Consider the following 56,085-nt stretch of genomic DNA (forward strand, 5'->3'; position numbering starts at 1 on the left):
GGACCACGGCCCGGAAGCCGAACTGGACCGCCGGATCGCACACTGGCGCGTACTCGCCGGCCGCCAACTCCCCTTCGAGGCCGACTACTTCCGCACCTTCGAACGCGGCATCATCGAGCACACCGGCCGTTACACCACCTCCACCGCACACGGCCGCGCCGACAGTTCCGGCATGCTCCGCACCGAGCGGCTCGCCGCGAACGAGATCCCGACCCTGGTCGTCTCCGCCCCCGCCGAACCGGTCTTCCCGCCCCCGCACCCGCACCACCTCGCCCAGGTCATCGGCAACGCGCACGTCGTGGAGATCCCGGGCATGGGCCACGCCCTCCCCCCGGCCGTCCACGCCCCGCTCGCCGCGGCACTCCTGCGCCACACGGGGGCGACCGTCTGACCGGGCGGACCCGCCGGAAGGCACCGAGCAGGCTCTCTCCGTCTCAGCTCTTGTACAGGTAGTACGTGTCCCGCAGGTCGGGGTCCGAGGTCAGGAAGAACAGCGCCAGCTGCCCCTTCTCGCCCTTGGTGACACTCAGGTCCCAGGAGGCTTCGGCCGGTGCCGGAGCGGTCCGTTGCGCCGCCCCCGTCGGCGGCGGGGAGAAGGGCGGGGGCCACTCTACGGACGGGGACGGTGTTACGGACGAAGATGGCGTCGCGTTCGGGGACGGCCGTACGCGGACCCGGACGACGGGGCCGTCGTTCACGAGGTTACGGAACCTCTCGCGGCCGGGCCCGGACAGTGACCAGGTCCCGGTAGCGGTCATCCGCCAGCCGTCGTCGAACGCGAATTCCTGGCCGTCGAGACGGGCCAGCTCGGCAACGCCGTCCGGCCGCAGGGTGAGCGCACTGCCGCCCCGGCCCCGCCATGTGCCGTGCAGATCGGACGCGCCCACGGAAACCGCCGACGGGAGCGGCGCGTACCGGTTGTCGACGAGACACGAGGACGTACCGGCGATCAGTGCCGCCACGACCGCCACCGCGCCCCAGCCCCGCCGCGAACGGGCGGACCCGCGCACACGGATGGCCGACGGCCCGCCCTTGGCTGCTCTCTTCACCACCGCATCATCCCCCGCGTCATCCCCCGCACGAACCCGGCACCGTACAGCGGCCGTTCGGATCGGCCGCTGTACGGTGCCGCCGCCCGCTCCGGATCAGGGCTGCCCAACCCCGCGCCCCACGACAGCGCTCCCGCAGCCGGATGTCCGTGGCTGCGGGAGCGCTGTCATGGGGGCGTGGTCGTAGGCGGTGTGTCCAGAGCCTGTGTCCGTGGCCCGGCCGTGGCCCGGCCGGACTGATCGCGGCCGGGGAGGCGTTCCCCGGCCGCCGTGTCAGCTCACGCCGGCCGTGGCCGGGACGCCGATCTTGGCCTCGGAGACCTCGGCCACGGCGTCGCCGTCCAGGCTGATGTCCGCAGCACGCCCGTACGCCTCACGGTCCAGGATCTTCTCCTTGGCGGAGACCAGGATCGGGATGACCACCTGGCCGGCGACGTTGGTGGCCGTACGCATCATGTCGAGGATCGGGTCGATCGCCATCAGCAGGCCGACGCCCTCCAGGGGGAGGCCCAGTGTGGAGAGGGTCAGGGTCAGCATGACCGTCGCGCCGGTCAGGCCGGCGGTGGCGGCCGAGCCGATGACGGAGACGAAGGCGATCAGGAGGTAGTCGCCGATGCCCAGCGGGACATCGAAGATCTGCGCGATGAAGATCGCCGCGATGGCCGGGTAGATCGAGGCGCAGCCGTCCATCTTGGTCGTCGAGCCGAACGGCACCGCGAAGGAGGCGTACTCCTTCGGCACACCGAGGCGCTCGGTGACCTTCTGGGTGACGGGCATGGTGCCGACCGAGGAGCGGGAGACGAAGGCCAGCTGGATGGCGGGCCAGGCGCCCTTGAAGAACTGGAGCGGGTTGACCTTGGCGACCGTGCCGAGCAGCAGCGGGTAGACGCCGAACAGGACGATGGCGCAGCCGACGTAGATGTCGACGGTGAAGGTCGCGTACTTGCCGATCAGGTTCCAGCCGTACGTCGCGATGGCGTGGCCGATGAGGCCGACGGTGCCGATCGGGGCGAGGCGGATGACCCACCACAGCGCCTTCTGAAGCAGTTCGAGCACCGAGCGGCTGATCTTCAGCACCGGCTCGGCCTTGGCACCGAGCTGGAGGGCGGCGATTCCGGCGACGGCCGCCATGAAGACGATCTGGAGGACGTTGAGCTCGGTGAACGGCGTGATGACGTCGGTGGGGACGATGCCGGTCAGGAAGTCGATCCAGGAGCCGGCGTGCTGCGGGAGCTTGCCGTCCTTGGGGGTCAGGCCGGTGCCCGCGCCGGGGTTGGTGAGCAGGCCGATCGCCAGGCCGATCGCGACGGCGATCAGCGAGGTGACCATGAACCACAGCAGGGTGCGGGTGGCGAGCCGGGCGGCGTTGTTGACCTGCCGCAAGTTGGTGATCGACACCAGGATGGCGAAGAAGACGAGGGGGGCGACGGCCAGCTTCAGCAGCTGGACGAAGAGGTCGCCGATGTGCTTCAGGGTGGACGCGAGCCAGCCGACGTCACCGCTCTTGGCGACCCAGCCGAGCAGCACGCCGAGGACGAGGCCGGTCAGGATCTGGGCCCAGAACGGGACCTTGGGTATGCGGAACTTGGGAGTCTTGGGGGCCTGGGACGAGGCCGGGGTCTCGGCAGACGTGGACAACGGACACACTCCGGGGACAGGTGACGGCGTCGGGAAGCAGTGAAGGGCGCCAAGAGGTCCGTACAGGGATCTCCGGCCGCTGTGAGGGGTCAGCGGCGGCAACAGGCCGCGGACATACAGCGGCAAAGATCGACGTGCAGGCGCGCCACGAGCGGAACGCTCATGGGGAAGGCGGGCGCGGCTGCTGTCTTCATGTCAGGTACGTTAACACTTGAACTTTGAGGGACCCAAAGAAGATCTTTGAGATCTCACGGCGCGGACCGCGGAGATCTCACCGCTCGGACGGCCCGGACCGGTACGTCCCGCGGAACCACCCGGCCGTCCCGCCGGTACGTCCCGGAAACGCGCAGCCGCCCCGCCGCGGAGCGGAACTCCACGGCGGGGCGGCTGTCGGGTGTGTGTGCGGTGTCCTACGACAGCCCGTCCTCCTGGCCGGCGTTGGCCGCGAGCCGTTCGCGCTGGCGGTCGACCTTGGCCACGATCTGCTCGGACATCGCGTCGCGCTGCTTGCGGAGCAGGATGAAGCTGAGCGGTGCGGAGATGACGATGGCGAGCAGCAGCAGCCAGACGGTGTTGGCGCTGCCGACGCCGAGCGGAATGATCCGGAAGTAGGCGAGCACCCACACCACGGCGAACGAGGCGACGAAGAGGCCGATTCGAAGGGCGGTGTAGCGGAGCGTGGCGAACTTGTGGCTACTCACGGACGGGACCTTCTTCTCAACGGCAACCAAAGGGTCACCCTCCAGTCAAGCACAGCGGCCCGCGTGATCTTCCTGACCCCCGTCGGCGGCCCGCGTCCCGCAGCTCAGTGGAGTTCGAGCCACATCGTGATGTCGTCGCGGAAGTCGTCGTCGGCGACCTTGATCGCGCCGGGCACCCGGCCGACCTCCTTGTAGCCGCAGGCGGTGTAGAAGCGGGAGATGCCCGTGCCGCCGCGGCAGGTGAGCCGTATGCCGGTGATGCCGTCGAGAGTGCGGGCGGCGTCGGCGACCGCGGTCATCAGCGCGCGGCCGGTGCCCCGGCCCTGCTGAGAGGGGTGCACCATCACGGTGTACACCCACAGCCAGTGCCGCATCAGCCGGTGGCTGTTGAGGTTCAGGAACGCCGTCGCCAGCACCCGGCCGGCCGCGTCCCGGCCCACCACCAGGCGCTCGCGCCCCTCGGCCATCGCCGCCAGATGCCCCAGCAGGTCGGGGCGGATGTCCTCGGGCGTCACCGGCGGGACGAAGCCGACGGCGCCGCCGGCGTTGCTGACATCCGTCCACAACTCACATATCCCGTCACGCAGTCCGGGGGTGACGGAAGGGTCCAGGTCGAAGCGCACGCTCATGACCTGGACCCTAGACCCGGCCACTGACATCGTCAGTGGCAGCCCGGGTCAGAGGCGCATCGGCTGCGGCGCCTCGCGGCGCGCCGCGTCCGGGCCCGGGTACTCGCGGATGATCTCGTAGCGGGTGTTGCGCTCGACGGGGCGGAAGCCCGCGTCGCGGATCAGCTCCAGCAGGTCGTCACGGGTGAGCTTGTTCGGCGTGCCGTAGTTGTCCGCGTCATGCGTGATCTTGTACTCGACGACCGAGCCGTCCATGTCGTCCGCACCGTGCTGGAGCGCCAGCTGCGCGGTCTGCACGCCGTGCATGACCCAGAAGACCTTGACGTGCGGGACGTTGTCGAACAGCAGCCGGGAGACCGCGAAGGTCTTCAGCGCCTCCGCGCCGGTCGCCATCGTCGTGCGCGCCTGGAGCCGGTTGCGGACCTTGCCGTCCTTCATGTCCACGAAGTCGTGCTGGTAGCGCAGCGGGATGAAGACCTGGAAGCCGCCGGTCTCGTCCTGGAGCTCACGCAGCCGCAGAACGTGGTCCACCCGGTGCCGGGGCTCCTCGATGTGCCCGTACAGCATCGTCGCCGGGGTCTTGAGCCCCTTCTCGTGGGCGAGCCGGTGGATACGCGACCAGTCCTCCCAGTGGGTGTTGTGGTCGACGATGTGCTGGCGGACCTCCCAGTCGAAGATCTCCGCGCCGCCGCCGGTCAGCGACTCCAGACCGGCGTCGATCAGCTCGTCGAGGATCTCGCTCGCGCTGAGCCCGGAGATGGTCTCGAAGTGGTGGATCTCGGTGGCGGTGAACGCCTTGAGGGAGACCGTGTCGGGCAGCGCCTCCTTGAGGGCGCTGAGCGAGCGCGGGTAGTAGCGCCACGGCAGGGTCGGGTGCAGACCGTTGACGATGTGCAGCTCGGTGAGGTTCTCGTTCTCCATCGCCTTGGCGAGGCGGACGGCCTCCTCGATGCGCATCGTGTACGCGTCCTTCTCGCCCGGCTTGCGCTGGAAGGAGCAGTACGCGCAGGACGCGGTGCACACGTTCGTCATGTTGAGGTGACGGTTGACGTTGAAGTGGACGACGTCGCCGTTCTTACGGGTGCGCACCTCATGGGCGAGCCCGCCCAGCCATGCCAGGTCGTCGGACTCGTAGAGCGCGATACCGTCCTCGCGGGTCAGCCGCTCTCCGGCGTGGACCTTCGCCTCCAGCTCACGCTTGAGGCCCACATCCATTGACGCAGCCATCCGGTCGCCTCCCAGTATCTCTGCCGTGTCCGTGCGGTAACTCGTGCCGCTCCGGCGCCGGAAACGGACGCGGAACGGGCTCAGCCGAGCCTACTCCCCCGTTACCGGAGCGGACGGGACCCCCTCGACGGGCCCCGTCCGCCCGGCCCTCCCGGTCCGTACCCCGGGGCTACTCGGCCTCTCCGGGCAGCTCGCCGACCCGGTTCTCCCACTTGGTGGAGAGCACGATCGTGGTGCGCGTACGGGAGACGCCCTTGGTGCCGGAGAGCCGCCGGATGGTGCGCTCCAGCCCGTCCACGTCGCCCACCCGCACCTTGAGCATGTACGAGTCCTCGCCGGCGATGAACCAGGCGTCCTCGATCTCGGCGAGGTCGCGCAGCCGGCGCGCGACGTCCTCGTGGTCGGCGGCGTCCGACAGCGAGACGCCGACCAGCGCGGTGACGCCGAGCCCGAGCGAGGCGGCGTCGACCGTCGCGCGGTAACCGGTGATCACACCGGCCGCTTCGAGGCGGTTGATCCGGTCCGTGACGCTCGGACCGGAGAGGCCGACGAGCCGGCCGAGCTCCGCGTAGGAGGCCCTGCCGTTCTCGCGAAGTGCCTGAATGAGCTGCCTATCCACCGCGTCCATGCCCTCAAGCCTTCCAATCTTTACGCATTTTCGAGTTCTGCATGTAGAATCTAAGGCATACAGGCCCTCGGAGCCTGCGATTCACCCAAACGATCAATGACGATCTTCACAGGAGTTGTCACCGTGTACTCGATCGAGATGGCCTACGCCCGCATGCGCGAGCTTCAGGACCAGGCCAATCGTTCACGTGCCCACCGCCCCGCGGCCCCGCGCGCCCGGCGCCTCCTCGGCCGTGCCGCCGCGGCGGCTGCCAAGAAGCGCTAGGAAGCGTCCGGGGCCTCCCCCTTGGAGCCGCCCCCCAGCTCCCCCTCCCACCGCCGGTACAGCCCGTGCGGCACCTCTGCCGCATCGAGCACCCGGCCCGCGACGAAGTCCACCAGATCCTGGATGTGTGTCGCCCCCGCGTAGAACGCGGGCGAGGCGGGCAGCACCACGGCGCCCGCCTCGTCCAGCGCCACCAGATGCTTCAGCGTCGGCCCGTTCAGCGGGGTCTCCCGCACCGTGACCACCAGCCGGCGGCGCTCCTTGAGCGTCACGCTCGCCACCCGCTGGAGCAGATCCTTCGAGAGCCCGAGCGCCACCCCGGCGACGCACGCCGTGCTCGCCGGGACGATCAGCATCCCCTTGACCGGATACGACCCGGACGAGGGCCCGGCCGCCAGATCCCCGGCCGGCCAGTACCGCACGTCCGCCAGCGCCGCCTCGGACACCTCGAACGTCTCCGGTTTGCCGTCCGCCCCGCGCGCCAGCCACTCGCGCAGATCGGCGCGCCAGTGCGCGTCCCGGAACGCGATCCCGGTCTCGTCCAGCAGGGTCAGCCGCGACGCCCGGCTGACGATCAGATCCACCGCCTCCCCGGCGGTGAGCAGCCCGCGCAGCACGGACGCGGCATACGGCGTACCGGACGCGCCGGAGATTCCCACGACCCACGGACGGCGCCGGCCGGGGTCCTGCTGACTGGTGTTGTTGTGCGGCGACTCCACGGCATCGAGCCTATCCGCCGGAACCGCGGACCCGGTCACGGCCGTTCCTCCCCTTGACGCCCCCGGGTGATTGACTCACTCCTGGCGACCGGGCCCGCACGGCACGGCCCGCGACGGGAACGGCACACGGAAGGAAGGCCGGACATGGCCGCACGCGCGAAGCCCGCGATCTGCCTGATGCTGGGCTGGGTCGGACTGCTCTGGCTGCTGGAGGGCATCGACGTCATCAGCGGGAACGCCCTGGACGCCTTCGGCATCCAGCCGCGCGACCCGGCCGCCCTGCTCGATGTGGTACCCGCCGCCTTCCTGCACTTCGGCTTCGGCCACCTCGCCGCCAACACCCTGCCACTGCTGGTGCTCGGCTTCCTCGCCGCCCTCCGCGCCGGGCTGCGCCGGTTCCTCGGCGTCGCCCTGCTGATCATCGTCATCAGCGGCCTGGGCGTCTGGCTGACGGCGCCACCGCACAGCAACACCGCGGGCGCCTCCGGCGTCGTCTTCGGCCTCTTCGGCTACCTGCTGGTGCGTGGCTTCATCGAGCGCAAGGTCCTCGACATCGGCATCGGCCTGGTGGTCGCCGTGGCGTACGGCTCGATCGTGTGGGGCGCGCTGCCGACCGACAGCGGGATCAGCTGGCAGGCGCATCTGTTCGGGCTGATCGGCGGGGTGCTGGCGGCGTTCCTCCTCCGGCAGCGGCGCCCCGCACCGCTGCCCGCGGGCGGCGTCCGGTTCGCTCCGTAACGGCACGGCACAGCACCGCACCGCACCGAGCTGCACGGCACAGCACTGTGGCCCCGGTTCCCGTACGGATACGGGGACCGGGGCCACGGCGGCGCGCACCCGGGGGACCCGGGGCACCGGGAACGCTCAGACCGTGAGGCCGCGCACCAGCAGGTCCAGCAGCGCGAAGCCGAAGAGCGCGATGCCGATGAAGCTGTTGACCTGGAAGAACGCCCGGTTGAGCCGGGACAGGTCGTGCGGCCGGACGATCGTGTGCTCGTAGACGAACGCGACGGCGACGACCACCAGGCCGATCCAGAAGCACACCCCGGCGCCGATGGCCAGCGCGTACCAGACCAGCAGGGCCATGGTGACGACATGGCAGGCGCGGGCGCCGTGCAGCGCGGCCGGGATGCCGAAGCGGGCCGGCACCGACTTCACACCGTGCGCGCGGTCGGCCTGGACGTCCTGGGTGGCGAAGATCAGGTCGAACCCGCCGATCCAGACGCCGACCGCCAGCCCCAGGATGACCGCGTCCCAGGACCAGGTCCCGGTGATCGCGATCCACGCACCGACCGGCCCCATCGCCTGGGCCAGGCCCAGGATCGCGTGCGGGAAGTTGGTGAAGCGCTTGCCGTACGGATAGACCACCATCGGGATCACCGCGACCGGCGCCAGCGCCAGACAGAGCGGGTTGAGCAGCGCGGCCGCGCCGAGGAAGCAGACGACGGCGATCAGCGCGCCGGTCCACGCCGACTTCACGGAGACCGCGCCGGTGACCAGCTCACGGCCGGCGGTGCGCGGGTTCCGGGCGTCGATCTCCCGGTCGATGATGCGGTTGGCGGCCATCGCGAACGTCCGCAGGCCGACCATCGCGACGGTGACCAGCAGCAGCCGGGTCCAGTGGACGGTCCGGTCCCACTGGAACATCGCGGTCAGCGCGGCGATATAGGCGAACGGCAGCGCGAAGACCGAGTGCTCGATCATCACCAGCCGGAGGAACGCCCTGGTCCGGCCCGGCTGCGGGACCGCGGCGGCGGCACTGGTCACAGCCCGTACCCCGGTTCGCCCTCGCGGCGGCGGGGAAACCCCGGCTCCGGCCTGCCGTTCTCCCGATCGAGCCTGCCGATCACAGCCCGTACTCCTTCCAGCGCTTCGTCACCCGGTCGGCGGTCCGCGGGTCGGACTCGACCATGTTCGGCCAGCCGCCGTCCCGCGTATACCCCTCCTCGGGCCACTTCTTCGTCGCGTCGATGCCCGCCTTGCCGCCCCAGAACTGCTGGTAGGAGGCGTGGTCGAGATGGTCGACCGGGCCCTCGACGACGGTCAGGTCGCGGGCGTAGTCCGTGTTGCCCAGCGCCCGCCAGGACACCTCGTGCAGGTTGTGGACATCGCAGTCGGCGTCCACGACCACGATCAGTTTGGTCAGCGACATCATGTGGGCGCCCCAGATGGCGTGCATGACCTTCTGCGCGTGCTTGGGGTACTTCTTGTCGATCGAGACGATCGCGCAGTTGTGGAAGCCCCCGGACTCCGGCAGGTGGTAGTCCACGATGTCCGGCACGATGATCTTGAGGAGCGGCAGGAAGAACCGCTCGGTGGCCCGCCCCAGCGGGCCGTCCTCGGTCGGCGGCCGGCCCACCACGATCGACTGGAGCAGCGGCCGCTTGCGCATCGTGACGCAGTCGATGGTCAGCGCCGGGAACGGCTCCTGCGGCGTGTAGAAGCCGGTGTGGTCGCCGAACGGGCCCTCCGGCAGCATCTTTCCGGGCTCCAGCCAGCCCTCCAGCACGACCTCGGCGTTGGCCGGGACCTGGAGCGGCACGGTCTTGCAGTCCACCATCTCGATCCGCTTGCCCTGTACGAAGCCCGCGAAGAGGTACTCGTCGATATCGCCGGGCAGCGGGGCCGTGGAGGCGTACGTCACCGACGGCGGGCAGCCGAAGGCGATGGCGACCGGCAGCCGCTCACCGCGCTTGGCCGCGACCTGGTAGTGGTTGCGGCTGTCCTTGTGGATCTGCCAGTGCATGCCGATGGTGCGTTTGTCGTGACGCTGGAGGCGGTAGAGGCCGAGGTTGCGCACGCCCGTCTCGGGGTGCTTGGTGTGCGTCAGCCCCAGGTTGAAGAAGGAGCCGCCGTCCTCGGGCCAGGTGAACAGCGCGGGCAGCGCGTCGAGGTCCACCTCGTCACCGGTGAGCACGACCTCCTGGGCGGGGGCGCTCTCGCCCTTCACCTTCTTCGGCGGTACGTGCGTCATGCGGGCGAGCTTGCCGAACGCCTCCCGCACCCCGACGAAGCCCTGCGGCAGCTCCGGCTTGAGCAGCCCGCCGATCTTGTCGCTGATGTCGCTGTACGCGTCGAGGCCGAGCGCCTTGAGCAGCCGGCGGTCGGTTCCGTAGACGTTCATGGCCAGCGGCATCGCCGAACCCTTGACGTTCTCGAAGAGCAGCGCCGGACCGCCGGCCTTCTGCACCCGGTCCACGATCTCGCCGATTTCCAGATACGGATCGACCTCGGCCTTGATGCGCTTGAGGTCGCCTTCCCTGTCGAGCGCGCGCAGGAACGAGCGAAGATCGTCATAAGCCATGCGTTCCAGTATCCGGTACGCACTACCCTGTACGGGTCACCGGGCCCCGCCGTGGGCCCGCCGCCGCTCGCAGGGGGCCCGTTCCGCAATGCTCAGGTATCTGCCGTTCCTTCTGGTGCTGGCACTGTGGATCTACGCGTTCATCGACTGCCTCAATACCCCCGAATCGCAGGTGCGCGGGCTGCCCAAGGTGGTCTGGGTGATCATCATCCTGCTCTTCGGCGAGGTGCTGGTCGGCCCGGTCGCCTGGCTGGCCGCGGGCAAGGTCCGCGGGCCGCGGCCGGACGGCTCCACGCCCTTCGCGGGGCGTGGCGGGCGCCGTACGCAGTGGGTCGCGCCGGACGACAATCCCGAGTTCCTCAAGTCCCTCAAGGACGAGACCGCGCCCGCCAAGGACGCCGCCGACGCGAAGGACGCCAAGGGCGCCGAGGACTCCGCGCGGCTCAAGGACTGGGAGGCCGATCTGCGCCGCCGCGAGGAGGAGCTGCGCCGCAAGGAGAACGGCCCCGAGGACACCCCGCCGCCCGCCAAGGACTGACCCGCCGCCGCGCCCCGCGGTCCGCCGCCCCCGTCCGCACCGTCAGCCCGTTTGCCGGGCCCCGGCCGGACGAGGAGAGTGACCGGCATGAACCATGTGCAGGAGCAGGCCCGCGCGATGCTGGCGACCGCGGTCGCCGAGGCGCGGGCCGGACTGGCCGAAGGCGGCATCCCGGTCGGCGCGGCCCTCTACGGCCCCGACGGCACCCTGCTGGGCCGCGGCCGCAACCGCCGCGTCCAGGACGACGACCCGTCCGTCCACGCGGAGACCGCCGCCTTCCGCTCGGCGGGCCGGCAGCGCAGCTACCGCGGCACCACGATGGTCACCACCCTCTCCCCCTGCTGGTATTGCAGCGGTCTGGTCCGCCAGTTCGGGATCTCCCGGCTGGTGGTCGGCGAGGCCCGCACCTTCCACGGCGGCCACGACTGGCTCGCCCGGCACGGCGTACGGATCGTGCTGCTCGACGACCCCGAGTGCGCGGCGATGATGCGCGACTTCATCGGGGCACACCCGGCACTGTGGAACGAGGACATCGGCGCCGAGTGACCCCGGGCCGCGCGCCCACCCGGCCCGGAGCTCCACGACCTCCCCGGGCGGAGGCCCCGGTCCCGCACACCCGCCCAGCCCGGAGCCCCGCGACTTCCCCGGGCGGAGGGACCCCGGGCCCGCACACCCACCCGGTACCCGGCACCCGGCCCGCCGGAAACCGGTCGCCCGGCGACCCCGCCGTCCGTCAGGAGGACATCGGCGCCGAATGACCCCAGGCCGCACGCCCACCCGGCCCGGAGCTCCACGACCTCCCCGGGCGGAGGCCCCGGTCCCGCACACCCACCCGGCACCCGGCACCCGGCACCCGGCCCGCCGGAAACCGGTCGCCCGGCGACCCCGCCGTCCGTCAGGATGCGGTGCCATGAGCACCGGCCTGCACTCCCCGGCGCACGCCCCCGCGCGCCCCGCCCCGACCACCGCACCGCCGCCACCGGCCGGTACACCCGAACCGGCGCGCCGCGTCCGGGCCCTGCACACCGCGCGGACGATCACCGTCTACCAGGCGTACGCACCCGCGCTCGGCGACCCCGCCGCCCGGGACGGCCGCTTCCCGGCGGCCTGGAAACGGGAGCGGATGACCTGGATCAAACCGTCCTTCCTCTGGATGATGTACCGCTGCGGCTGGGCCACCAAGCCCGACCAGGAACGCGTGCTCGCCATCGAGATCGACCGGGCCGGCTTCGACTGGGCACTGCGCCACGCCTGCCTCTCCCACCACGACCGGTCCGTCCACCCCGACCGCACCACCTGGCAACGGCAGCTGAAAACCTCACCGGCCCGCGTGCAATGGGACCCCGAACGCGACCTGCACCTACGGCCGCTCCCCCACCGCTCCCTCCAACTCGGCCTGACCGGCGAGGCGTCCCGCCGCTACGCCGACGAGTGGACGGTCACCCTCACGGACGTGACACCTCTGGCCCGCGAGATCCACCACCTGATGCGCACCGGCAGGACAACGGCGGCAACCGCCCTCCTCCCCGACGAACGGCCCTACCCGGCACCCGAGGAGACACCGGCGCTCAGCCAGATCCCCTGACGCCCCGTCATCCCGTCGGCCACAGGGATGCGGGGCGGGGCCCTGGCACGGTGTGCGCCCTGCCGCCAACAGCGGCCACCGCCCCGTCACCCCGCCCCACCAGCCACCCCACCCCTACGCCCACGAGTGGACGGCCGCCCGCACCGGGATGACACCCCCGCCGCACGAGAGCCGCGTCCCGGTGCGCGGCGCGCAGACGGTGGCGGCGGTCGCGCTGCGTCCGGGTGCGCGGGGCCGTCGGCGGCCGGGGAGATTCCGGTGGTCGGCCGAGCGTCCTGGCAAACCGCCACGAGGGCGTAGCGGGGTGTGCGCGCGGTCCGCCACGCGCTGCGGCGTACGGCGTACGGGGCGTAGTCATGATCAGCCAACTCGCGACTGTTAACGGCCAATTGACGCTTCGTTCAGGAACCTCCCCCTGCCTGGGACACTCCGCCACCGCCAGAGTCGGACCCGCCCACCGAGGGCTCCGGCGACTCAGGGAAAGCGAGTGGCATCCATGCCCGATATGACCCGACGCAGACTTCTCGGCTCCGCGGCCGGTGCGGTCGGCGGCGCCGCCGCGCTGTCGCTGCTGCCGCCCAGCGTCCAAAAGGCCGTCGCGGCCGGCCCGCCCCGGCACGGCGGGCTGCACGACATCGAGCACGTCGTCCTGCTCATGCAGGAGAACCGCTCGTTCGATCACTACTTCGGCACCCTGCGCGGCGTCCGCGGCTTCGCCGACCCGGGCGCGCTCACGCTGCCCAATGGGCGCTCCGTCTTCCACCAGCCGGACGCCGAGAACCCGGACGGCTACCTGCTGCCGTTCCGGCTCAACACGCACACCTCCAGCGCCCAGGCCATCCCGTCCACCAGCCACGCCTGGTCCGTCCAGCACGAGGCGTGGAACGGCGGCAAGATGGACCGCTGGCTGCCCGCGCACCGCAAGGCCGACGGGGTGAACGGTCCGTACGTGATGGGCTACCACACCCGTCAGGACATCCCGTTCCAGTTCGCGCTCGCCGAGTCCTTCACCCTCTGCGACAACTACTTCTGCTCCGTCTTCGGCCCGACCTGGCCCAACCGCCTCTACTGGATGACCGGCACCCTCGACCCGGGCGGCACCCACGGCGGCCCGGTCCTCAACAACACCGCGCCCTCGCCGTACCGCTGGACGACCTACGCCGAGCGGCTCCAGAAGGCGGGCATCAGCTGGCAGGTGTACCAGGAGGAGGACAACTACGGCTGCAATCTGCTGGAGGAGTTCGCGCAGTTCAAGAACGCGAAGCCGGGCAGCCCGCTGTACGAGCGCGGGATGCGCCGACGGCCCGCCGGCGCCTTCGAGGACGACGCCCGCAACAACCGGCTGCCGGCCGTCTCCTGGCTGATCCCCACCAGCACCCAGTCCGAGCACCCGGACTATCTGCCGGCCGCCGGCGCCGACTTCGTCGCGCGCAAGATCGAGGCGATCGCCGCCAACCCGAAGCTCTGGCGCAAGACCGCGTTCATCCTCAACTATGACGAGAACGACGGCCTCTTCGACCATGTGCCGCCGCCCGTCCCGCCGCCGGGGACGAAGGACGAGTTCGTCAAGGGGCTGCCGATCGGCGGCGGCTTCCGCGTCCCCTGCATGATCATCTCGCCCTGGACGGTGGGCGGCTGGGCCGCGGGCGACGCCTTCGACCACACCTCGGTGCTCCAGTTCCTGGAGCGCTGGACGGGCGTCGAGGAGCCCAACATCACCGACTGGCGGCGGGAGACCTTCGGCGATCTCACCTCGGCGTTCGGCTTCGGCGGGCCCGCGAACCGGCCGCCGCGGCTGCCGCGCGACACCGCCAAGAAGCTGGCCGAGGCCAAATGGGAGGTGTCGCACCTGCCCAAGCCGACGCTGCCGGGCAAGGACCAGCAGGAGCCGCACCAGGAGAGCGGCGGGCGCAAACGGCGCTGACCGCGCCCCGCGGACCGCTCAGAGCGCGCGCTCGTACGCCCCGTACAGCGCGCGCCAGCGGTCCAGGGTCCAGGTGCGCCAGTCGACCGGGCGGCCGGCCAGCGCCTCGGCCAGGAACTCGAAGTGCTGGTGCCAGCCGGCCAGCCGCCCCAGCACGGCGCTGTCCGGGACGGTCAGCTCGTTGGTGAAGAGCAGCAGGGTGCCGGTGGCGCGATCCGGGTCGGCCCGGAGCTCGAAGCGGATCCGCCCGTGCACATCGACCGTGTACTCCGCCAGCCGGGCCGGGCCCCAGCAGGTGACCTGGCCGGACGCGACGGTGGCGGCCCCGTACTCGTCGCCGTTCAGCCAGCGCAGCGTGATCGCGCCGCCCTCGCGCTGGACGAAGGGGTCGGCGGCGGCCAGCCAGGTGTGCAGGCCGTCCGGGCCGGCGACCGCGGCCCAGACCTCCTCCACCGGCTGCGGGAAACGCAGCGTGAAGGTGAGCACGTGGGTGTCCCCGCCGGCGGAGACGACGGTGCCGTACGGGATCGGGCTCTCCATGAGGCCACGATCGCGTACGGCACCGGTGGGCGCAGCTCAGACTCCGGCGTAGGAGTGCAGTCCCGTGACGAAGATGTTCACGCCGTAGTAGTTGAAGAGGTAGCAGGCGAACGCGATCAGGCCGAGCCAGGCCGCCTTGCGGCCCTTCCAGCCGGCCGTGGCGCGGGCGTGCAGGTAGGCGGCGTAGGCGACCCAGGTGATGAAGGACCAGACCTCCTTGGGGTCCCAGCCCCAGTAGCGGCCCCAGGCGGCCCCGGCCCAGATGGCGCCCGCGATGATGGTGAACGTCCACAGCGGGAAGACGGTGGCGTTGATCCGGTACGCGAACTTGTCGAGCGAGGCGGCCGAGGGCAGCCGCTCCAGCACCGAGGTGGCGAAGGCACCGGGCTGCTTGCCCGCCGGGTCGGCGCGCTTGGCCTCGTAGCGGTCGCGGAAGAGGAAGAGCAGCGTCGAGACGGCGCCCAGGTAGAGGACCGCGCCGGAGATGATCGCGCAGCTGACGTGGATCCACAGCCAGTACGAGTGCAGGGCCGGCACCAGCTGGTCGCTGGCGGTGTACAGCACGCTGACCGCGAGCCCGAGGTCGAGCAGGACCGTGGTGATCAGCGGCAGGCCCAGCCAGCGGACCTTCTTCTTGAGCACGAGCAGGACCAGATACGCGCCGACGGCGACCGCGGCGAAGGTCGTGGAGAACTCGTACATGTTGCCCCAGGGGGCACGCTCCACGGACAGGGCGCGGGCGACGACCCCGGCGACGTGCAGCGCCCAGGCCAGGACGGTCAGCGAGACGGCGATCCGTCCGTAGAGGTCCCCCTTCTCGGTACCGCCCGCGGCGCCCGGCCCGTCGGGGACGTCGCGGCTGCCCGGGGCGGCCTTGGTGACGACCTTCGGGCGCTCCAGGACGGCCGTGCCACCCTTCCGGTCCACCCGGGTGGCGGCCGCGGCGGGGGTCCGCGCCTCGCTGGTCAGCGCGGCCGCGGTGCGCCCGACCTTGCTGCGGGAGCCGAACACCCACTCGGCCATGTACGCGAGGAAGGCCAGGGTGTAGACGGCCATCGCCGAATAGACGAGCACATTGCTGTTGTGTGCCAGCGTCTCGTTGGCTGCGGCAGCGATATTCACGCGCGCGCTCCTTCGGAGGGATCAGCAGGATCGGCAGAGTCGGTGGGCTCCGCGGAGTCTTCGGGGCCGGGCTCCGGTGCGGCTCCGGGGTCCGGATCCGCGGCAGGCGGGGCGTCCGGCCCCAGCGCCACGGCGATATCGGCGAGTTCCTCGCCCAGGCGGGGCGACTCGCTGCGGCCGAGACCGGCGATCTCGACGACGGTGACGCCGACGCCGTTCTCCTCGACCCGCTCGGCGCGCACCCACACCCGGCGGCGCTGGATGAACAGCGAGCCGGCCAGGCCGAGCAGGGCGGCGACCGCGCCGGTCAGCGCGAGGCCGTTGCCGGGCTGGTGGGTGACCTTGAAGCTGGCCCAGTTCTTGATGCCCTCGAAGGTGATGCTGCCGTCGCCGCCGGGCAGCGTCATCGACTCGCCGGGCAGCATCATCTTGGCGACCTTCTTGCCCGAGCCGTCGACGTACTGCTTGAGGTTCTTGCGCTCCAGCTTGTAGACGCTCTGCGGCAGCCCGGAGGAGACGCCCAGGTCACCGTGGTAGGCGGTGAGCGTCAGCACTGGATAGTCCAGGGCCGGGAACTGCGAGAACATCGAACCGGAGCCCTTGCCGCCGAACGTCGGCACGAAGAAGCCCTGGAACCCGAGCTGATTGGGCTTGCCGTCCTGGGTCTGCGCGCCGGGGACCTTCACCACACCGGTCGAGGTGAAGTTCTTGGTGTCCTGCGGCAGGAACGGCACCGCGCCCTTGTAGACGACCTTGCCGCGGCCGTCCTTGACGCTGACCACCGGCGCGTAGCCGTGCGAGAGCAGGTAGACCTTGGAGCCCGCGATGTCGAGCGGCTCGTTCACCTCGATCGCGGTCTTGTGCGGTGCGCCGTCCGCGCCGCTGAAGTACGTGATGTGGGCGCGGAAGGTGCGCGGGGTGCCCTTCTGCGGCCCGGTCCGCTCGTACGTCGCGTCGAACTTGTCGAGCGAGAAGCCGAACGGCTCCATCGCGCTGGTGTCGAAGAACGGGCCGGACTTGAAGTCGTCGTACTGGGTGAGGCTGTTGGCGAAGCCGCCGTCACCCTCGGTCAGCAGCTTGCCGCCCTCGGACTTCCACAGGCTGCCCACGGCGAACGCCACCAGCATCGCGATCAGCGCGATATGGAAGACGAGGTTGCCGACCTCGCGCAGATAGCCCTTCTCGGAGGCGACCGCGGTGCCGTCCCGGTGGGCCCGGAACCGCCGCTTCTTCAGCACCCGCTGCGCCGCCGCGAGCACCGCCTCGGGCTCCGCGTCCGTACGCCAGGTGGTGTACGCGGGCAGCCGGGTCAGCCGGCGCGGCGCGCCCGGCGGACGGCTGCGCAGCTGCCCGACGAACTGCCAGCTGCGCGGCAGGATGCAGCCGATGAGGGAGATGAACAGCAGCAGGTAGATCGCCGAGAACCACACCGAGCTGTAGACGTGGAACATCCCCAGCTTGTCGTAGATCCCCCCGAGGGTGGGGTGCTCGGTCATGAAGTCTTCGACCTTGACGGGGTCGATGCTGGTCTGCGGGATCAGCGAGCCGGGGATCGCACCGATCGACAGCAGGAAGAGCAGCAGCAGCGCCACCCGCATCGAGGTGAGCTGCCGCCAGAACCACCGCGCCCAGCCGACCGGCCCGAGCGAGGGGAAGGTGATCTCTTCCCTGGGGGCGGTGGAGAGCCGGGAGCCGGCCGCGCCGAGGTCCGCGCCCGCGTCCGGGGTGGCCTGCGCGCCGGTGCCCGGGTCCGCGTCCGGTCCCGGGTCGCGGGGGGTGTCGGTCTTCGTGGACATCGATCAGATCCCAACGGTGAAGCTCTGTGTCCAGCTCTGGACCTCGGACATCATGGTGTCCCAGACGCCGGTGACGAGGAGGATGCCGAGCGCGACCATCATGCCGCCGCCGGTCCGCAGCACCCACACGTAGTGCCGCTTGACCCAGCCGAACGCGCCGAGCGCCCGGCGGAAGGCGAGCGCGACGACGATGAACGGCAGGCCCAGGCCCAGGCAGTAGACGACGGTCAGCAGGGCGCCGCGCCAGGCGCTCGCCTCGTAGAGCGAGAGGGTGTTGACGGCGGTGAGGGTGGGGCCCAGGCAGGGCGTCCAGCCGACGCCGAAGAGCACCCCGATCACCGGCGCGCCGAGCAGCCCCATCGCGGGCTTCTTGTGGAAGCGCAGCTCGCGCTGGCCGAAGCGTTTGAGGACGCCCGCGAACGCCAGCCCGAGCAGGATCATCAGGACGCCCAGGATCCGCGAGATGAGGTCCTTGTGGCTCTGGAGGACGGACCCGAAGTACCCGAAGAGGGCGCCGCCGGAGACGAAGACGGCGGTGAAGCCGAGGACGAAGAGCGAGGCGCCAGCCAGCATCCGGCCGCGCTTGGCGTCGCCGAGGTCGGTGCCGGTGACGCCGGTGACGTACGACATATAGCCGGGGACCAGCGGCAGGACGCAGGGGGAGAAGAAGGAGACCAGGCCGCCGAGGAGCGCGACGGGCACGGCGGCCAGCAGGGCGCCGGTCAGGATGGTCTGGTTCTGCGCGGCGGCGAGCAGCATCACGCGATCACTTCTCGGCGATCAGCGGATCGACCATCTTGCGCAGATCGTCTTCCGTGAGCGGGCCGATCGAGCGGGCGGCGATCCTGCCCTGGCGGTCGACGGCGATGGTGGTGGGGATGGACTGCGGGTTCAGGCTGCCCTTGGGGAAGCGCAGCATCAGTTTGCCCGCCGGGTCGAAGAGACTCGGATAGGGCACCTTGTGCTCTTCCTCGAAGGAGACGGCCTGCGACTTCTCGGCGTCCCTGGTGTTGATCCCGATGAACTGGACGCCCTTGTCCTTGGTCTCGTTCGCGACCTTGGCGAAGTTCGGCGCCTCGCCGATGCACGGCCCGCACCACGATCCCCAGATGTTGAGGACGACGACCTTGCCCTTGTAGTCGGCGACGGCCAGTTTCTTGCCGGTGGTGGTCTCACCGGAGAGCTCGGGCACCGGCTGCCGCTCCGCCTTGGCGACCGTGTCGATACCGTCCTTGCCCTGGACGAACTGGGTCTGCGCGGAACCGCCGGAGGCGCCTTCCCCACAGGCGCTCAGGGTCAGCGACGCGGCCGCGGCCCCCGCGGCGAGCAGGGTGACACGGCGGCGGTTGAGGCGGCGTGGGGCGCGGCAGGCACTCATGTGAAAAGTTTCGCATGGGCCGTTTCCCGATTTTCCGCGCCCCCCTCACCCCACCCCGCCCCGGACAAAACGGCATGTCAGGGGCGGTGGGACGGTCTCAGGCCGCGGTCAGGAACGACTTCCAGCCCGCCGCCGGCTTCTGCCCGACGCCCATCCGCTGGAGCTTGGCGAGCACCGCGGGGTCCTGCGCGTCGAGCCAGTCGGTGAACTGGCGGAAGGACACCAGCCGGACGTCCTTGTGCTGCTCGTTCGCGATGTGCTTGAGCGCCTCGGCGACGGCGTCCATGTAGATGCCGCCGTTCCACTGCTCGAAGTGGTTGCCGATGAAGAACGGCGCGCGGTTGGTCTCGTAGGCCCGCTGGAAGCCGGAGATGTACGCGTCGGTGGCCTGCTTGCGCCAGCCCGGGTAGTTGGCCGGCGGCGCCTTCGTGGTGTTCTTCGACTGGTTGGCGAGGATGTTGTAGTCCATCGACAGGACCTCGAACGAGTGACCGGGGAACGGGATCTGCTGGAGCGGGAAGTCCCAGACGCCCATCTTCTTCCTGGGCCACATCTGGAGGCCGCCGGGCGAGCTGGCGTCGTAGCGCCAGCCGAGCCGCTTGGCCGTCGGCAGCAGGTTCTCCTGGCCCAGCAGGCAGGGGGTGCGGCCGCCGGTCAGCTCCTTCTGGTAGTCGAAGGGCAGCGGTTCCAGGTCGGTGAAGCCGGTGTTCGTACGCCACTTGGTGACGAAGTCCATCGCCTGGTCTATCTCGGACTGCCACTGCTGCGGCGTCCAGTGCTTGACCGTGCCGGAGCCCGAGCAGAAGTGGCCGTTGAAGTGGGTGCCGACCTCATGGCCGTCCAGCCATGCCGCGCGGACGTTCTTCAGCGTCTCCTTGATGTGGTCGTCGGTGAGATAGCCGATGTCGGAGGCGCCGGGCTTGTTGTTCGGCGGGCGGTAGAGGTGCTTCTTCGACTCGGGCAGGAGATACAGCCCGGAGAGGAAGAAGGTCATGGCCGCGCCGTGGTCCTTGGCGAGCTTGAGGAACCGGGGGAAGAGGCCGTTGCCGACCTCTCCCGCGCCGTCCCAGGAGAAGATCACGAACTGCGGCGGGGTCTGGCCGGGCTCCAGCCGCTGGGGCTTGTCCGGCTGGTTGGGCTGCGCCCCGGAGTCGGCGGTCGAGCCGTCGCCGATGAGTTTCGACCGGGCCTTGACCGAGTCCTTCACCCGCTGCTTGTCCGCCTCGGTGTCCGAGCCGGAGGAGCAGCCCGCGACACCCAGCGCCGCGGCCGCCCCCACTCCCATCCCCAGCAGGCTCCGCCGACTGATCGCGCGCATTACCCTCGCCCTCCGTGCTCGCCAAGCTCAATATCCATATAAACGGACAACTGAGAAGAGGGCACATCGAGGGCGGAGGTTCCGGATTATTCGCTCAAATCTCTTATTCTTCTCACTATTGACATAACGCCAACTGATGCAAGCTCAGGCCCCGAAAGCCTTGGCCTTCCCCTTGACCGGCTTGGCGCCCGCCAGTAGATGGGACGGCACAAGATCACGTGCCGGTTCCGTGTAACCGACCGAGATGATCTTGTCGCCGTGGAAGGTGAACGACGTCAGCGAGGCGAGCGTGCACTGCCGCTTGCGCGGGTCGTGCCAGAGCCGGCGCCGCTCGGCGAAGCTGCGCACGATCCAGATCGGCAGCTGATGGCTGACCGCCACCGCCTCGTGCCCGCGCGCCGCGTCCCGCGCCGCACCGAGCGCCGCCATCATCCGCACGACCTGCTCGATGTACGGCTCGCCCCAGGAGGGCCGGAACGGATTCGTCAGGTACTTCCAGTTGGCGGGCTTCTTCAGCGCGCCGTCGCCCACCCCGAAGGTCTTGCCCTCGAAGACGTTGGCCGCCTCGATCAGCCGCTCGTCGGTGGTCAGCGCCAGTCCGTGCGCACCCGCGATCGGCGTCGCCGTCTCCTGGGCACGTTCCAGCGGAGAGGCGACGACATGCGTGATGTCCCGCTCCGCGAGATGCTCCGCGACCCGGTCGGCCATCTCCCGGCCCAGGTCGGAGAGGTGATATCCGGGCCGGCGCCCATAGAGGACACCGTCGGGATTGTGCACCTCGCCGTGCCGCATCAGGTGCACCACGGTGATGTCTTCGCTGCTCATGTCACCCATTCATTCAGTCGTCTCGGGTCTGTCGCCGGGTCGCGGATGCGCCGGGCCGCCGGTTCGCGGGGCCGCCGGTTCGCGGGGCCGCCGGTTCGCGGGGCGGGCCGTGGCACGGTCCGCCCCGGCCGGCCGGCCCGGCGCGACGGCCCGCGTCCCGTCAGGCGGTCGCCGCAGCGGCGGCCCGCGCCGCGGCCGGCAGCGCGGCGGCGATCCGCTCGACGGCCGCGGCGTCGTGCGCGGCCGAGACGAACCACGACTCGAAGGCGGACGGCGGGAGATAGACGCCCTGCGCCAGCATCGAGTGGAAGAAGGCGGTGAAACGGAACGACTCCTGCGCCTTGGCGGCGTCGTAGTCGGTCACCTCGGCGTCCGTGAAGAAGACCGAGAACATGTTGCCCGCGACCTGCACCCGGTGCGCGACGCCCGCCTCCGTCAGCGCCGCGGCGACCAGCCCCCGCACCTCCGCCGAGACCGCGTCGACCGTCTCGTACGCGGCGTCGTCCAGCAGCCGCAGCTGCGCGATCCCCGCGGCGGTGGCGACCGGGTTCCCCGACAGGGTGCCCGCCTGGTAGACCGGGCCGGCCGGCGCGAGATGCGCCATGACGTCGGCGCGGCCGCCGAACGCCGCCGCCGGGAAGCCGCCGCCCATGACCTTCCCGAAGGTCATCAGGTCGGGGCGGACGCCGTCGATCCCGTACCAGCCGGCCCTGCTGACCCGGAAGCCCGTCATGACCTCGTCGGAGATGTAGAGCGCGCCGTTCGCCGCGCAGACGTCCTTGAGCCCCTGGTTGAAGCCGGGCAGCGGCGGCACCACGCCCATGTTGCCCGGCGACGCCTCGGTGATCACACAGGCGATCTCGCCCTGGTGCGCGGCGAACGCGGCCCGCACCGCCTCGATGTCGTTGTACGGCAGCACGATCGTGTCGCCGGCCTGCGCACCGGTCACACCCGGAGTGTCCGGCAGCCCGAAGGTCGCCACACCGGAGCCCGCCGCGGCCAGCAGCGCGTCCACATGCCCGTGGTAGCAGCCCGCGAACTTGATCACCTTCGCCCGGCCGGTGAACCCGCGCGCCAGCCGGATCGCCGACATCGTCGCCTCGGTACCGCTGGAGACCAGCCGCACCTGCTCGACCGGCGCGATCCGCGCCACGATCTCCTCGGCCAGCTCGACCTCGCCCACACCGGGCGTACCGAAGGACGTACCGCGGCCGACCGCTTCCTGGACCGCGGCGAGCACCGCGGGGTGCGAGTGGCCGAGAATCATCGGCCCCCACGAGCACACGAGGTCGACGTACTCACGGCCGTCGGCGTCGGTGAGGTACGGACCACTACCGGACACCATGAACCGGGGCGTACCGCCCACGGCACGGAACGCCCGCACCGGGGAGTTCACGCCACCGGGCGTCACCACGGACGCGCGGTCGAAGAGCGACTGCGAAACAGGGGCTTCATACGGAAAAGGCACTGTGATCCTGACCTGCGTAGACGGTGGGAGGGCGGCGGCACACGGACACGACCCGGCTGACAACGACGTTGAAACGAGCGGGAATCTCCCGGCGGGACCATCCGGGGGCACCGCTTGGTCCCATCTCGGTCCCTTTTTGATTCCTCTCGCTCTCGACCGGGCCTCAGCCCCTGCGCGTCTGCAAAACTGGGGCGGCGTACGAATAAGTCACGTAACCAATGGTCTCAGAGGCGCACGGGAGCGTGCGGCCGGGCGTTTCACCCGCCGGTGACGGGGGAGGTCTCTGGGACGATGATCAGGTTGCGCGGCGGTGGCTGCGAGTGGTTCGGGTGGAGATATGCATCGCGGTGGCGAACTCGGCGAGGGGACCGATGACCTGGGTCCCGAGCGCGCCCAGCGCGGCCGTCACCGGCGCGAGGACATCGACGGCGGGGAACGCAGGGGCGGCCGCATGGGGGTGACGTACAAGTACTTCGGTGCGATGAACGGCGCCACGGCGGCCCGGGTGCCGATCTCGATGCGCCCCGAGGAGCTCGGCGGCGACGAACTCGGCATGGGCGGCATGTTCACGAAGATCAAGCCGGAGACGATGGCCGCCATGGTCCTCACCGGCATAGAGGGCATACCGCTCCATAAGGTTCCCCCGCTCGAACTGGTCGTCCTGCACCCCGACTACGCCGTCGTCAAACTGCCCATGACGGTGGTCGACCCGCTGCGCGGCGTCGGCGAGGAATCGGTCGGCGCGGCCGCCTTCATCTGGTCCACCGTCCCGGACCGCGGCGGCCCCCGCGACGCCTTCGCCGTCTACCAGCTGCTGCACGCCTGGCAGGACTTCAGCCACCGGCTGCACGACGCGGGACATCAGGCGTACTGCCTGGTGTGGCCCTGACCACACGCCACCCCCGCCACGGCCCCGCCCGGCAGGGCCGTGGCGGCCGCGCGCCGTTCACCACGTCGGCCGGGCCGAGACCCCGCCGTCGACGACGAGGTCCTGCCCGGTGATCCAGGAGGCCATCGGCGAGGCGAGAAAGACACAGGCGTCGCCGATGTCCTCGGGCCGCCCCAACCGCCCGGTGGGCGACGCGGCCCGCCAGCGGCGCACCCCCTCCGGCCACGCCTCCTCAAGACCGGGGCGCGCGATCAGCCCCGGCGAGACGCTGTTGACCCGGATGCCGTACGCCCCGTACTCCAGGGCCGCCGACCGCGCGTGCATCACCACCGCCGCCTTCGCGGCGCAGTAGTGGGCGTGGTGCGGCGCAGGCCGGGCCGCCTCGATGGACGCGATATGGGTGACCGACCCGCCGCCGCCCTCCCGCATCACCACCGCCGCGGCCTGGGTACAGGCGAAGACGCTGTGCACATCGGGGTCCGCCACGGCCCGCCAGTCGGCGAGCGACATCGCCGCCAGTTCCTGGGTCGGCTGCACGCCCGCGTTGTTCACCAGCGCCGTCAGCCGGCCCCGCCAGCCGGCCGCCTCGCGCACCAGCCGGTGACACTCCTCCTCGACGGCCAGATCGGCGCCCAGCGCCAGCGCGCTGCCACCGCCCTCCTGGATGTCCGCCACGAGCGCCCGCGCGGCGTCCGCCCGGGTACGGAAGTGCGCGACGACGGCGGCCCCGGCGGCGGCGAACCGCAGCGCGATCCCCCGCCCGATACCGCCGCTCGCCCCCGTGACGAGGACCACCTCGCCGGTGAGGTCCGGGAGCGGGGGGCCGGGCCGGTGGGGGTGCCCGGCCCGGTCGGGGCGGTCGGGGCGGCCTGTGGTGCCGGGGCTTGCGGGGCTTGCGGGGCTTGCGGGGCTTGCGGGGCTTGCGGGGTGATCGTCGCGGTCATCGCGGTCGTTGGTCATGGGCGTCCCAGCGCGGTGATCCGCGCCGCCTCCTGGGGAAAGCGCGCGGCCAGTTCGGCGGCGTCCCCGTGCTCGTAGTCCTCGAAGGTGAAACCGGGCGCCATCGTGCAGCCCAGCAGCGCCCAGGAGCCGCCCTCGGCGACCTCGGCGCCCATCCAGGTGCCGGCCGGCACCGTGAACTGGACGTGCTGGCCGCCCAGAATGTCCGGCCCGAGGACGACCGTACGGGCCGTGCCGGGGCCGGGGCCGTTGTCCGCGCCCTCTTCCGTCTCCTTCCGCGCTCCCTCTCCCCCGCCCTCGGTCAGCAGGAGGAGGGCGAGCGGATCACCGCGGTAGAAGTGCCAGATCTCATCGGTGGGCAGCCGGTGCAGGGCGGAGCGGCCTTCGCGTCCGGCGGTCAGCAGCAGGACGATCGCCGACCCCTCGGGGCGCCCGTCGGGGCGCTCGGGACCGGCCCAGGTACGCCGGTACAGCCCGCCCTCACGAGGCAGCGGCACCAGTCCGTAGAAGTCGATCAGCGCCTCGGGAAGCCGCTCGGGGGATCTGGGGTGCTCGTCCATCCGCGGTCCGCCTCCACCTCGTCCGCCGTCTCCTCGGGCACCGGCCTCCACCGTCGCCCCGGCCGTATTGCACCCTAGGCACGAAAGGGCGGCGGCGCGGGCAGAATCGGGCCATGTCCGATGCCTCGACCGACAACTCGTCCGACACGCCGTCCGGTGTCCCGTCAGATGCTCCGGGTGGGAACGCGTCCCCCGCGCCGGACCGGAGCGCGCCCGGTCCCCGGTGCGAGAACCCGTACGGCACTCGGGGCCCGTACGACACTCCGGACCCGTACGGCGCGCCGGACCCGGCCGCCCCCGGTCACGACGTCTCGGGCGGGGCCGCTCTCTGGGACGCCGTCGACGGGCTGGTGCGCTGGCTCGACCGGGAGAGTGTGCTGCCGCCCGAACAGGAGCGGCTGCTGCGGTTCCTGAAACTCTCGGAGGAGACCGGCGAGGTGGCCCAGGCCGTCATCGGGGCCACCGGGCAGAACCCGCGCAAGGGCCACAGCCACACCTGGGACGACGTACAGAGCGAACTGTGCGATGTGATCCTCACGGCGATGGTGGCCCTGACGACGCTGACACCGGAGGCCCGGCGGGTGTTCGCCGGGCATGTGGCGCGGGTCGCGGCGCGGGTGCCGCCGTCTCAGGGGCGTTCGGCCGTGAGATAGCGCTGGATCGTGGGTGCCAGCCAGGCGACCGTTTCCTCCCGGCTGAGGTCGACGGCCGGCGGAATATGGAGGATGTAGCGGCAGAGCGCCATGCCGAGGATCTGCGCGGAGATCAGTGTGGCGCGGGTCGGCGCCTCCTCGGGCACCGGGCAGACGGCGGCCAGGACCGGGCTCAACTGGTCGGCGAACACCCCGCGCATGCGCTCCGCGCCCGCCTCGTTGGTGACGCCGACGCGCACCACGCCGGCCAGCACCTCGTCGGACTCCCAGCGGTCCAGGAAGTGGTGCAGGAGCCGGGCGCCCAGCTCGTCGTGCGGCACCCGCGTGAGGTCGGGGAGGCGCAGATCGATCTCGGAGGCGGCCGCGAAGAGGCCCGCCTTGTTGCCGTAGTAGCGCATCACCATCGAGGGGTCGATGTCCGCGTCCCGGGCGATGGCGCGGATGGTGGCGCGCTCGTAGCCGTCGGCGGCGAAGCGGTCCCGGGCGGCCGCCAGGATCGCGGCCCGGGTCGCGTCGGAGCGGCGCGGGCGCGCGACGGCCTCGGCCGCGGCCACGTCACGGGCGGACGCGCCACGGGCGGCCACCTCGCGGGCGGCCGCGGGTGCGTCAGCGAGTGCGTCAGCGGGGGCGAGATGAGCGTGTTCGGCCATGCCAACAACTGTAGGCCAACAACTGTTGACACGCCAGGATCGGCAGATCTACGCTTGCCAACAAGCGTTGACCAACACATGTTGGCATGGAGCGTAATGTTGGCACTGGAGGCAGTCATGGAGGCCCTGCACCACACGACCAGCACCACCCCGGCGACGGAGGTCATCGTCGTCGGCGCCGGCCCGACCGGTCTGCTGCTCGCCGGCGACCTCGCGGCGGCCGGCCTCGGCGTCACTCTCCTGGAGCGCCGCCCCGACACCACCAGCAATCTCAGCCGCGCCCTGGGCGTACACGCCCGCTCCCTGGAGCAGCTGGACGCCCGCGGCCTGGCCGACGAGCTCATCGCGGGTGGCCATCCGGTCGGCCATGTGCAGCTCTTCAGGGGCTTCCGGCTCGATCTGACCACGCTCCGGTCCCGCTTCCCGTTCATGCTGGTCACCCCGCAGTTCAAGGTGGAGCGGCTGCTGGAGCGGCGGGCCCGGCAGGCCGGGGTCGTCTTCCGGTGCGGCTCCAAGGTGCTCGGCCTGGACCAGGACGCCGACGGCGTGACGGTGCGCGTCCGGGACACCGACGGCACCCGCACCCTCCGCGCCGCGTACGTCGTGGGGACCGACGGCGTGCACAGCACCGTCCGCGAGTCCCTCGGCCTGCCCTTCCCGGGCCAGGCCATCATCCGCTCCATGATCCTCGCCGATGTCCGGCTGGCCCAGGAGCCGCCCTCCCCCTTCACCGTCAGCGCCGGCAAGGACGCCCTCCTCCTGATCGGCTCGTTCGGCGACGGCTGGTATCGCGTCATGGGCTGGAACCGGCGCCGCCAGCAGCCCACCGACGCCCCCGCCGATCTCGACGAGCTCCGCGAGTGCGCCCGCCTCGCCCTCAGCAGCGACTACGGCATGCACGACGCCCGCTGGATCTCCCGCTTCCACAGCGACGAACGCCAGGTCCCCGAGTACCGCGTGGGGCGCGTCTTCCTCGCCGGGGACGCCGCCCATGTGCACTCCCCGGCCGGCGGCCAGGGCATGAACACCGGCCTCCAGGACGCCGCCAACCTCAGCTGGAAGCTCGCTGCGGTCCTGCGCGGCCGAGCCCCCGACAGCCTGCTGGACAGCTATCAGTCCGAGCGCCACCCGGTGGGCAAGATGGTGCTGCGCAGCAGCGGCGCCCTCACCCGGTTCGGCCTGCTGCCCGCCTGGCCGCAGCGTGTTCTCGGCGCCGTGGGCTTCCGGCTCATCAACCACCTGGGACCGCTGTCCGGACGGGCGCTCCGCATGATCTCCGGCATCGGCATCGCCTACTCCGCCGGGCCCGGCGCCCACCCCCTCACCGGCCGCCGTGCTCCCGACCTCCGCCTGGCCGACGGCCGGCGTCTCTACGAACTCCTGCGCCGCGGCGCCTTCGTCCTCGTCACCCCCGCCGACGAACCCGCGGCCCAACAGCCCGCGGACGACCGGGTCATCCGCGCCTCCTGGGAGAGCGGCCGACGCACCGCACTGCTCATACGGCCCGACGGCTATATCGCCTGGGCCACCGACTCCACCGCCCCCACCGAGCGCGCCGCCGCACTACGCACCGCCCTCACCCACTGGACCGGCACCCCGGACAGGACCGGCACCGCGGCCACCGGCACCCCAGCCGCTGACATCGCCCCGACCAGTGGCACCAAGCCCCCTGAGGCCACGGCCGGCGGCACCGAGTCCGCTGACGCCACGGCCGGCGGGTCCGGGTCCGGGTCCGGGAGTCCCGCCCTCGCCGGCTCTCCCGGCCCCCGCACCTCGCGAGAACGAGCGGCGGACACACCAGCGGGTCAGTGAGACAGCGGAGCCGGCGCCGATGAGCACCGGCTCCGCCCATCCCGCCGACCGCATCCCGTGCGCACCGCACCGTCCGTCTGCACATCCTCATCCCCCCATACCGCCACATCCCATACCGCCACATCGCCGAACGCCCCACGTCCGATGGGCCCGTGGCCCAAGTCCCGAGTCCCACGACCGCCGTCCGCCGTCCGCCTCCCGCCTCCCTTCCTCCCTCTCCCGTCTCCCACCTGCCCACTGCGCCGCCCACCCCCCGCCCCTCCCTACGCTGTCCAGCATGCTGATCGCCCGTTCCATCGCCCTCTTCGTCGTCGCCGCCCTCTTCGAGATCGGCGGCGCCTGGCTGGTCTGGCAGGGGGTCCGCGAACACAAGGGCTGGGTCTGGATCGGCGCCGGCGTGCTCGCCCTGGGCGTGTACGGCTTCGTCGCCACCCTCCAGCCGGACGCCGAATTCGGCCGCATCCTCGCCGCGTACGGCGGAGTCTTCGTCGCCGGATCGCTGGCCTGGGGAATGGTCGCGGACGGCTACCGCCCCGACCGCTGGGACGTCATCGGCGCGCTCATCTGCCTGGCCGGTATGGCAGTGATCATGTACGCGCCGCGAGGCCGCTGACCACGCCTGCATATCCTGGCCGCGCACCACCCACGACGTACGGGCCCTACGCACCGCCACACGCCGCACGCCCGTACACACGTCATACACGTCATACGCGTCGCACCCATCCACATCCGCCACAGGCCCGAGGAGAGCGCCATGACCGCCGATGCCCGTACCGCCGTCGTCACCGGAGCCAGCAGCGGCATCGGCGCCGCGACCGCGCGGCAGCTGGCCTCGGCCGGCTACCGCGTCGTGCTGACCGCCCGCCGCAAGGAGCGCATCGAGGCGCTGGCCGCCGAGTTGCCGCATGCGGAGGCATACGCGCTCGATGTCACCGACCGCGCCGCCGTGAACGCCTTCGCGGCCTCCCTCGACCGTTGCGACGTCCTGGTCAACAACGCCGGCGGCGCGCTCGGCGCGGAGTCGGTCGCGACCGGTGACCCCGCCGACTGGCGAGCGATGTACGAGGTCAATGTGCTCGGCGTGCTCCACATCACCCAGGCGCTGCTGCCCGCGCTGACCGCCTCCGGCGACGGCACCGTCGTCGTCCTGTCGTCCACCGCGGGCCTGGCCACCTACGAGGGCGGCGGCGGGTATGTCGCCGCCAAGCACGGCGCGCACGTCATCGCCGAAACTCTCCGCCTGGAGCTGTGCGGACAGCCCGTACGCGTCATAGAGATCGCCCCCGGCATGGTCAAGACCGAGGAGTTCGCCACCACCCGTTTCCGCGGCGACGCGGCCAAGGCCGCCAAGGTCTACGAGGGCGTCGCCGAGCCCCTGAACGCGGACGATGTCGCCGACACGATCGCCTGGGCCGTGAGCCGCCCCTCACATGTCAACATCGACCTCCTGGTGGTCCGCCCGCGCGCCCAGGCGTCCAACTCCAAGGTCCACCGCACCTCCTGAGGGCCCAGGGCGCCTCCCCCGAGGGCCGCACCGCACCCCGACCTGCGTTTCACGAACCCCGGAGAGCCGGACACGCCTCCCCTGCACCACGCGTGGCGGCCACGTGCCGACTACGGCTGCGGCACTCCCTGGACGACCGGCCGGGGCCTGCTCCCGAGCGGGCGCCGGCCGCCGCGGGTCCACGTCGTGAAGGGCGGCGCCGACCGGCTGGGCGAGTGCACAACTCCCGTCACTTTCGGCGCCTGTTGGGCGGGGGTTGCCCGGGTCGGCCCGCTTCCGCCGAACGCAGCACCGACCGGCAGCCGCATCACCACCACGGAGAGCAGCCAACCCCGTATCCACCAGCACCCGCGCGTCTCCCCCACGCGTTTCCCCCACGTGTCCCCCTCACGCATCTCCCCCACTCACTAAACTATCGCCAACCAAACTATCGCATTGCATGCGATCGGTTGTGTTACAGTCGCACCATGCTGGAAATTTCGACCCGGGTGCTGGTGGAGGCGGTGGTCCGCACAGAGGGGACCATGGACCGCGGCGACCTGCACACGGCGGCGGGCCTGCCCGGGATGACCGGTCAGCGGGTCCCGCCGACGGCCACGTGCCCGATCACCGGCGGACACTCCGCCCTGGAGGGGCGCGGGAGGCCCGGGACGGGGTCCGGCACCTGGCGGATTTCGCGATCCCCGACCACACCCGCCCCGCCCGGGACGCGCTCCGCGCGGCGACCGTCCGGCTCCACGTGCCGATCGGCCGACCGCCCGGCGCGCCCCGCCTGTCCGCCCGCTCCGCCGACGTCGTCGAAACAGTCACGGCTGCTCAGCACGGTGCCGTAGCGCTGCCCGCGCCGAGCAACGAGGCGTCGGCGCCCAGCGCCTTCGGCACGGTGCGCGGTCCACGGCGGACCCGGTACGGCCGTCACCAGCCACGGCAGCGTCGCCCGGCCGGTCGTGCGGCACCACAGGCGACGGCCACCGTCGCCACCCCGCGGCGGGACACCGGAGTACGCCGCGTACCGGAAAGCCAGGCCCGGCACCTGCTCGGCCACAGCACGGCGCCGCGTCGCGCCGACGACGACATCCGCCTCACGATCGCCGCGCAGACCACCCTTGCCGTGCCCGACAACCAATGACGCCACGATCACGCATCGTGCAATTTATTTACCTGAACCTATTGATCTATTTGATCTATTGATCCATCGCGACGGAAAGGGCGGGTTAAGTTGCCTGGCACGGGAAAATCAGCATCGCGGAATAATGCGGCGACCATAATTCGCCACGCCTGGTCGGACCGCATACTGGTGGCGCTCGGCTTTCCGGTTCTGGGGGCGGTGGCCGGCTGGCTCTTGAAGCTGCTGGTCAACTGGGCGGCTTCCTGGCCCTGGGTGCCGTGGGAGGGGCCGATGAAGCTCATCAACAATGCCCCTGAGCCGGCGGTGACGATCGGGAGCCTGGTGGTGGGGGCCTTGGTCGGGGTCGTGATCGTGTTCCTGGCCGAGCACGAGTACGTGACCGTCACCATCGAGGACGATCAGATCACCTTGGCTCGCGGTGACTCCCGCCAGACGGTGCCCCGGTCCGCGATCCGTGCGGCGTTCGTCGACGGCAAGCGGCTGGTGGTGCTCGGCGGGCGGGGCCAGGAGCTGGCCGTGGAGAGCAAGAACGAGGGCGCGGACCTGCCCTCGGTCAAGTCGATCGCGGCCGGTTTCCAGGCGGCCGGCTATCCGTGGCTGCCGAATGGCGATCCGTACAAGAACGAATACCGGCGGTGGGTGGAGGATATGCCCGGCCTTCCCTCCGGCAGCAACGCGATCTTCAAGGCGCGGGCCACTGCGCTGGAGAAGGACGACGAGAAGAGCATCGCGGAGCTGCGTGCGGAGCTGGGCAAGCTCGGCGTGGTCGTACGCGATACGGACAAGAGGCAGTGGTGGCGCTGCGTCCAGGCGTAGTGCGCGGAGGCCAAGTGACATGGACGGCGCCTTGACTTGTCGGGGGTCCGAGGGCGAACGGCAGAATGAACGGCGCCACCGCACAGAACGGCCCGCCGCCCGCCGGGTGCCTCCCGTACCGCTGAAAAACTGCCGCTCGGCGTACGTAACTCCATGGCGCATGAATCCATGGCCCTGCACAAATCCATCGCACACAAAGCGACGGCCGCACCTAGAGCGATGGCCCCGGACGTACCCCCACCGGGGCCATCAGGCATATGCGAGCCGGAATTGATCCCGGAATTGAGCCCGGAACAGAGACCGGGAATTGAGCCCGCGCGGGGCAGCCGACAACCATGGCATCCCGGCCAGCAACGACATAAGAGCCGACGGCCTTGTCGTCGATGAGTCGATGAGTCGATGACCCACCGCCCATGCCGATGGCGTGACGTGCACCGCGCTGTCCGGTGCCCCCGTCACCGGGCCCCTGCCGTCCTGGGCATGCGCATTCGGCCATTCACCGCACCCGGGGCATGACGCATACCGGCCCGGGATAAAAACGTCCGAGCGCCGTGACGTCCGTGCGGCAACGGCCGAGCGAACCGGGGGGCCGGACACGTGACAACGCCCGTGCCATCCCACCGGTGTTCAGGCGGAGAATTTCACCGAGGACGGCTTCCTTGTACCGCCCGGCTTCTCGCCCTGCCCGGCTTTCTCCGCGCCGACCTCAGGTCGAGCCGTACCGGCGGCAGGTGCTGGCGGTGGCCCGGTCGCACGGTCCGGACGCGGGACGGCCGGAGCTGTTCGCCGAGTGGCACTTCAGCGAGTACGAAGAGTACGAAGCGGCGGAAAGGCGCAGCGGATGAGAGTGCTGGGAGCGGTCCCGTTCGAGGCGGTCCTCCGCCATTTCACCCAGGAGCATCCCTTCGACCCGGCTGACCAGGCCAACACCAACGACGAGGCCGAGAATCACGTCCGCGATGCGCAGCTGGAGTTCCACGGCCGCTGGCACCGGGTCCTGCTGGACGGCCCGGAGGTGCAAGGCGTCGTGCTCCCCTGGCACCTGGGCGAGGACGGAGAGGTGGAGCTCATCCCCAACACCGGGCTGACCGTGAACGCGGCGGCGGACCGGCTGGCGACGCTGGGCACCTCGTACACCCGCTCCAATCCGCTGTGCGCGCGCAAACTCACCTGGCAGCGCACGGCTCCGCGCCGTCCCGTGTTCCTGAGCACCCGGGCCCTTCCGGGGCGCGACTACGACGCCCTGGCCGTCCGCGAGGGACTGATCCATCTGGACGGGCTGCACCGCATGCTCGCCTGGGCGCAGGCCGGGCAGCTGGTGTCCGGCAGCTGGTTCGAGGCGTACGCGGCCGGTCTGTCCCCGGCCCACGCACCGCATGACACCGGGCATGACCAGGACGGACCGGATGTTCCCCCCGAGCAGCGGACCGACCGTGCTCCACACCATGCCGACGACATGCCGCACATCCATGGCGGACTCGGCCCGTCCTGATCCGCCGGCCCGCCGTGACCGGTCGGCCCGCCGCAACCGGTCGGCTGGGCGTGACCGGTCGGCTTGGCGTGCTCCGTCGGATTGGCGTGCTCCGTCAGGAGTTTCCGCTCGCCGAACCCGGCGGAGACCGCCGAAGCGGCGCGGAAAGGCTGCCCCTCTCGGACACTCTCCCGATCGGTGGCTTGAGGCTTACGGCTTGGGGCTTACGGGGTGGGATGCAACAGTCGTCGATCAACCCAAGCCGTGCAGGCGGCCAACAACGCGGAAGCGCTCCAGAACCACCGCGGTGGTGTCGTGCACGGTGAAACGGGGGTCTCCCAGCGCTCGTCGCATCTCTTCGCTGTGCCAGAACTCCTCGTGGTCCGCCCGCCACCCGTCCACGGTGGTGCAGCCCTCGCCTTCATCCACCGCATGGGCGATGTCCACCTCACGCAGCGGCACGACGCGCGCCTCCGTCACCTCGATGACGGCCACCGGACGGTCATCCGAGTCGACCACTGTCGAGCGTGCGCCGACGGACGGCAGTGGTTCCCCGGCGTGCTCGTACTCGGCCAGCAGTCCGGTGGTTGCCGTCTTGGATCCGTCGAGGACCGCGGCAACGAGCCGGTCGCGGAGCGGGCCCGGAAAGGCGAACTCAGCCTTGGGCAGCGACTCGGGATCCGTGTTCTGATCAGGGCCGACTGTCATCCGGCGATCCTCATGCTGTCGTGCTGTTGCCGTCCGCCTGACGGGCTCGACCGGTCGGCCGTACCGATCGGCCATGACGCGCGAAGGGCCGTACAGCTTCGGCGAGTTGTGACGCCTGCCTGGGCCCGTGTGACCTGGGCCCATGCGGCCCACTCCCGTGCGGCCCGTTCCCGCACCGCGCCACTCCCACCCCACCGCATCCGGTGTCTCTCCTCCGCCCCTCGGCGAGTTCCTCGCAGAACTCGCCGCCAGTGGCGGGCCGGCTGCCCGGCAGCCGTGCCCGCGCGAGCGCCGCGGTGCGGCGGCGGGCTGCGGGGCCGGTCCCCAGCAGCGCCTGGTGTTCACCGACCGGCTGCTGGTCGCACCGGTCCACCTGCGGCAAACCGGCCCCTACCCCCAGGCCGTCACCCCTTCACACACACCACCTGCTTGAGCCTGGCGACAACCGCCACCAGATCCTGCTGCTGATCGATGACCTTCTCGATCGGCTTGTAGGCGCCGGGGATCTCGTCCACCACACCGGAGTCCTTACGGCACTCCACCCCCCGCGTCTGCTCTTCCAGATCGTGCGTGGAGAAGCGTTTCCGCGCGGCGTTCCGGCTCATCTTCCGGCCGGCGCCGTGCGAGGCGGACTGGAAGGACGCGGCATTGCCGAGGCCCTGGACGATGTACGAACCGGTGCCCATCGAGCCCGGGATGATGCCGTACTCGCCGCTGCCGGCCCGGATCGCGCCCTTACGGGTCACCAGCAGATCCATGCCCTCGTACCGCTCCTCCGCCACGTAGTTGTGGTGGCAGGAGATCACCGGCTCGAAGGTCGGCCGGGCCTTGCGGAACTCCCTGCGGACGACGTCCTGGAAGAGCGCCATCATGACGTCCCGGTTGTGCTTGGCGTACTCCTGCGCCCAGAACAGGTCGTGGCGGTAGGCCGCCATCTGCGGGGTGTCCGCGATGAAGACGGCGAGGTCGCGGTCGACCAGCCCCTGGTTGTGCGACAGCTTCTGGGCCTGGCCGATGTGGTACTCGGCCAGTTCCTTGCCGATGTTCCGGGAGCCGGAGTGCAGCATCAGCCACACCGCGCCGGTGTCGTCCAGACAGAACTCGATGAAGTGGTTGCCGGAGCCCAGCGAACCCATCTGCTTGGTCGCCCGCTCCTGGCGGAACTTCACCGCCGCCGCGACGCCGTCGAACCGCTGCCAGAAGTCGTCCCAGCCGGCCGTCGGGAAGCCGTGCACCCGGCCCGGGTCGACGGGGTCGTCGTGCATCGCGCGCCCGACCGGGATCGCCTGCTCGATCTTGGCGCGGAGCCGGGAGAGATCGCCGGGCAGGTCGTTGGCGGTGAGCGAGGTCTTCACCGCGCTCATCCCGCAGCCGATGTCGACCCCGACCGCCGCCGGGCAGACCGCACCGTGCATCGCGATCACCGACCCGACCGTGGCCCCCTTGCCGTAGTGCACGTCCGGCATCACGGCCAGGCCCTTGATCCATGGCAGGGTGGCGACATTGCGCAGCTGCTGCATCGCCACGTCCTCGACCGTGGCCGGGTCCGCCCACATCCGGATCGGCACCCGGGCACCGGGCACTTCGACGTACGACATAGTTCTTTCATTCCCCCCAATAAGGCTTATAAGACACATAACGCAAAGTGCGGACACCACATCCGATCTTGGACTGCGGACCGGCGTCCACGGTGCGTCGTGCGGTAGACATTGTGTCCATCGGCCGTCATCCGGCGGCAACCGCTTTTCGTCCGGAAGGAGCCGCGAACGATGCGGCGGAAGTCGTTCGTACCCGGTGCCGCGCTGGTGACGGTCGCGGCACTGGCCGCCGCCCTCGCCGGCTGCTCCGGCGGTTCCACCGGCGACGGCCGGGACGGTGGCCCCAAGGGCGGCGACACCGCCTCGCCGAGCCCCGCCCAGCCGGGCCGCTACCAGAGCCTCCCGGAACCCTGCGGGCTCCCGGCGCGCGGCACCGTACGGGCCATGCTGCCCGGCGACGACCGGCAGCTCTCGCACGAAGAGGCCGAGAAGATCTACGCGGGCCAGGCGGACGTCACCTTCGACACCGACCGCCGCGTCGGCTGCCGCTGGAAACGCGAGACCACCGAGGGCACCCGCCACCTGACCCTCGACATCCAGCGCGTGGTCTCGTACGACAACGCCGTCAGCGACGACGACCGGGCGCAGGAGATCTACGGCAAGAAGGAGGTGGCCGCGGGTATACCGTCCGGCGGCTCCCCCTCCCCCACCGCCTCCGCCCCCAAGGGCAAGGACGCCGGCGCGGGCAGCACCAGGCCCCCTGGCGCGGACGCCGGGGGCGAAGCCCCGAACGCCGCCCTGGACAGCGGCACGGGCACGGCCGCGGACGCGGTCAGGAGCCCGGCCCCGGACCAGGGCGCGGACCAGGAGGCGGGCACCGGCGACGAGGCTAAGCCGCAGGACGGCGGCGCGGCGTCCGACCGCTCCGGAGGGCCGGCCGATCCGAGCGGGACGCCCGGCGCCACCGCCGGTCCGCGCATCCTGGACGCCATCGCCGACGCCGCCTTCCTCAACGACAAGCTCGCCACCGCGGACTCCGGTGTGCACCGCGACATCACTGTGGTCTTTCGCACGTCGAACGTGATCGTGACGATCACCTACGACCAGTGGTCCACGGACAAGTCCCTGGTGCCCGGGAGCCAGGAATTGCAGGACAAGGCCCGTTCGCTGGCCACCGAGCTGTCCGACCGGATCGGCGAATAAGTCCGGATAGCGGGCAAATGAGCCGATTGCCCCTCGTCGAGCGGCTGACCCGGTTCGCCCCGTATGCCCACCGCGATATTCGCCACCCCGCGGACGCGGACCGGGCAGCGACCGCGCTCCGCCGCGTACCGTGCCGTCTAGGTCCGGGACCGGCCTTGCCCCCGCACGCGGGGCCCGGCAGTCCCGCGCGGCCACCCCCACGGCCGTCGCACGCCGGATCCACGACGACGAACAGCGAAGGAACCATGCACCGATCAGCCAAGCGACTCGCCGGCCTCCTCACCTGCGCAGCCGTACCGGTGATGCTCGTCGCCGGCTGCTCCGGCTCGGGCACCGACAGCTCCGGCGACACCGCCACGTCCGACGCGACCAGCAGCACGCCCGGCAGCTCGGCCGGCAGCACGGCACCGAGCCTCGCACTGGCGAAGTACAAGAAGCTGCCGAACCCGTGCGAAGCGTTCTCCCAGGACACCATCAAGAACCTGCTGCCCAAGGTGAAGAACGCGTCCGGGGAGCAGGGCAAGACCTCGGACAACACCGCCCGCGGCTACTGCGCCTGGAACAGCTCGGACGCCCAGGGCGTCGACGGCACGCAGTACCGCTGGCTGGACGTCAGCTACCAGCGCTACGACTCCGAGCAGGGCATCGGCACCGGTGAGAAGCGCGCCACGGAGTTCTACGCCAAGAAGGTCGACGACGCGAAGGCCACCGAGGGCGCCAAGAACGTCAAGACCGCCAAGACGGACGGCACCGGCGACGAGGCGACCTCGCTCACCTACGAGCTGAAGAAGGACGCCAACGACTTCGGCAACGCGACGGTGGTGATGCGCACCGCCAACGTCGTCATCACCCTCAACTACAACGGCGCGGGCCTGGCCGGCGCCGACACCCCGAAGTCCGCGGACCTGCTGAAGAGCGCCCAGGCCGCCGCCAAGGAGGCCGTCACCGCCGTCGCCAAGGCGAACGGCTGACGACGCCGCCCGCGCGGAGCCGCCGGCGCCGCACACGGGAAGGGGTTCGGCCCCGGGGACGAGGATCCCCGGGGCCGAACCCCTTCCGCGCACATGGGCCGCGGCCCGGCGGCGCGCCCGCCGCCCCCGCAGCGGCGCCTCAGCCGCCGAGCAGCTTGCGCACCCGGTCCGCGCCGACCGCCAGCAGCAGGGTGGGCAGCCGCGGCCCGGTGTCCCGGCCGACCAGCAGGTTGTAGAGCAGCGCGAAGAACGAGCGCTGCGCGACCTTCAGCTCCGGCGTCGGCTTGGCGTCCGGCGCCAGACCCGCCTGGATCTTCGGCACGCCGTAGACCAGGGTGGTCAGGCCGTCCAGCGACCAGTGCTCGTCCAGGCCGTCCAGCAGCAGCCGCAGCGAGGTGCGGGCCGGTTCGTCCAGCGAGCCGAGCAGCTTCTCGTCCGGCTCGTCGCGCACGATCGTGCGCTGCTCCGCCGGCACCTGGGTGGTGATCCAGTACTCGGCCTTGTCCAGCCGCGGCCGCGTCTCGTCCAGCGTGGTGACCGGGTGCTGCGGGTCCAGCTCGGTCAGGATGCGCAGCGTCTGCTCGTCGTGGCCCGCGGTGATGTCCATGACCGAGGCCAGCGTGCGGTACGGCAGCGGGCGCGGCGTCCTGGGCAGCTCACCGGCGGCGGTGCCGGTCGCGCGGGTGTAGGCGGCGACGTCGGCCGGCTGCGCCGAACCGTCCGCGATCTTCCGCTCCAGGGCGTCCCACTCGTCGTACAGCCGCTGGATCTCCTGGTCGAAGGCGATCTTGAAGGACTGGTTCGGGCGGCGGCGCGCGTAGAGCCAGCGCAGCAGCGGCGCCTCCATGATCTTCAGGGCGTCGGCCGGGGTCGGCACCCCGCCCTTGGACGAGGACATCTTGGCCATCCCGCTGATGCCGACGAAGGCGTACATCGGGCCGATCGGCTGCGCGCCGTCGAAGACCTCACGGACGATCTGGCCGCCGACGACGAACGACGAACCGGGCGAGGAGTGGTCGACACCGCTCGGCTCGAAGATCACGCCCTCGTAGGCCCAGCGCATCGGCCAGTCGACCTTCCAGACCAGCTTGCCGTGGTCGAACTCGCGCAGCACGACCGTCTCGGCGTGCCCGCACGCGGTGCAGTGGTAGGACAGCTCGGTGCTCTCGTCGTCGTACGAGGTGACCGTCGTCAGGTCCTTCTCGCAGACCGTGCAGTACGGCTTGTACGGGAAGTAGCCGGCGTCGCCCGCGCTGCCGTCGTCCTCGCTCGCCGCGCCGGAGCCCTCGGCGGCCTCCAGTTCGGCCGCCTCGACGGGCTTCTGCTGCTTCTTGGGCGCGCCGGTGGCCTTGTCCTTGGTGCGGTAGCGGTCCAGGACGGCGTCGATCTCCGCGCGGTGCTTCATCGCGTGCAGCACCTGCTCGCGGTAGGCGCCGGAGGTGTACTGCTCGGTCTGGCTGATCCCGCGGTACTCGACCCCCAGCTCCGCCAGAGACGCCTCCATGGCCGCCTTGAAGTGCTCGGCCCAGCTGGCGTACGGGCTGCCGGGCGGGGCCGGGACGGAGGTGAGCGGCTTGCCGATGTGCTCGGCCCAGGACGGGTCGATACCGGCCGGGACCTTGCGGAACCGGTCGTAGTCGTCCCAGCTGATGAGGTGGACGCACTCGTGGCCGCGGCGGCGGATCTCGTCGGCGACCAGGTGCGGGGTCATCACCTCGCGGAGATTGCCCAGGTGGATCGGGCCGGACGGGCTCAGCCCCGAGGCGCAGACGATCACCGGCGCGGCCGCGCCCGATGCCACGGTGCCGGCGGCGCGGCGCTCCGCCTCGGCGATGACCTCGTCCGCGAATCTGGAGACCCAGTCGGTCTCGGTGCTCTGCTGAGCCACGATCGGCCTTCCTCTTCTGCTGCTTCCTCTTGCGCCGTCCGGCGCACAAAAGCCTGACGGTGCCATTCTCCCAGACGGAAAATCAGTGGTAGTGCCGTGGGATACTCGTTGGCAAACCCTTTCCACTCCCACCCGCCCCCTTCTTCTCCTTACCTCCCTTCTACGGAACGGCCTCTCTTCATGACCTCGGTCCCTTCCCTCGCAGCCACGGTCAACCAGCGCGTCGCGGACGCCCTCTCGGCAGCCCTGCCGGAGGCCGGCGCCGCCGACCCACTGCTGCGACGAAGTGACCGGGCCGACTTCCAGGCCAACGGTCTGCTCGCGCTGGCGAAGAAGCTCAAGGGCAATCCGCGGGAGCTGGCGGCACAGGTCGTCGCGGGCATCCCGACCGGCGGCAGCGGCGCGGTGATCAAGGAGATCGAGGTCTCCGGGCCCGGCTTCCTGAACATCACGGTCGCGGACGAGGCGATCATCAAGACCCTCGCCGAGCGCGCCGCCGACGACCGGCTGGGCGTCCCGTACGCCGACGGGACCGGCACCACGGTCATCGACTACGCGCAGCCGAACGTCGCCAAGGAGATGCACGTCGGCCATCTGCGGTCCGCCGTGATCGGCGCCGCGATGACCGAGATCCTGGAGTTCACCGGCGAGAAGGTCATCCGCCGGCACCACATCGGCGACTGGGGCACCCAGTTCGGCATGCTCATCCAGTACCTCATCGAGCACCCGCACGAGCTGGACCACAAGGGCGGCGAGGTCTCCGGCGAGGAGGCCATGTCGAACCTCAACCGCCTCTACAAGGCGTCGCGTGCCCTCTTCGACGCCGACCCGGAGTTCAAGGAGCGGGCCCGCCGCCGGGTCGTCGACCTCCAGGCGGGCGACGAGGAGACGCTCGCCCTGTGGCGGCGCTTCGTCGACGAGTCGAAGATCTACTTCTACTCGGTCTTCAACAAGCTCGACATGGACATCCGCGACCCCGACATCGTCGGTGAGTCCGGTTACAACGACATGCTCGAAGAGACCTGCCGCATCCTGGAGGAGACCGGCGTCGCGGTCCGCTCCGACGGCGCGCTCTGCGTCTTCTTCGACGACGTCAAGGGCCCGGACGGCAATCCCGTCCCGCTGATCGTCAAGAAGTCCAACGGCGGCTACGGCTACGCCGCCACCGACCTCTCCGCGATCCGCGACCGCGTCCGCAACCTCGGCGCGAGCACCCTGCTGTACGTCGTGGACGCCCGTCAGTCGCTGCACTTCAAGATGGTCTTCGAAACCGCCCGCCGGGCCGGCTGGCTGGACGGCAAGGTGGCCGCCGTCCAGCTCGCCTTCGGCACGGTCCTCGGCAAGGACGGCAAGCCCTTCAAGACCCGTGAGGGCGAGACGGTCCGGCTGGTCGACCTGCTGGACGAGGCCGTGGAGCGGGCCACGGCGGTGGTGCGCGAGAAGAGCGAGAAGGTCGGGCTGAGCGAGGCCGAGATCGTCGAGAACGGCTACCAGGTGGGCATCGGCGCGGTGAAGTACGCCGACCTGTCCACCTCCGCGGCCCGCGACTACAAGTTCGACCTCGACCAGATGGTGTCCCTGCACGGCGACACCAGCGTCTACCTCCAGTACGCGTACGCGCGCATCCAGTCCATCCTCCGCAAGGCCGGCGCGGAGCAGCGCCCGGCCGCCCACCCGGAGCTGGCACTGGCCCCGGCCGAGCGGGCGCTGGGCCTGCACCTCGACCAGTTCGCCGAGGTGCTCTCCGAGGTGGCCGAGTCCTACGAGCCGCACAAGCTCGCCGCGTACCTCTACCAGCTCGCCTCCCTCTACACGGCCTTCTACGACCAGTGCCCGGTCCTGAAGGCCGAGGGCGGCGCGGCGCAGGTCGCCAACCGGCTCTTCCTGTGCGACCTGGCGGCCCGCACCCTGCACCAGGGCATGGCGCTGCTCGGCATCCGCACCCCCGAGCGCCTCTGACCGACCGCCGCGCGGTCACCACCCGGCCGCCACCCGCACGACCCGTACCACCCGCACGGCCACGACGGACGAGGGCCCGCACCGGAGATCCATCCCGGTGCGGGCCCTCGCGCGTTCCTGCCCACCCGCGCCGGTTCCGTCCGCACCACCCCACCCACGCCGCACCGCCCCGACCCGTTTCCCGGCCCCGGCGGGCTCGCCCGACGTCCCGCCCGGCGTTCCACGAAATGGTCATTCACGCAGGTCAGAGCACGTTCGGACGTTCCTGCGTCCCCTATACCCGGCGGACCGTGGCGGCTGGGACGGACGGCACCACAAGCTGAGGCCGACAAGCACCGACCGACCTACCGCCGAACGGGAGCCACCGTGTGGATCCGCTGCCGACCCCGCCGTTCCGACCTCCCCGACGTCATGGCGATCGCCGTGGTCGCCGCATCCGCCACGATCGTTCTCCTCCTGCTCGCCGGCTACATGTGACGCCGCACCGGCTGCGCCGAGCCACCACACACCGACCTCGGCCGGGCGTGGTGGCAGTGGGGCAAACCGGAGCAGACGGCCACCGAACCGCTCGCCGCCGCACGCGTCTCGCCCAGCGAGGTCAGCGACCGTCCGGCGATCCGGAAGACCGTCGCCGGCCTGCGGTCCCACCACCCCCGGGTCACGGGCGTGCGCGAACCGGTGGCAGTCACCCACATGACCGCCTGACATCGTCAGGTTGCCGGCACCGACAAGGGCTCACCCTTCGGCTCCCTGGCGCACAACCGATCGGTGATGCGCGCAGCGGCCGAGGTGATGACGCCGCCCTCTGGAGTGGCCCCCGCCCGGCACCCCACCGGTCCGCCCGCGCGGAGACCGGCCGGACCCCTCAGCCGTCCGGAACACCGCCCGCTCAGCCCTCATCCTCCGGAGTGGGAATCCATTCGTTGCTGCCGCCCAGCGGATAGTCGAACTGCGGCCGGCCCGCCAGCGCGCTCGTGTGGAAGGGCTCGCCGTTGTCATCGATGGTCAGCGTGCCGTGCCTGCCGCCGCTGGACCACTCCAGTACCAGATACCAGCGCACATCGTGGGCGCCGGTGCGGGCGGTGATCTTCAGGACCTCGGGGTCCTTCTCACTCACCTTGTAGGGGAAGTCCTGCTGCCCGCCCTCCGGGGCGGCTTGCGGCCGGGCCGCGTCCAGGGAGACCCCGAACGTCTTCGGGGTGATGCCGCCGCCGCAGCCCACACCCATGCCGTACGCGTTCCAGGCGAGCGGCGCCGAACTCTTCACCACCTGCACCCGCAGGGCGTTCAGCACCACGGTCTCCTCGCCCGCGCCCTGCACCGTCACCTGGACGACCTGCTCGCCCGCGGAGACCGCGCCCAGCTTGGACACCCAGCCGCGGACGTCCGCCTCGGCCGGCGGCGGCACCATGTCGTCCGGTTTCTTGTCCACCAGATAGCGCTGGCTGCACGGCTCCTCCCACACATACGGGCGGACGAACACGTTCAGCGGCAGCGAACCCGGATCGGTATCGGCCGCCGGGGGCTTGGTCCGCCCGCCGTCGGCGCCCTTCGTCGCCCTGCCGCCCCTCGCCGTGTGCGACGCGGACGGACCGGCGCTCCCCGTACCGGTCGGCCCGGCGGACGGTGACGCGCCGCCCGCGCCCCCGGCCCGGGAGTCTTCCTTGCCGGGTGCCGCCCCGGCCGCCGTGTCCGCGGCCGTCTTCCGCCCACCGCCGTCCCCGCCGGACGTCAGCCCGACGGCCACCGCCGCGGACACGGCCACCGCGGCCACCGCGATCCCGGCGACCAGCGCGGTACGCCGCCGGCGCCGGCCGGTATGCGCCGCCCCGGCAGGCGGCACCTGCCCGGCCCCGATCTCGGTGACCGGCCCGCTCCCGCCGGGCTCATCAGCCGCCACGGACTCACCGGCCACCACAGGCTCACCGTCCGCCGCGGACACCGCCACCGGCCCGGCCACCGGCGCGGGCCCGGCCCCGGGCACCTCCCCGGCAGCCGACGCATCCGCAGGAGTCACCGGAGCCGCAGGCGTCACCGGAGCCGCACGAACCGCGCCGTCCCCGCCGTCCCCCGCCTCGACGTCCGACTCGGCCACCGGAGCGGCCACCGGCCCGGCCGACACCCCCGCACCTTCCGCAGCCCCGGCACCGGCCGACACCCCGGCAGCTACCCCGGCCGCCGCACCCGCACCTTCTGCCGCCCCGGCCCCCGCCCGCGCCCCCGATCCGCTCCCCTGCTTACGTTCCCGCTCGCGTTCCCGCTCCCGCCGTCGCGCGTCGTCCGCCAGGATCCACTGCCGGTGCAGCTCGACCAGCTCGTCCGGCGTCGCCCGGCACAACCGCGCCAGCCGCTCCACCGGGGCGTACTCGGCGGGCACCGCATCGCCGTTGCAGTAGCGGTGCAGCGTCGACGTGCTCATGTGCAGCCGCTTCGCCAGCGCCCCGTAGCTCTGCCCGGAGCGGTCCTTCAACTCCCGCAGCAGCGCCGCGAATCCGGCCGTCTCCTCAGCCACGCCCACTGGTGCTCCCTCCCCGTCCACGCGCACCACACGCGCGGCCTGTCCATCGAAACACGCCGCCCCCACGACCGTTCAGCCGCCCGACAACACAACGGTCTCCCGGCAAACCCCAGTTCGCCGGGAGACCGCTCGGTCTGCCGCGTCAGAGACCCCGCGCGACCTCGGTCGCCCAGTAGGTGAGGATCATGTTCGCACCGGCCCGCTTGATGCCGGTCAGCGTCTCCAGGATCGCCTTGTCGCGGTCGATCCAGCCCTTCTCGGCGGCCGCCTCGACCATCGCGTACTCACCGGAGATCTGGTAGGCCGCGACCGGTACGTCCACCGCGTCCGCGACCTTCGCCAGCACGTCCAGGTACGGCAGCGCCGGCTTGACCATGACCATGTCGGCGCCCTCCGCCAGGTCGAGCGCCAGCTCGCGCAGCGACTCACGGAGGTTGGCCGGGTCCTGCTGGTAGGTCTTGCGGTCGCCCTTGAGCGACGAGCCGACCGCCTCGCGGAACGGGCCGTAGAAGGCGGAGGAGTACTTCGCGGTGTAGGCGAGGATCGAGACGTCCTCGTGGCCCGTCTGGTCCAGCGCGTCGCGGACGACGCCGACCTGGCCGTCCATCATGCCGCTGGGGCCCACTACATGGGCGCCCGCGTCGGCCTGCACCTGCGCCATCTCGGCGTAGCGCTCCAGCGTCGCGTCGTTGTCGACCCGGCCCGCGGAGTCCAGGACCCCGCAGTGGCCGTGGTCGGTGAACTCGTCCAGGCACAGGTCCGACATGATCACGAGATCGTCGCCGACCTCGGCCCGCACATCGCGGAGGGCGACCTGGAGGATGCCGTCCGGGTCCGTGCCCGCCGTACCGAGCGCGTCCTTCTTCGCGTCGTCCGGCACGCCGAAGAGCATGATCCCCGAGACGCCCGCGGAGAGCGCCTCGACGGCCGCCTTCCGCAGGGAGTCACGGGTGTGCTGGACGACACCGGGCATCGCCGAGATCGGCACCGGCGCCGTAGCGCCCTCCCGGATGAACGCCGGCAGGATCAGGTCCGCCGGGTGCAGCCGGTGTTCGGCGACCATCCGCCGCATGGCGGGGGTGGTGCGCAACCGCCGCGGCCGTGCCCCGGGGAAGTTTCCGTACGTCACACTGCTCAACTGCGAGCCCTCCTACGCGATCCGGGCCGCCGCTCGCTGGGACGGGTGACCGGGTCGCCGGCCTCCATCGCGGCATCGCGCCGCGCCGCCCCGAAGTCCGCGAGCGCTTCGGCCAGCTTGTGCACCGAAGGCTCGGGCGACATGACGTCCACGCGCAGCCCGTGCTCCTCGGCGGTCTTGGCGGTGGCCGGGCCGATACAGGCGATCACGGTCACGTTGTGCGGTTTGCCCGCGATGCCGACCAGGTTGCGGACGGTCGAGGACGAGGTGAACAGGACCGCGTCGAAGCCGCCGCCCTTGATCGCCTCGCGGGTCTCGGCCGGCGGCGGCGAGGCGCGCACCGTCCGGTAGGCGGTGACGTCGTCCACCTCCCAGCCCAGCTCGATCAGCCCGGCCACCAGGGTCTCGGTGGCGATGTCGGCGCGCGGCAGGAAGACCCGGTCGATCGGGTCGAAGACCGGGTCGTAGGGCGGCCAGTCCTCCAGCAGACCGGCCGCCGACTGCTCACCGGAGGGCACCAGGTCCGGCTTCACGCCGAAGTCGACCAGCGCCCTGGCGGTCTGCTCGCCGACCGCGGCGACCTTGATCCCGGCGAACGCGCGGGCGTCCAGGCCGTACTCCTCGAACTTCTCCCGGACGGCCTTGACGGCGTTGACCGAGGTGAAGGCGATCCACTCGTAGCGGCCGGTCACCAGGCCCTTGACCGCGCGCTCCATCTGCTGCGGGGTACGCGGCGGTTCGACGGCGATCGTCGGGACCTCGTGCGGCACCGCGCCGTACGAGACGAGCTGGTCGGAGAGCGACGCGGCCTGCTCCTTCGTGCGCGGTACGAGCACCCGCCAGCCGAAGAGCGGCTTGGACTCGAACCACGACAGCTGGCCCCGTTGCGCCGCGGCGCTGCGCTCACCGACCACGGCTATGACCGGCTGGCCGCCGTCCGGTGACGGCAGCACCTTGGCGGCCTTGAGCACCTGGGCGACGGACCCGAGGGTCGCGTTCCAGGTGCGCTGCCGGGTGGTGGTGCCGGCGACCGTGACGGACAGCGGGGTGTCGGGCTTGCGGCCCGCGGCCACCAGCTCGGCGGCGGCCGCGGCCACCGAGTCCAGCGTGGTGGAGACGACGGCCGTGGCATCGCTGGCGCCCAGCTCGGACCAGCAGCGGTCATCGGCACTGCGGGCGTCGATGAAGCGCACGTCCGTGCCCTGCGCGTCCCGCAGCGGCACACCGGCGTACGCGGGCACGCCGACCGCGGTGGCGACACCGGGTACGACCTCGAAGACGATGCCCTCGGCGGCGCACGCCAGCATCTCCTCGGCGACATACCCGTCCAGACCGGGGTCACCGGTGACGGCACGTACCACCCGCTTGCCGGAGCGGGCGGCCGCCATGACAAGATTGGCGGTGTTCCGAATCGACGAAACGTCGGTGGAGGTGACGGGAATTGACGCCTCGTCAGCTGATGCCTGGAGTGGTGTGTCCACATGCGCGCGCGCATGCACCCGGACGACGTCCAGCACCTGCGGGTCGGCGATCAGCACATCCGCGTGCGCCAGCGCCTCCACGGCACGCAGCGTCAGCAGACCCGGGTCTCCCGGCCCGGCACCGAGGAAGGTGACCTGACCGGAGGCGGAGTGGTTAGGGGCGGTGGGGTTCAAAGTGCTCGCTCCCCCATAAGACCGGCCGCACCCTTTGCGAGCATCTCGGCGGCGAGTTCACGGCCCATGTTCAGCGGGGCCGTCATGTCGTCGGGAGAGGCGGGTACGTGCCCGGTGGTGGACAGCTGCACCAGCACGCTGCCGTCGGTCGAACCGACGACGCCGCGCAGGCGCATTTCGGTGGCAGCCTGTTCGTCGGCCCGCAGGTCGGCCAGCGCACCCACAGGTGCGGAGCAGCCGGCCTCCAGGGCGGCGAGCAGGGAACGCTCGGCGGTCACGGCGGCCCGGGTGAACGGGTCGTCGAGCTCGGCGAGCTGGGCGGCGAGGTCTGCGTTGACCGCAGCGCACTCGACCGCCAGGGCCCCCTGGCCGGGGGCGGGCAAAACTACGTCGGGCGACAGCAGCTGCGTCGCCTCGTCGATCCGGCCGATCCGGGTGAGCCCGGCGGCGGCCAGGACGACCCCGTCCAGCTCGCCCTTCTCGACGAAGCCGAGCCGGGAGTCGATGTTCCCTCGGATCGGTACGGTCTCCACGCGCCGGCCGAGCGACCTGGCCCAGGCGTTCAGCTGCGCCATGCGGCGCGGCGAGCCGGTGCCGATGCGCGCCACCCGGCCCTCGGCGGCGGTCAGCTCCTCGAAGGTCAGCCCGTCCCGGGCGATCAGCGCGTCCCGGGGGTCCTCGCGCACCGGCACGGCGGCCAGCGTCAGGTTCCCGGGCTGCGCGGTGGGCAGGTCCTTGAGCGAGTGGACGGCGAAGTCGATCTCCCCTGCGAGCAGGGCGTCACGCAGCGCGGAGACGAAGACGCCGGTACCGCCGATCTGCGCGAGGTGCTCGCGGGAGGTGTCGCCGTACGTGGTGATCTCCACCAGCTCGACGGGACGGCCCGTCAGCTCGCGCACCGCCTCGGCGACGTGTCCGGACTGGGCCATGGCGAGCTTGCTCCGCCGCGTACCCAGCCTCAGGGCCCTCATAGTGCTGTCAGTCATGCCCGCTCCCGTGCTGCATCGGGCCTGTCGGCCCGCGTGTCGGCCCTGCTGACGGCGGCGACCGTCTGGGGGTCCAGATCGAAGAGTTCCCGCAGCGCGTCCGCGTACCCGGCACCACCGGGCTCGCTCGCGAGCTGCTTGACCCGCACGGTGGGCGCGTGCAGGAGTTTGTCGACGACGCGGCGCACGGTCTGGGTGATCTCGGCGCGCTGCTTGTCGTCCAGGTCGGGGAGGCGGCCGTCGAGCCGGGCGATCTCGCCCGCGACGACGTCCGCGGCCATGGTGCGCAGGGCGACCACGGTAGGAGTGATGTGCGCGGCCCGCTGGGCGGCACCGAAGGCGGCGACCTCCTCGGAGACGATGCCGCGCACCGCGTCCACATCGGCCGTCACCGCCCCCGCCGAGGACTCCGGCTGACCGGAGGCCGCGACGGACGCCTCGGCCAGCGACTCGATGTCGACGAGGTGCGCACCCTCGATCCGGTGCACCGCGGCATCGATGTCGCGCGGCATCGCGAGGTCGAGCAGCGACAGGTCCCCGCCGCGCCCACGGACCGCGGCCTCGACCGCCGCACCCGTCAGCTGGAGCCCGGCCGCACCCGTGCAGGAGATGACCACGTCCGCGCGCACCAGCTCCGCCGCGACGGCGTCCATCGGCACCGCGCGGGCGCTCAGCCCGTGCGCGGCGCCGGGGCCGCCCGGCTCGGTGAGGATCCGGGTGAGCCGCTCGGCCCGCTCCACGGTGCGGTTGGCCACCGCCAGCTCGCCGACACCGGCCCGCGCGAGGGTGGTGGCGGCCAGCGAGGACATCGAACCGGCGCCGATCACCAGCGCCCGCTTGCCGCCGGCCCACGCCGCGACATCCCGGTCACCGGCCATCTGCTCCAGACCGAAGGTGACCAGCGACTGGCCGGCCCTGTCGATGCCGGTCTCGCTGTGGGCGCGCTTGCCGACCCGCAGGGCCTGCTGGAAGAGGTCGTTGAGCAGCCGGCCCGCGGTGTGCTGCTCCTGCGCGGCGGCCAGCGCGTCCTTGATCTGTCCGAGGATCTGGCCCTCACCGACGACCATCGAGTCCAGCCCGCAGGCCACCGAGAACAGGTGGTGGACGGCGCGGTCCTCGTAGTGGACGTAGAGATAAGGGGTGAGCTCCTCCAGATCGGCGGCGCCGTGGCTGGCCAGCAGGGTGGACAGCTCGGCGACCCCGGCGTGGAACTTGTCCACGTCGGCGTAGAGCTCGATGCGGTTACAGGTGGAGAGCACCGCGGACTCGGTGGCCGGCTCCGCCGACACCGCGTCCTGGAGCAGCTTGCCGCGCGCCTCGGGGGCCAGCGCGGCCCGCTCCAGCACGCTCACCGGCGCACTGCGATGGCTCAGCCCGACAACGAGAAGACTCATGCCGGCATCACGGCGGGCACATCCCCGTCAGGTCCCTTGCGGTCCGCCGCGGCGGTGGCGGCGGCGCGGACCGCCGGGGCCGTCCGCCCGCCGTCGTGCGCGGCGTCCTCGCCCGCCTTGCGCTGCTCGTGGAAGGCGAGGATCTGGAGCTCTATGGACAGGTCGACCTTCCGTACGTCCACCCCGTCCGGGACGGTCAGTACGGTCGGCGCGAAGTTGAGGATCGAGGTGACACCGGCGGCGACCAGACGGTCACAGACCTGCTGGGCCGCGCCCGCCGGCGTCGCGATGACACCGATGGAGACGCCGTTGTCGGCGATGATCTGCTCCAGCTCGTCGGTGTGCTGCACCGCGATGCCCGCGACGGGCTTGCCGGCCATGGCCGGGTCGGCGTCGATCAGCGCGGCGACGCGGAAGCCACGGGAGGCGAAGCCGCCGTAGTTGGCGAGCGCGGCGCCGAGGTTTCCGATACCGACGATGACGACGGGCCAGTCCTGGGTCAGGCCGAGCTCACGCGAGATCTGGTAGACGAGGTACTCCACGTCGTAGCCCACACCCCGGGTTCCGTACGAACCGAGGTAGGAGAAGTCCTTGCGGAGTTTGGCGGAATTTACTCCCGCCGCGGCCGCGAGCTCCTCGGAGGAGACCGTGGGGACCGAGCGCTCGGAGAGCGCGGTCAGGGCACGCAGATACAGCGGGAGACGGGCGACGGTGGCCTCGGGAATGCCTCGGCTTCGGGTCGCCGGTCGGTGAGTTCGGCCAGTTGCCACGGTGCTCCTGCGGGTAGAGCGGGGCTGCGGGCGGCCGTCTGTCCCCGGACCGCCCCGTCCACAGCAGGCTATGTCTTTGTGAACGCGTGCACAAAGATGGTGTCCGCTTTGTCCGCCCAAAGTGACCGGGGTCACGCGGCTTTTCCGAGGGTTCGCGGAACCAACTTCCCTGTCACGCCGTTCACCCGCTTCGCACCGGCAACGCGGGAGCGCCGACGGGAGCACGCGCCTCCACTCCTCACCGCTATATCCCCCGGAAACCTACAAATCGCCCACCGATGGTAATCGACCACGGGCCACCGGCGCACCGCCGCGAGCCAGGCACAATGGCCGCATGGCCCCCTTGTTCAGCCGCAGCACCCGCAAAAACCCCGCCGAGCGCCTGGTCACCCTCATCGGGAAGCCGGGCTGTCACCTGTGCGACGACGCACAGGCCGTGATCGAGAAGGTGTGCGCCGAGACGGGCGCGTCCTGGGAGAAGAAGGACATCACCGAGGACGCCGAACTGCACCGCAAGTACTGGGAGCAAATTCCGGTCGTCCTCGTCGACGGCGCACAGCACGACTTCTGGCGGGTGAACCCCGAACGCCTGCGCTCGGCACTGGGCGCCTGAAACCGCGCGCCCCCGGGGCCACCGCGGTACCGCCTCCCGGTGGCCGTAATGCACCCGTCGGCCGCCCCCGGCCTGCCGGACATACCGCCGTAACCGGAAGCTCCGAACAAACTGGCTAGGCTAGCCGCATGGCCCACCCGTCGCCCGATCACCGCCCTGGTAGGAGCCCCTCCGGAACGCACTTCCCCACGGGATGGTTCACCCGCCGCAGACGACCCGCCACCGCCCGCAGCGTGCTGGCCGGCGAGGCCGCGGCCGAGGCCGCCCGGAAGTCCACCCAGGAAGCGCCCGCCGCCGACGAGACCCTCGACGAAACCCCGCGGGAGCCCGAGTTCCCGGTAGCCGGGGACACCTCCGCCGCCGCCTTCTTCGACCTCGACAACACCGTCATGCAGGGCGCGGCCCTCTTCCACTTCGGCCGCGGCCTGTACAAACGCCACTTCTTCCACAAGCGCGATCTGGCCCGCTTCGCCTGGCAGCAGATCTACTTCCGGCTGGCCGGCTCGGAGAACCCCGAGCACATGGCGGACGTCCGCAACAGCGCGCTCTCCATCGTCCAGGGCCACCGCGTCGCCGAGTTGATGTCCATGGGCGAGGAGATCTACGACGAGTACATGGCCGAGCGCGTCTGGCCCGGCACCCGCGCGCTCGCCCAGGCCCACCTCGACGCCGGCCAGAAGGTCTGGCTGGTGACCGCGGCCCCGGTCGAGACCGCGACGATCATCGCCCGCCGGCTCGGCCTGACCGGCGCGCTGGGCACCGTCGCCGAATCCGTCGGCGGCGTCTACACCGGCAAGTTGGTGGGCGAACCGCTGCACGGCCCGGCCAAGGCCGAGGCCGTCCGCGCGCTCGCCGCGGCCGAGGGCCTGGACCTGTCGCACTGCGCCGCCTACAGCGATTCCGCCAACGACATCCCGATGCTCTCGCTGGTCGGGCATCCGTACGCGATCAATCCCGACAGCCGGCTGCACAAGCACGCCCGGGAACACGGCTGGCGGCTGCGCGACTACCGGACGGGCCGCAAGGCGGTCCGGGTCGGCATTCCGGCGGCGGCCGTCGTGGGCGCCGTCGCGGGCGGCGCCGCCGCCGCGGTCGCACTCCAGCGCCGCCGCCGCTGACCAGGGTTGATCACGGGGCAGCGCAGCGGGCCATCCCCGCTGCCTACCCCGGCAACTCTCCCGGCAGTCCTGTTGCCGCCGGGTAACCACAACACGCCCTCCAACCAGGCAGATTACGTCCCCTTCCGATCAAGAGTTGCCCAATATTCGATACTCGATCCGCAACCAACCCGGCACGGACCGTAAGTAATCGATGATTTGAGCAACTGGGTGTAGCGCTGCCTGTACGAAGCGTTATTCTCCTCAGACGCAATCCGGAACCCACACGTCCCTACGACGGGTGAATGGTCCCGCACTGCACGTGATGGAAGCTCTGCCTCTGGGAGTCCCGTGTACCCACACGTCGGGGTTGACGCCTCGGGCCTGGCTACGCTGCGTACGACACTCGTCGACCACCTGCGCAGTTTTGTCCCCACCGCGTACGCCGTCCCCGCAATCGCCTCAGCCGTCCCCGCCGGCCCCTGCTACTCCTTGGCCGACGGAAGTACCGCGGTCGGCAAGGCCGCCGGCAGAACCCGGCGCTCCGGCGTCGGCACGTCCACCGCCCGTCGCCCCGCCGACAGCGACAGCCGTCGCATGATGGACCTCGTCGAACGCGCCCAGGCCGGCGAGGCCGAGGCGTTCGGCCGCCTCTACGACCAGTACGCCGACACGGTCTACCGCTACATCTACTACCGCGTCGGCGGCCGGGCCACGGCCGAGGACCTCACCAGTGAGACGTTCCTGCGCGCCCTGCGCCGCATCGGCACCTTCACCTGGCAGGGCCGTGACTTCGGCGCCTGGCTGGTGACCATCGCCCGCAACCTCGTCGCCGACCACTTCAAGTCCTCCCGTTTCCGCCTGGAAGTCACCACCGGCGAGATGCTCGACGCCAACGAGGTCGAGCGCAGCCCCGAGGACTCGGTCCTCGAATCGCTGTCCAACGCCGCCCTGCTGGAGGCGGTCCGCAAGCTCAACCCCCAACAGCAGGAATGCGTCACCCTGCGCTTCCTCCAGGGCCTCTCGGTCGCCGAGACCGCCCGGGTGATGGGAAAGAACGAGGGCGCGATCAAGACCCTCCAGTACCGGGCCGTGCGCACCCTGGCGCGGCTCCTCCCGGAAGACGCCCGCTGACGCCTGCCACCATCCCCGGCAGCCCCTCCACACCACCCCTCGCCTACGCTTGGTGACCGCGCGTGCCCGGTCGGTCAGATCATCGTGAGTGCGTAACCCGAGTGCCGAACCGCTCGTTGTGCGGAATGCAGGCTCCATGCGGTCACGCCGCGTCCGCTGCCTCTCACTCGAACGAGTGGCCGCGTATTACGGCGTGCAACCGTCCGGTCCGTCTGGATGGTCAAAGCCAGTCCGGGGAGTCGAGCGGGATGACGAGAGGAGGTGCCGCCCGTGATCGCGAATGTCTCGGTGCACCGGCGGGCCAACGCCTTCGCCCAGTCCCTGGAGGAGCAGGACCTCCAGGACTCGGCGGCCGAGGACCAGGTCGACACACCGGCGCAGACGCCGGGAGAAGCACGGCTGTTGGCGGTCGCCGACGGCCTCGGGAAGCTCCCGAGGCCGGAGATGGCCACCGAGGTCAAAACAGTCCAGCGCGCCCAGCTCATCGCCGCGATGGAGGCCGCCTTCGCCGAAGGCGCTCCGTCCGACGGTGCCAGGGTGCCCGAGCAGCGCGCCGCCAAAGGCGCGCACCGCGCGGCGAAATCGATCGGCCGGCTGCGCCCGCGCTCCCGGCTCTCCAAGGGGCTGGCGGCGGGCGGGCTGACGGTCGGTGTCGCCGCCGGGGCGTTCACCGGCGTCGCGGCGGCCAGCTCCGACGCACTACCCGGCGACTCCCTGTACGGCCTCAAGCGCGGGATGGAGGACCTCAGACTCGGCATGGCCGACGACGACTCCGACCGCGGGCAGCTCTACCTCGACCAGGCGTCCATGCGCATGATGGAGGCCCGGCGGCTGATGGAGCGCGGCCGCATCGCCGACCTCGACCACGAATCGCTGGGCGAGGTCCGCAAGGCGCTCTCCGGCATCGAGCACGACGCCGGTGAAGGCCACCGCCTGCTGCACGAGGCGTACGAACGCGACGGCTCGCTCGACCCCATCCAGGCGCTGAACTCCTTCACCAAGTCGCACCGGGACACCTGGACACAGCTGCGCGACCGGCTCCCGGTGCAGCTCATGGACGTCCGCGACCAGGTCAGCTCGGTCTTCGACGCCATAGACGACGAGGTCGGTCCGCTCCGTTCACTGCTGCCGTCCGCCCCGGGCAGCAAGAGCCGCCACCGCGTGGCACCCAGCACCGCGGGCACCGAATCCGGCCACCGCGGCCACTCGGCACCCGCCGACATCGGGCCCGGCACCGGCAGACACCGCAGCGAGGGGCACGCCCCCCGCCCGTCGGCCTCGCCGTCCCAGGACGACAGCCTCCTCGGCGGCGACGCGGGCGGCCTGCTGGCCCCGCCGGCCAAGGGGAGCAGCCCGGCACCACCCGCTGACCACAGCCACGGCAAGGGCAAGGACACGCCCGGTCAGCCCGCCGTCACCCTCCCGCCGCTGATCCCGGGGCTGCTTCCCGGTCTGGGCATCGACGGCGAGGACCTGACGAAGTAGCACGGAACAGTCCGCGGCAGGCGGCCGCCCGAAGCGGACTGAAGCGGTATCAGCGGTCCCGTGCTGGCACGCTCGGTGTTCTTCCGGTCCTTCCCTCAGAAGAACACCGAGCGTCGCTGCACCAGCAGCTTGTAGAGCGTGTGCTGAATCGTTTCGCGGACCTGGTCGGTCAGGTTGAACATCAGCATCGGGTCGTCGGCCGCCTCCGGCGAATAGCCGTCCGTGGCGATCGGTTCGCCGAACTGGATCGTCCACTTCGTCGGCAGCGGCACCGCGCCCAGCAGCCCCAGCCATGGGAAGGTCGGCGTGACCGGAAAATACGGAATGCCCAGCACCCGCGCCAGCGTCTTGGCGTTCCCGATCATCGGGTAGATCTCCTCCGCGCCCACGATCGAGCACGGCACGATCGGCACACCGGCCTTCAGCGCCGTCGAGACGAAACCGCCCCGCCCGAAGCGCTGAAGCTTGTAACGGTCCGCGAACGGCTTGCCGATGCCCTTGAAGCCCTCCGGCATCACCCCGACGACCTCACCGCGCTCCAGCAGCCGCTGCGCGTCCTCCGCGCAGGCGAGGGTGTGCCCGGCCTTGCGCGCCAGCTCGTTTATCACCGGCAGCACAAAGACCAAATCGGCCGCCAGCAGCCGTAGATGCCGCTGGGCCGGGTGATTGTCGTGCACCGCGACCTGAAGCATCAGACCGTCCAGCGGCAGCGTCCCCGAGTGATTGGCGACGATCAGCGCGCCGCCCTTCCCGGGGATGTTCTCGATGCCCCGCACCTCGACCCGGAAGTACTTCTCGGCCAGCGGCCGCAGCAGCGACATCAGGACCTGGTCGGTCAGCTCCTCGTCGTAGCCGAAGTCGTCGATCTCGTAGTCGCCGGTGATCCGCCGGCGCAGGAAGTTCAGTCCGCCCGCGATCCGCTCGTCCAGGGAGCGCGCGGAGCGCTCCGCCGGACGGCCGGGCGCCACCGGCTCGTCGGGCCCGGTCCGCGCCTCCGGTACGGGCGCCAGCACCGGACCGCGCCCCGCACGCCCGGCCCGCAGGGACTTTCTACGCGCCCGGGGCTCCTCACCGAAGGGAATGACCTTGGCGTCCGCCATCGTGGGTGAACTCCTCACTGGGTCGGGCCGCGCGTGCGGGCAGCACGGCGGCGAGCCGGTCGACGGTACGGGCGAGGGACGCCGGCGGCAGCAGCCCGGGTCCCCGGCTGCCGGCGAACTCCGCGAAGGTCTCCGCCGTCGTGTACTGCGGCTGGAACCCCAGTGTCTCGCGCATCTGTGTCGTCTGGACGACCCGGCCGTGCGTGAGCATCCGGATCTGTTCCGGCGAGAAGTCCGAGATACCGATGGCCCGCAGCGCCGTACCGGCCCACATCACCGTCGGCAGGAACAGCGGCAGAGTGGGCCGTCCGAGCCGCCGGGAGGTCTGCGAGAGCAGCAGCACACCGTCCCCGGCGATATTGAACGTGCCGCTGTTGAGCGTGCCCCGGCGTGGCGCGGAGGCGGCGATCCGCAGCACCTCGATCGCGTCGTCCTCGTGGACGAACTGGAGCCGCGGGTCGTAGCCGAGGACCGTGGGCAGGACGGGCAGCGAGAAGTACTCGGCGAGCGGCGAGTCCGCGCACGGCCCGAGGATGTTCGCGAAGCGCAGTACGCACACCGCCACATCGGGCCGGCGCCGGGCGAAGCCCCGGACGTACCCCTCGACCTCGACGGCGTCCTTGGCGAAGCCGCCGCCGGGCAGCGACTTCGGCGGGGTGGTCTCGGTGAAGACCGCCGGGTCGCGCGGCGCGGAGCCGTAGACACTCGTACTGGATTTGACGACCAGTCGCTGCACATTCGGCGCCTTCTGACAGGCGCCGAGCAACTGCATCGTCCCGATGACATTGGTTTCCTTCACCACGGCGCGACCGCCGCGGCTGCCCAGGGGCG

Annotated in this window: 54 protein-coding genes (2 of these 54 only partly in view); 23 read left to right on the forward strand and 31 right to left on the reverse strand. The window is 71.2% G+C overall.

Translation table 11 applies throughout. The features are described from left to right. On the forward strand, positions 1-391 hold the 3' portion of the coding sequence (locus tag ACLJWH_RS12770; protein ID WP_411141743.1) for an alpha/beta fold hydrolase. Its footprint begins 485 nt before the window's first position; 391 of the gene's 876 nt are visible here — the last part of the coding sequence; its start codon lies beyond the left edge, outside the window; it ends in the stop codon at positions 389-391. Positions 392-434: 43 nt separating this feature from the next. Here the strand turns inward: ACLJWH_RS12770 and ACLJWH_RS12775 are convergent, their stop codons facing one another. The 6 genes from ACLJWH_RS12775 to ACLJWH_RS12800 all read right to left on the reverse strand — a co-directional run bounded on the left by ACLJWH_RS12775 (position 435) and on the right by ACLJWH_RS12800 (position 5,872). After that, a complete protein-coding gene (locus tag ACLJWH_RS12775; RefSeq protein ID WP_411141744.1) occupies positions 435-1,049 on the reverse strand; it encodes a hypothetical protein in 615 nt (204 codons plus the stop codon). Positions 1,050-1,322: 273 nt separating this feature from the next. Continuing rightward, positions 1,323-2,687: a dicarboxylate/amino acid:cation symporter gene (locus tag ACLJWH_RS12780; protein ID WP_411141745.1), complete on the reverse strand. Its 1,365-nt coding sequence runs from the start codon at positions 2,685-2,687 to the stop codon at positions 1,323-1,325. Between the two features lie 410 nt (positions 2,688-3,097). Beyond that, the gene (locus ACLJWH_RS12785) at positions 3,098-3,388 is read right to left on the reverse strand and encodes a DUF4229 domain-containing protein (RefSeq protein WP_411141746.1); all 291 of its coding nucleotides are present in this window, start codon (positions 3,386-3,388) and stop codon (positions 3,098-3,100) included. A gap of 104 nt (positions 3,389-3,492) precedes the next feature. After that, the gene (locus ACLJWH_RS12790; RefSeq protein WP_411141747.1) at positions 3,493-4,017 is read right to left on the reverse strand and encodes a GNAT family N-acetyltransferase; all 525 of its coding nucleotides are present in this window, start codon (positions 4,015-4,017) and stop codon (positions 3,493-3,495) included. A gap of 48 nt (positions 4,018-4,065) precedes the next feature. Continuing rightward, the gene (gene mqnE, locus ACLJWH_RS12795) at positions 4,066-5,232 is read right to left on the reverse strand and encodes an aminofutalosine synthase MqnE (protein WP_052856158.1); all 1,167 of its coding nucleotides are present in this window, start codon (positions 5,230-5,232) and stop codon (positions 4,066-4,068) included. A 181-nt stretch (positions 5,233-5,413) separates the two neighbouring features. Then, the gene (locus ACLJWH_RS12800; RefSeq protein WP_052856157.1) at positions 5,414-5,872 is read right to left on the reverse strand and encodes an Lrp/AsnC family transcriptional regulator; all 459 of its coding nucleotides are present in this window, start codon (positions 5,870-5,872) and stop codon (positions 5,414-5,416) included. A gap of 96 nt (positions 5,873-5,968) precedes the next feature. Between ACLJWH_RS12800 and ACLJWH_RS12805 the strand changes: the two genes are divergently transcribed. Beyond that, positions 5,969-6,136 carry a hypothetical protein gene (locus tag ACLJWH_RS12805; protein WP_172450433.1) on the forward strand — a complete coding sequence of 56 codons (168 nt, stop codon included), beginning with the start codon at positions 5,969-5,971 and terminating at the stop codon, positions 6,134-6,136. On the opposite strand, the gene ACLJWH_RS12810 is transcribed toward ACLJWH_RS12805, so the two are convergent. Continuing rightward, positions 6,133-6,855, reverse strand: coding sequence for a UbiX family flavin prenyltransferase (locus ACLJWH_RS12810; protein ID WP_411141748.1), 723 nt, complete (start codon positions 6,853-6,855; stop codon positions 6,133-6,135). The two genes, ACLJWH_RS12805 and ACLJWH_RS12810, sit on opposite strands and share 4 nt — an antisense overlap. A 144-nt stretch (positions 6,856-6,999) precedes the next feature. Here ACLJWH_RS12810 and ACLJWH_RS12815 point away from each other — a divergent pair, with 144 nt between their 5' ends. After that, on the forward strand, positions 7,000-7,593 hold the full coding sequence (locus ACLJWH_RS12815) for a rhomboid family intramembrane serine protease (RefSeq protein WP_411141749.1): 594 nt from the start codon (positions 7,000-7,002) through the stop codon (positions 7,591-7,593). 126 nt (positions 7,594-7,719) lie between these two features. On the opposite strand, the gene mqnP is transcribed toward ACLJWH_RS12815, so the two are convergent. Together mqnP and ACLJWH_RS12825 are read right to left on the reverse strand one after the other, a co-directional pair. Next, positions 7,720-8,622, reverse strand: a complete 903-nt coding sequence (gene mqnP / locus ACLJWH_RS12820; protein WP_411141750.1) for a menaquinone biosynthesis prenyltransferase MqnP — start codon at positions 8,620-8,622, stop codon at positions 7,720-7,722. Positions 8,623-8,701: 79 nt separating this feature from the next. Continuing rightward, complete coding sequence (locus ACLJWH_RS12825) at positions 8,702-10,159, reverse strand: menaquinone biosynthesis decarboxylase (RefSeq protein ID WP_411141751.1); 1,458 nt, start codon at positions 10,157-10,159, stop codon at positions 8,702-8,704. A gap of 88 nt (positions 10,160-10,247) precedes the next feature. Here ACLJWH_RS12825 and ACLJWH_RS12830 point away from each other — a divergent pair, with 88 nt between their 5' ends. The 4 genes from ACLJWH_RS12830 to ACLJWH_RS12845 all read left to right on the forward strand — a co-directional run bounded on the left by ACLJWH_RS12830 (position 10,248) and on the right by ACLJWH_RS12845 (position 14,206). Next, the gene (locus ACLJWH_RS12830) at positions 10,248-10,697 is read left to right on the forward strand and encodes a PLD nuclease N-terminal domain-containing protein (protein ID WP_411141752.1); all 450 of its coding nucleotides are present in this window, start codon (positions 10,248-10,250) and stop codon (positions 10,695-10,697) included. An 87-nt stretch (positions 10,698-10,784) separates the two neighbouring features. Then, complete coding sequence (locus tag ACLJWH_RS12835) at positions 10,785-11,243, forward strand: nucleoside deaminase (RefSeq protein ID WP_411141753.1); 459 nt, start codon at positions 10,785-10,787, stop codon at positions 11,241-11,243. Positions 11,244-11,607: 364 nt separating this feature from the next. Then, on the forward strand, positions 11,608-12,282 hold the full coding sequence (locus tag ACLJWH_RS12840) for a DUF4291 domain-containing protein (RefSeq protein ID WP_411141754.1): 675 nt from the start codon (positions 11,608-11,610) through the stop codon (positions 12,280-12,282). Positions 12,283-12,778: 496 nt separating this feature from the next. Further along, positions 12,779-14,206, forward strand: coding sequence for an alkaline phosphatase family protein (locus ACLJWH_RS12845; protein WP_411141815.1), 1,428 nt, complete (start codon positions 12,779-12,781; stop codon positions 14,204-14,206). Between the two features lie 18 nt (positions 14,207-14,224). On the opposite strand, the gene ACLJWH_RS12850 is transcribed toward ACLJWH_RS12845, so the two are convergent. The 8 genes from ACLJWH_RS12850 to hemL form a co-directional block, all read right to left on the reverse strand. Beyond that, positions 14,225-14,746: an SRPBCC domain-containing protein gene (locus tag ACLJWH_RS12850; RefSeq protein ID WP_411141755.1), complete on the reverse strand. Its 522-nt coding sequence runs from the start codon at positions 14,744-14,746 to the stop codon at positions 14,225-14,227. A gap of 36 nt (positions 14,747-14,782) precedes the next feature. Then, positions 14,783-15,868 (reverse strand): c-type cytochrome biogenesis protein CcsB, encoded by a 1,086-nt coding sequence (gene ccsB, locus ACLJWH_RS12855; RefSeq protein ID WP_411141756.1) that lies wholly within the window; start codon positions 15,866-15,868, stop codon positions 14,783-14,785. Continuing rightward, entirely contained in the window at positions 15,865-17,664 is a 1,800-nt protein-coding gene (locus tag ACLJWH_RS12860; RefSeq protein ID WP_411141757.1) for a cytochrome c biogenesis protein ResB, read from the reverse strand. Before ACLJWH_RS12860 ends, ccsB begins: the two co-directional genes overlap by 4 nt. A 3-nt stretch (positions 17,665-17,667) precedes the next feature. Then, positions 17,668-18,423, reverse strand: coding sequence for a cytochrome c biogenesis CcdA family protein (locus ACLJWH_RS12865; protein WP_411141816.1), 756 nt, complete (start codon positions 18,421-18,423; stop codon positions 17,668-17,670). A gap of 7 nt (positions 18,424-18,430) precedes the next feature. Further along, positions 18,431-19,042, reverse strand: a complete 612-nt coding sequence (locus ACLJWH_RS12870) for a TlpA family protein disulfide reductase (protein ID WP_411141758.1) — start codon at positions 19,040-19,042, stop codon at positions 18,431-18,433. A 97-nt stretch (positions 19,043-19,139) separates the two neighbouring features. Further along, entirely contained in the window at positions 19,140-20,360 is a 1,221-nt protein-coding gene (locus ACLJWH_RS12875) for a hypothetical protein (RefSeq protein WP_411141759.1), read from the reverse strand. A gap of 144 nt (positions 20,361-20,504) precedes the next feature. Next, on the reverse strand, positions 20,505-21,185 hold the full coding sequence (locus tag ACLJWH_RS12880; protein WP_411141760.1) for a histidine phosphatase family protein: 681 nt from the start codon (positions 21,183-21,185) through the stop codon (positions 20,505-20,507). Between the two features lie 160 nt (positions 21,186-21,345). Next, positions 21,346-22,653 carry a glutamate-1-semialdehyde 2,1-aminomutase gene (gene hemL / locus ACLJWH_RS12885; protein WP_411141761.1) on the reverse strand — a complete coding sequence of 436 codons (1,308 nt, stop codon included), beginning with the start codon at positions 22,651-22,653 and terminating at the stop codon, positions 21,346-21,348. A 337-nt stretch (positions 22,654-22,990) separates the two neighbouring features. Between hemL and ACLJWH_RS12890 the strand changes: the two genes are divergently transcribed. Then, positions 22,991-23,542 carry a hypothetical protein gene (locus ACLJWH_RS12890; RefSeq protein ID WP_094791169.1) on the forward strand — a complete coding sequence of 184 codons (552 nt, stop codon included), beginning with the start codon at positions 22,991-22,993 and terminating at the stop codon, positions 23,540-23,542. Between the two features lie 57 nt (positions 23,543-23,599). Here ACLJWH_RS12890 and ACLJWH_RS12895 read toward each other — a convergent pair whose 3' ends face one another. Beyond that, complete coding sequence (locus tag ACLJWH_RS12895; protein WP_411141762.1) at positions 23,600-24,502, reverse strand: SDR family NAD(P)-dependent oxidoreductase; 903 nt, start codon at positions 24,500-24,502, stop codon at positions 23,600-23,602. Then, complete coding sequence (locus ACLJWH_RS12900) at positions 24,499-25,062, reverse strand: cupin domain-containing protein (protein WP_411141763.1); 564 nt, start codon at positions 25,060-25,062, stop codon at positions 24,499-24,501. Before ACLJWH_RS12900 ends, ACLJWH_RS12895 begins: the two co-directional genes overlap by 4 nt. 347 nt (positions 25,063-25,409) lie before the next feature. Here ACLJWH_RS12900 and ACLJWH_RS12905 point away from each other — a divergent pair, with 347 nt between their 5' ends. Beyond that, the gene (locus ACLJWH_RS12905) at positions 25,410-25,715 is read left to right on the forward strand and encodes a MazG-like family protein (protein ID WP_411141817.1); all 306 of its coding nucleotides are present in this window, start codon (positions 25,410-25,412) and stop codon (positions 25,713-25,715) included. Here ACLJWH_RS12905 and ACLJWH_RS12910 read toward each other — a convergent pair. Continuing rightward, positions 25,691-26,365, reverse strand: a complete 675-nt coding sequence (locus ACLJWH_RS12910) for a TetR family transcriptional regulator (protein WP_411141764.1) — start codon at positions 26,363-26,365, stop codon at positions 25,691-25,693. The genes ACLJWH_RS12905 and ACLJWH_RS12910 overlap by 25 nt on opposite strands. Positions 26,366-26,482: 117 nt before the next feature. Between ACLJWH_RS12910 and ACLJWH_RS12915 the strand changes: the two genes are divergently transcribed. From ACLJWH_RS12915 to ACLJWH_RS12940, 6 genes are all read left to right on the forward strand, one after another. Next, positions 26,483-28,177, forward strand: a complete 1,695-nt coding sequence (locus tag ACLJWH_RS12915) for an FAD-dependent monooxygenase (protein WP_411141818.1) — start codon at positions 26,483-26,485, stop codon at positions 28,175-28,177. 277 nt (positions 28,178-28,454) lie between these two features. Continuing rightward, positions 28,455-28,790: a YnfA family protein gene (locus ACLJWH_RS12920; protein WP_411141765.1), complete on the forward strand. Its 336-nt coding sequence runs from the start codon at positions 28,455-28,457 to the stop codon at positions 28,788-28,790. A 141-nt stretch (positions 28,791-28,931) separates the two neighbouring features. After that, positions 28,932-29,681, forward strand: a complete 750-nt coding sequence (locus tag ACLJWH_RS12925) for an SDR family oxidoreductase (RefSeq protein WP_411141766.1) — start codon at positions 28,932-28,934, stop codon at positions 29,679-29,681. 598 nt (positions 29,682-30,279) lie between these two features. Next, on the forward strand, positions 30,280-30,810 hold the full coding sequence (locus tag ACLJWH_RS12930) for a hypothetical protein (protein ID WP_411141767.1): 531 nt from the start codon (positions 30,280-30,282) through the stop codon (positions 30,808-30,810). A 198-nt stretch (positions 30,811-31,008) separates the two neighbouring features. Then, complete coding sequence (locus tag ACLJWH_RS12935; RefSeq protein WP_411141768.1) at positions 31,009-31,626, forward strand: hypothetical protein; 618 nt, start codon at positions 31,009-31,011, stop codon at positions 31,624-31,626. A gap of 841 nt (positions 31,627-32,467) precedes the next feature. Beyond that, complete coding sequence (locus ACLJWH_RS12940; protein WP_411141769.1) at positions 32,468-33,118, forward strand: DUF6309 family protein; 651 nt, start codon at positions 32,468-32,470, stop codon at positions 33,116-33,118. A gap of 231 nt (positions 33,119-33,349) precedes the next feature. On the opposite strand, the gene ACLJWH_RS12945 is transcribed toward ACLJWH_RS12940, so the two are convergent. Beyond that, a complete protein-coding gene (locus tag ACLJWH_RS12945) occupies positions 33,350-33,805 on the reverse strand; it encodes an ASCH domain-containing protein (protein WP_411141770.1) in 456 nt (151 codons plus the stop codon). Positions 33,806-33,947: 142 nt separating this feature from the next. Here ACLJWH_RS12945 and ACLJWH_RS12950 point away from each other — a divergent pair, with 142 nt between their 5' ends. Next, positions 33,948-34,238 (forward strand): hypothetical protein, encoded by a 291-nt coding sequence (locus ACLJWH_RS12950; protein WP_411141771.1) that lies wholly within the window; start codon positions 33,948-33,950, stop codon positions 34,236-34,238. Here the strand turns inward: ACLJWH_RS12950 and ACLJWH_RS12955 are convergent. Further along, positions 34,210-35,403 carry an RtcB family protein gene (locus ACLJWH_RS12955; protein WP_411141772.1) on the reverse strand — a complete coding sequence of 398 codons (1,194 nt, stop codon included), beginning with the start codon at positions 35,401-35,403 and terminating at the stop codon, positions 34,210-34,212. The genes ACLJWH_RS12950 and ACLJWH_RS12955 overlap by 29 nt on opposite strands. Positions 35,404-35,574: 171 nt before the next feature. Here ACLJWH_RS12955 and ACLJWH_RS12960 point away from each other — a divergent pair, with 171 nt between their 5' ends. Continuing rightward, positions 35,575-36,546, forward strand: coding sequence for a hypothetical protein (locus tag ACLJWH_RS12960; RefSeq protein WP_411141773.1), 972 nt, complete (start codon positions 35,575-35,577; stop codon positions 36,544-36,546). Between the two features lie 245 nt (positions 36,547-36,791). Next, positions 36,792-37,517, forward strand: a complete 726-nt coding sequence (locus ACLJWH_RS12965; protein WP_411141774.1) for a DUF3558 family protein — start codon at positions 36,792-36,794, stop codon at positions 37,515-37,517. Between the two features lie 139 nt (positions 37,518-37,656). Here ACLJWH_RS12965 and lysS read toward each other — a convergent pair whose 3' ends face one another. After that, positions 37,657-39,405 (reverse strand): lysine--tRNA ligase, encoded by a 1,749-nt coding sequence (gene lysS / locus ACLJWH_RS12970; RefSeq protein WP_411141775.1) that lies wholly within the window; start codon positions 39,403-39,405, stop codon positions 37,657-37,659. 180 nt (positions 39,406-39,585) lie between these two features. On the opposite strand from lysS, the gene argS reads away from it, so the two are divergent. Further along, complete coding sequence (argS, locus tag ACLJWH_RS12975) at positions 39,586-41,364, forward strand: arginine--tRNA ligase (RefSeq protein ID WP_411141776.1); 1,779 nt, start codon at positions 39,586-39,588, stop codon at positions 41,362-41,364. A gap of 889 nt (positions 41,365-42,253) precedes the next feature. Here the strand turns inward: argS and ACLJWH_RS12980 are convergent. From ACLJWH_RS12980 to ACLJWH_RS13005, 6 genes are all read right to left on the reverse strand, one after another. Further along, a complete protein-coding gene (locus ACLJWH_RS12980; protein ID WP_411141777.1) occupies positions 42,254-43,876 on the reverse strand; it encodes a helix-turn-helix domain-containing protein in 1,623 nt (540 codons plus the stop codon). A gap of 148 nt (positions 43,877-44,024) precedes the next feature. Then, complete coding sequence (gene hemB / locus ACLJWH_RS12985) at positions 44,025-45,020, reverse strand: porphobilinogen synthase (RefSeq protein ID WP_411141778.1); 996 nt, start codon at positions 45,018-45,020, stop codon at positions 44,025-44,027. Next, a complete protein-coding gene (locus ACLJWH_RS12990) occupies positions 45,017-46,675 on the reverse strand; it encodes a uroporphyrinogen-III synthase (RefSeq protein ID WP_411141779.1) in 1,659 nt (552 codons plus the stop codon). Before ACLJWH_RS12990 ends, hemB begins: the two co-directional genes overlap by 4 nt. Next, positions 46,672-47,661, reverse strand: a complete 990-nt coding sequence (gene hemC / locus ACLJWH_RS12995; protein WP_411141780.1) for a hydroxymethylbilane synthase — start codon at positions 47,659-47,661, stop codon at positions 46,672-46,674. Before hemC ends, ACLJWH_RS12990 begins: the two co-directional genes overlap by 4 nt. Then, positions 47,658-49,055: a glutamyl-tRNA reductase gene (locus ACLJWH_RS13000; RefSeq protein WP_411141781.1), complete on the reverse strand. Its 1,398-nt coding sequence runs from the start codon at positions 49,053-49,055 to the stop codon at positions 47,658-47,660. Before ACLJWH_RS13000 ends, hemC begins: the two co-directional genes overlap by 4 nt. Further along, positions 49,052-49,825 (reverse strand): redox-sensing transcriptional repressor Rex, encoded by a 774-nt coding sequence (locus ACLJWH_RS13005; RefSeq protein ID WP_411141782.1) that lies wholly within the window; start codon positions 49,823-49,825, stop codon positions 49,052-49,054. The genes ACLJWH_RS13000 and ACLJWH_RS13005 overlap by 4 nt, the downstream gene beginning before the upstream one ends. A 334-nt stretch (positions 49,826-50,159) precedes the next feature. Here ACLJWH_RS13005 and ACLJWH_RS13010 point away from each other — a divergent pair, with 334 nt between their 5' ends. The 4 genes from ACLJWH_RS13010 (at position 50,160) to ACLJWH_RS13025 (ending at position 54,154) form a co-directional block, all read left to right on the forward strand. Beyond that, on the forward strand, positions 50,160-50,438 hold the full coding sequence (locus ACLJWH_RS13010) for a glutaredoxin family protein (protein ID WP_052861223.1): 279 nt from the start codon (positions 50,160-50,162) through the stop codon (positions 50,436-50,438). Between the two features lie 128 nt (positions 50,439-50,566). Next, positions 50,567-51,556, forward strand: a complete 990-nt coding sequence (locus ACLJWH_RS13015; protein WP_411141783.1) for an HAD family hydrolase — start codon at positions 50,567-50,569, stop codon at positions 51,554-51,556. Positions 51,557-51,886: 330 nt separating this feature from the next. Then, positions 51,887-52,669, forward strand: coding sequence for an ECF subfamily RNA polymerase sigma factor, BldN family (locus ACLJWH_RS13020; RefSeq protein ID WP_052861225.1), 783 nt, complete (start codon positions 51,887-51,889; stop codon positions 52,667-52,669). A gap of 270 nt (positions 52,670-52,939) precedes the next feature. Continuing rightward, positions 52,940-54,154, forward strand: a complete 1,215-nt coding sequence (locus ACLJWH_RS13025) for a DUF5667 domain-containing protein (RefSeq protein WP_411141784.1) — start codon at positions 52,940-52,942, stop codon at positions 54,152-54,154. A 95-nt stretch (positions 54,155-54,249) separates the two neighbouring features. Here the strand turns inward: ACLJWH_RS13025 and ACLJWH_RS13030 are convergent, their stop codons facing one another. Both ACLJWH_RS13030 and ACLJWH_RS13035 read right to left on the reverse strand, forming a co-directional pair. Further along, on the reverse strand, positions 54,250-55,254 hold the full coding sequence (locus ACLJWH_RS13030; protein WP_411141785.1) for a lysophospholipid acyltransferase family protein: 1,005 nt from the start codon (positions 55,252-55,254) through the stop codon (positions 54,250-54,252). Continuing rightward, positions 55,223-56,085, reverse strand: partial view of an NAD-dependent epimerase/dehydratase family protein gene (locus ACLJWH_RS13035; RefSeq protein WP_411141786.1) — the 3' portion only. It continues 232 nt past the right edge of the window; only the last 863 of its 1,095 coding nucleotides appear in the window; the start codon falls outside the window, past its right edge — the gene reads right to left on this strand; it ends in the stop codon at positions 55,223-55,225. The genes ACLJWH_RS13030 and ACLJWH_RS13035 overlap by 32 nt, the downstream gene beginning before the upstream one ends.

The organism is Streptomyces sp. x-80 (assembly GCF_046549095.1).
GTDB lineage: Bacteria > Actinomycetota > Actinomycetes > Streptomycetales > Streptomycetaceae > Streptomyces > Streptomyces celluloflavus.

What these genes read in the sequence shown, in the direction of transcription:
- ACLJWH_RS12900 (WP_411141763.1), bottom strand. Translation starts at nt 25,062, where the DNA reads ATGGACGAGCACCCCAGATCCCCCGAGCGGCTTCCCGAGGCGCTGATC.
- ACLJWH_RS12880 (WP_411141760.1), bottom strand. Translation starts at nt 21,185, where the DNA reads ATGAGCAGCGAAGACATCACCGTGGTGCACCTGATGCGGCACGGCGAG.
- ACLJWH_RS12950 (WP_411141771.1), top strand. Translation starts at nt 33,948, where the DNA reads ATGCGGCCCACTCCCGTGCGGCCCGTTCCCGCACCGCGCCACTCCCAC.
- hemC (WP_411141780.1), bottom strand. Translation starts at nt 47,661, where the DNA reads ATGACTGACAGCACTATGAGGGCCCTGAGGCTGGGTACGCGGCGGAGC.
- ACLJWH_RS12910 (WP_411141764.1), bottom strand. Translation starts at nt 26,365, where the DNA reads ATGGCCGAACACGCTCATCTCGCCCCCGCTGACGCACTCGCTGACGCA.
- ACLJWH_RS12825 (WP_411141751.1), bottom strand. Translation starts at nt 10,159, where the DNA reads ATGGCTTATGACGATCTTCGCTCGTTCCTGCGCGCGCTCGACAGGGAA.
- ACLJWH_RS12925 (WP_411141766.1), top strand. Translation starts at nt 28,932, where the DNA reads ATGACCGCCGATGCCCGTACCGCCGTCGTCACCGGAGCCAGCAGCGGC.
- argS (WP_411141776.1), top strand. Translation starts at nt 39,586, where the DNA reads ATGACCTCGGTCCCTTCCCTCGCAGCCACGGTCAACCAGCGCGTCGCG.
- ACLJWH_RS12850 (WP_411141755.1), bottom strand. Translation starts at nt 14,746, where the DNA reads ATGGAGAGCCCGATCCCGTACGGCACCGTCGTCTCCGCCGGCGGGGAC.
- ACLJWH_RS12865 (WP_411141816.1), bottom strand. Translation starts at nt 18,423, where the DNA reads ATGCTGCTCGCCGCCGCGCAGAACCAGACCATCCTGACCGGCGCCCTG.
- ACLJWH_RS12805 (WP_172450433.1), top strand. Translation starts at nt 5,969, where the DNA reads ATGACGATCTTCACAGGAGTTGTCACCGTGTACTCGATCGAGATGGCC.
- ACLJWH_RS13015 (WP_411141783.1), top strand. Translation starts at nt 50,567, where the DNA reads ATGGCCCACCCGTCGCCCGATCACCGCCCTGGTAGGAGCCCCTCCGGA.
- ACLJWH_RS12845 (WP_411141815.1), top strand. Translation starts at nt 12,779, where the DNA reads ATGCCCGATATGACCCGACGCAGACTTCTCGGCTCCGCGGCCGGTGCG.
- ACLJWH_RS12790 (WP_411141747.1), bottom strand. Translation starts at nt 4,017, where the DNA reads ATGAGCGTGCGCTTCGACCTGGACCCTTCCGTCACCCCCGGACTGCGT.
- ACLJWH_RS12960 (WP_411141773.1), top strand. Translation starts at nt 35,575, where the DNA reads ATGCGGCGGAAGTCGTTCGTACCCGGTGCCGCGCTGGTGACGGTCGCG.
- ACLJWH_RS12815 (WP_411141749.1), top strand. Translation starts at nt 7,000, where the DNA reads ATGGCCGCACGCGCGAAGCCCGCGATCTGCCTGATGCTGGGCTGGGTC.
- ACLJWH_RS12835 (WP_411141753.1), top strand. Translation starts at nt 10,785, where the DNA reads ATGAACCATGTGCAGGAGCAGGCCCGCGCGATGCTGGCGACCGCGGTC.
- ACLJWH_RS13000 (WP_411141781.1), bottom strand. Translation starts at nt 49,055, where the DNA reads ATGAGTCTTCTCGTTGTCGGGCTGAGCCATCGCAGTGCGCCGGTGAGC.
- ACLJWH_RS12945 (WP_411141770.1), bottom strand. Translation starts at nt 33,805, where the DNA reads ATGACAGTCGGCCCTGATCAGAACACGGATCCCGAGTCGCTGCCCAAG.
- ACLJWH_RS12955 (WP_411141772.1), bottom strand. Translation starts at nt 35,403, where the DNA reads ATGTCGTACGTCGAAGTGCCCGGTGCCCGGGTGCCGATCCGGATGTGG.
- mqnE (WP_052856158.1), bottom strand. Translation starts at nt 5,232, where the DNA reads ATGGATGTGGGCCTCAAGCGTGAGCTGGAGGCGAAGGTCCACGCCGGA.
- ACLJWH_RS13010 (WP_052861223.1), top strand. Translation starts at nt 50,160, where the DNA reads ATGGCCCCCTTGTTCAGCCGCAGCACCCGCAAAAACCCCGCCGAGCGC.
- ACLJWH_RS12915 (WP_411141818.1), top strand. Translation starts at nt 26,483, where the DNA reads ATGGAGGCCCTGCACCACACGACCAGCACCACCCCGGCGACGGAGGTC.
- ACLJWH_RS12840 (WP_411141754.1), top strand. Translation starts at nt 11,608, where the DNA reads ATGAGCACCGGCCTGCACTCCCCGGCGCACGCCCCCGCGCGCCCCGCC.
- ACLJWH_RS12870 (WP_411141758.1), bottom strand. Translation starts at nt 19,042, where the DNA reads ATGAGTGCCTGCCGCGCCCCACGCCGCCTCAACCGCCGCCGTGTCACC.
- ACLJWH_RS12965 (WP_411141774.1), top strand. Translation starts at nt 36,792, where the DNA reads ATGCACCGATCAGCCAAGCGACTCGCCGGCCTCCTCACCTGCGCAGCC.
- ACLJWH_RS12890 (WP_094791169.1), top strand. Translation starts at nt 22,991, where the DNA reads ATGCATCGCGGTGGCGAACTCGGCGAGGGGACCGATGACCTGGGTCCC.
- ACLJWH_RS12800 (WP_052856157.1), bottom strand. Translation starts at nt 5,872, where the DNA reads ATGGACGCGGTGGATAGGCAGCTCATTCAGGCACTTCGCGAGAACGGC.
- ACLJWH_RS13030 (WP_411141785.1), bottom strand. Translation starts at nt 55,254, where the DNA reads ATGGCGGACGCCAAGGTCATTCCCTTCGGTGAGGAGCCCCGGGCGCGT.
- ACLJWH_RS12920 (WP_411141765.1), top strand. Translation starts at nt 28,455, where the DNA reads ATGCTGATCGCCCGTTCCATCGCCCTCTTCGTCGTCGCCGCCCTCTTC.
- ACLJWH_RS12860 (WP_411141757.1), bottom strand. Translation starts at nt 17,664, where the DNA reads ATGTCCACGAAGACCGACACCCCCCGCGACCCGGGACCGGACGCGGAC.
- ACLJWH_RS12895 (WP_411141762.1), bottom strand. Translation starts at nt 24,502, where the DNA reads ATGACCAACGACCGCGATGACCGCGACGATCACCCCGCAAGCCCCGCA.
- ACLJWH_RS12875 (WP_411141759.1), bottom strand. Translation starts at nt 20,360, where the DNA reads ATGCGCGCGATCAGTCGGCGGAGCCTGCTGGGGATGGGAGTGGGGGCG.
- ACLJWH_RS12940 (WP_411141769.1), top strand. Translation starts at nt 32,468, where the DNA reads ATGAGAGTGCTGGGAGCGGTCCCGTTCGAGGCGGTCCTCCGCCATTTC.
- ACLJWH_RS12830 (WP_411141752.1), top strand. Translation starts at nt 10,248, where the DNA reads ATGCTCAGGTATCTGCCGTTCCTTCTGGTGCTGGCACTGTGGATCTAC.